55 protein-coding genes, 1 tRNA gene and 1 riboswitch (1 of these 57 only partly in view) are annotated in these 47,702 nt (G+C 71.2%); of the genes, 28 read left to right on the forward strand and 28 right to left on the reverse strand.

The features are described 5' to 3' along the window. From AC1DX8_RS16645 to AC1DX8_RS16665, 5 genes are all read right to left on the reverse strand, one after another. Nucleotides 1-179 carry the start of a VOC family protein gene (locus AC1DX8_RS16645; RefSeq protein ID WP_477631056.1) on the reverse strand. The gene continues 193 nt to the left of window position 1, outside the view, so the window shows 179 of its 372 coding nt (coding positions 1-179); its start codon is at nt 177-179; its stop codon lies beyond the left edge, outside the window. Then, nucleotides 179-634, reverse strand: coding sequence for a GNAT family N-acetyltransferase (locus tag AC1DX8_RS16650; protein ID WP_477631057.1), 456 nt, complete (start codon nt 632-634; stop codon nt 179-181). The genes AC1DX8_RS16645 and AC1DX8_RS16650 overlap by 1 nt, the downstream gene beginning before the upstream one ends. Before the next feature lie 149 nt (nt 635-783). Next, the gene (locus tag AC1DX8_RS16655) at nt 784-1,074 is read right to left on the reverse strand and encodes a DUF3263 domain-containing protein (RefSeq protein ID WP_477631058.1); all 291 of its coding nucleotides are present in this window, start codon (nt 1,072-1,074) and stop codon (nt 784-786) included. Nucleotides 1,075-1,269: 195 nt separating this feature from the next. Next, complete coding sequence (locus AC1DX8_RS16660; RefSeq protein ID WP_477631059.1) at nt 1,270-2,640, reverse strand: pyridoxal phosphate-dependent decarboxylase family protein; 1,371 nt, start codon at nt 2,638-2,640, stop codon at nt 1,270-1,272. A 39-nt stretch (nt 2,641-2,679) separates the two neighbouring features. Continuing rightward, complete coding sequence (locus tag AC1DX8_RS16665) at nt 2,680-3,336, reverse strand: HAD family hydrolase (RefSeq protein ID WP_477631060.1); 657 nt, start codon at nt 3,334-3,336, stop codon at nt 2,680-2,682. A gap of 192 nt (nt 3,337-3,528) precedes the next feature. Here AC1DX8_RS16665 and AC1DX8_RS16670 point away from each other — a divergent pair, with 192 nt between their 5' ends. Genes AC1DX8_RS16670 through AC1DX8_RS16680 form a run of 3 tightly spaced genes read left to right on the forward strand, consistent with a single transcriptional unit; the run spans nt 3,529 to nt 6,326 of the window. Then, nucleotides 3,529-3,798 carry a DUF4242 domain-containing protein gene (locus AC1DX8_RS16670; protein ID WP_477631061.1) on the forward strand — a complete coding sequence of 90 codons (270 nt, stop codon included), beginning with the start codon at nt 3,529-3,531 and terminating at the stop codon, nt 3,796-3,798. Continuing rightward, complete coding sequence (locus tag AC1DX8_RS16675; RefSeq protein ID WP_477631062.1) at nt 3,795-4,442, forward strand: peroxiredoxin-like family protein; 648 nt, start codon at nt 3,795-3,797, stop codon at nt 4,440-4,442. The genes AC1DX8_RS16670 and AC1DX8_RS16675 overlap by 4 nt, the downstream gene beginning before the upstream one ends. 51 nt (nt 4,443-4,493) lie before the next feature. Further along, entirely contained in the window at nt 4,494-6,326 is a 1,833-nt protein-coding gene (locus tag AC1DX8_RS16680; protein ID WP_477631063.1) for an AfsR/SARP family transcriptional regulator, read from the forward strand. A 302-nt stretch (nt 6,327-6,628) separates the two neighbouring features. Here AC1DX8_RS16680 and AC1DX8_RS16685 read toward each other — a convergent pair whose 3' ends face one another. From AC1DX8_RS16685 to AC1DX8_RS16695, 3 genes are read right to left on the reverse strand one after another with little or no spacing between them, the layout of a single operon-like run. Further along, on the reverse strand, nt 6,629-7,042 hold the full coding sequence (locus AC1DX8_RS16685) for an arsenate reductase ArsC (RefSeq protein WP_477631064.1): 414 nt from the start codon (nt 7,040-7,042) through the stop codon (nt 6,629-6,631). Further along, nucleotides 7,039-8,145, reverse strand: a complete 1,107-nt coding sequence (arsB, locus tag AC1DX8_RS16690) for an ACR3 family arsenite efflux transporter (RefSeq protein WP_477631065.1) — start codon at nt 8,143-8,145, stop codon at nt 7,039-7,041. Before arsB ends, AC1DX8_RS16685 begins: the two co-directional genes overlap by 4 nt. Continuing rightward, nucleotides 8,142-8,675, reverse strand: coding sequence for an ArsI/CadI family heavy metal resistance metalloenzyme (locus AC1DX8_RS16695; protein ID WP_477631066.1), 534 nt, complete (start codon nt 8,673-8,675; stop codon nt 8,142-8,144). The genes arsB and AC1DX8_RS16695 overlap by 4 nt, the downstream gene beginning before the upstream one ends. Before the next feature lie 138 nt (nt 8,676-8,813). On the opposite strand from AC1DX8_RS16695, the gene AC1DX8_RS16700 reads away from it, so the two are divergent. From AC1DX8_RS16700 to AC1DX8_RS16725, 6 genes are all read left to right on the forward strand, one after another. Continuing rightward, a complete protein-coding gene (locus tag AC1DX8_RS16700) occupies nt 8,814-9,179 on the forward strand; it encodes an ArsR/SmtB family transcription factor (RefSeq protein ID WP_477631067.1) in 366 nt (121 codons plus the stop codon). A gap of 86 nt (nt 9,180-9,265) precedes the next feature. Then, nucleotides 9,266-9,943 carry a uracil-DNA glycosylase gene (locus AC1DX8_RS16705; RefSeq protein WP_477631068.1) on the forward strand — a complete coding sequence of 226 codons (678 nt, stop codon included), beginning with the start codon at nt 9,266-9,268 and terminating at the stop codon, nt 9,941-9,943. Then, nucleotides 9,940-10,818: an SGNH/GDSL hydrolase family protein gene (locus tag AC1DX8_RS16710; RefSeq protein ID WP_477631069.1), complete on the forward strand. Its 879-nt coding sequence runs from the start codon at nt 9,940-9,942 to the stop codon at nt 10,816-10,818. Before AC1DX8_RS16705 ends, AC1DX8_RS16710 begins: the two co-directional genes overlap by 4 nt. 46 nt (nt 10,819-10,864) lie before the next feature. Next, a complete protein-coding gene (locus AC1DX8_RS16715; protein WP_477631070.1) occupies nt 10,865-12,058 on the forward strand; it encodes an acyl-CoA dehydrogenase family protein in 1,194 nt (397 codons plus the stop codon). Nucleotides 12,059-12,064: 6 nt separating this feature from the next. Next, entirely contained in the window at nt 12,065-12,829 is a 765-nt protein-coding gene (locus tag AC1DX8_RS16720) for a 3-hydroxyacyl-CoA dehydrogenase (protein WP_477631071.1), read from the forward strand. 132 nt (nt 12,830-12,961) lie between these two features. Next, complete coding sequence (locus AC1DX8_RS16725) at nt 12,962-14,353, forward strand: vanadium-dependent haloperoxidase (RefSeq protein ID WP_477631072.1); 1,392 nt, start codon at nt 12,962-12,964, stop codon at nt 14,351-14,353. Nucleotides 14,354-14,362: 9 nt separating this feature from the next. On the opposite strand, the gene AC1DX8_RS16730 is transcribed toward AC1DX8_RS16725, so the two are convergent. Beyond that, nucleotides 14,363-14,875, reverse strand: a complete 513-nt coding sequence (locus AC1DX8_RS16730) for an N-acetyltransferase family protein (protein WP_477631073.1) — start codon at nt 14,873-14,875, stop codon at nt 14,363-14,365. A gap of 194 nt (nt 14,876-15,069) precedes the next feature. After that, nucleotides 15,070-16,401, reverse strand: coding sequence for a 4-aminobutyrate--2-oxoglutarate transaminase (gene gabT / locus AC1DX8_RS16735; RefSeq protein ID WP_477631074.1), 1,332 nt, complete (start codon nt 16,399-16,401; stop codon nt 15,070-15,072). Nucleotides 16,402-16,640: 239 nt separating this feature from the next. Between gabT and ligD the strand changes: the two genes are divergently transcribed. From ligD to AC1DX8_RS16765, 6 genes are all read left to right on the forward strand, one after another. Further along, complete coding sequence (ligD, locus tag AC1DX8_RS16740; protein WP_477631075.1) at nt 16,641-17,612, forward strand: non-homologous end-joining DNA ligase; 972 nt, start codon at nt 16,641-16,643, stop codon at nt 17,610-17,612. 127 nt (nt 17,613-17,739) lie between these two features. After that, nucleotides 17,740-18,144, forward strand: a complete 405-nt coding sequence (locus tag AC1DX8_RS16745) for a TOBE domain-containing protein (protein ID WP_477631076.1) — start codon at nt 17,740-17,742, stop codon at nt 18,142-18,144. Next, nucleotides 18,141-18,965 carry a molybdate ABC transporter substrate-binding protein gene (modA, locus tag AC1DX8_RS16750; protein WP_477631077.1) on the forward strand — a complete coding sequence of 275 codons (825 nt, stop codon included), beginning with the start codon at nt 18,141-18,143 and terminating at the stop codon, nt 18,963-18,965. The genes AC1DX8_RS16745 and modA overlap by 4 nt, the downstream gene beginning before the upstream one ends. Nucleotides 18,966-18,975: 10 nt before the next feature. After that, nucleotides 18,976-19,785 (forward strand): ABC transporter permease, encoded by an 810-nt coding sequence (locus AC1DX8_RS16755; RefSeq protein WP_477631078.1) that lies wholly within the window; start codon nt 18,976-18,978, stop codon nt 19,783-19,785. A gap of 64 nt (nt 19,786-19,849) precedes the next feature. Continuing rightward, nucleotides 19,850-20,902, forward strand: coding sequence for a sulfate/molybdate ABC transporter ATP-binding protein (locus AC1DX8_RS16760; RefSeq protein ID WP_477631079.1), 1,053 nt, complete (start codon nt 19,850-19,852; stop codon nt 20,900-20,902). A 92-nt stretch (nt 20,903-20,994) separates the two neighbouring features. Further along, nucleotides 20,995-21,597: a DUF2238 domain-containing protein gene (locus AC1DX8_RS16765; protein ID WP_477631080.1), complete on the forward strand. Its 603-nt coding sequence runs from the start codon at nt 20,995-20,997 to the stop codon at nt 21,595-21,597. On the opposite strand, the gene AC1DX8_RS16770 is transcribed toward AC1DX8_RS16765, so the two are convergent. From AC1DX8_RS16770 to AC1DX8_RS16790, 5 genes are all read right to left on the reverse strand, one after another. After that, a complete protein-coding gene (locus AC1DX8_RS16770) occupies nt 21,594-22,016 on the reverse strand; it encodes a VOC family protein (RefSeq protein ID WP_477631081.1) in 423 nt (140 codons plus the stop codon). The genes AC1DX8_RS16765 and AC1DX8_RS16770 overlap by 4 nt on opposite strands. Nucleotides 22,017-22,110: 94 nt before the next feature. Continuing rightward, nucleotides 22,111-22,344, reverse strand: a complete 234-nt coding sequence (locus AC1DX8_RS16775; RefSeq protein ID WP_477631082.1) for a hypothetical protein — start codon at nt 22,342-22,344, stop codon at nt 22,111-22,113. 94 nt (nt 22,345-22,438) lie between these two features. Beyond that, nucleotides 22,439-23,272, reverse strand: a complete 834-nt coding sequence (locus AC1DX8_RS16780) for a hypothetical protein (RefSeq protein ID WP_477631083.1) — start codon at nt 23,270-23,272, stop codon at nt 22,439-22,441. 2 nt (nt 23,273-23,274) lie between these two features. After that, complete coding sequence (locus AC1DX8_RS16785) at nt 23,275-24,504, reverse strand: NRAMP family divalent metal transporter (RefSeq protein ID WP_477631084.1); 1,230 nt, start codon at nt 24,502-24,504, stop codon at nt 23,275-23,277. Then, nucleotides 24,501-24,905, reverse strand: coding sequence for a hypothetical protein (locus tag AC1DX8_RS16790; protein ID WP_477631085.1), 405 nt, complete (start codon nt 24,903-24,905; stop codon nt 24,501-24,503). Before AC1DX8_RS16790 ends, AC1DX8_RS16785 begins: the two co-directional genes overlap by 4 nt. A gap of 329 nt (nt 24,906-25,234) precedes the next feature. Here AC1DX8_RS16790 and AC1DX8_RS16795 point away from each other — a divergent pair, with 329 nt between their 5' ends. After that, a complete protein-coding gene (locus AC1DX8_RS16795; protein WP_477631086.1) occupies nt 25,235-25,843 on the forward strand; it encodes a PAS and ANTAR domain-containing protein in 609 nt (202 codons plus the stop codon). A gap of 294 nt (nt 25,844-26,137) precedes the next feature. Here the strand turns inward: AC1DX8_RS16795 and AC1DX8_RS16800 are convergent, their stop codons facing one another. Beyond that, complete coding sequence (locus AC1DX8_RS16800) at nt 26,138-26,407, reverse strand: DUF7218 family protein (protein ID WP_477631087.1); 270 nt, start codon at nt 26,405-26,407, stop codon at nt 26,138-26,140. Nucleotides 26,408-26,589: 182 nt separating this feature from the next. Here AC1DX8_RS16800 and AC1DX8_RS16805 point away from each other — a divergent pair, with 182 nt between their 5' ends. Further along, complete coding sequence (locus tag AC1DX8_RS16805; RefSeq protein WP_477631088.1) at nt 26,590-27,291, forward strand: HAD family hydrolase; 702 nt, start codon at nt 26,590-26,592, stop codon at nt 27,289-27,291. A gap of 115 nt (nt 27,292-27,406) precedes the next feature. On the opposite strand, the gene AC1DX8_RS16810 is transcribed toward AC1DX8_RS16805, so the two are convergent. Beyond that, nucleotides 27,407-28,192, reverse strand: coding sequence for a sigma-70 family RNA polymerase sigma factor (locus AC1DX8_RS16810; RefSeq protein WP_477631089.1), 786 nt, complete (start codon nt 28,190-28,192; stop codon nt 27,407-27,409). A 277-nt stretch (nt 28,193-28,469) separates the two neighbouring features. Here AC1DX8_RS16810 and AC1DX8_RS16815 point away from each other — a divergent pair, with 277 nt between their 5' ends. Continuing rightward, nucleotides 28,470-28,964: a DUF6328 family protein gene (locus AC1DX8_RS16815; protein ID WP_477631090.1), complete on the forward strand. Its 495-nt coding sequence runs from the start codon at nt 28,470-28,472 to the stop codon at nt 28,962-28,964. Nucleotides 28,965-29,036: 72 nt separating this feature from the next. Here AC1DX8_RS16815 and AC1DX8_RS16820 read toward each other — a convergent pair whose 3' ends face one another. From AC1DX8_RS16820 to AC1DX8_RS16830, 3 genes are all read right to left on the reverse strand, one after another. After that, nucleotides 29,037-29,225, reverse strand: coding sequence for a hypothetical protein (locus AC1DX8_RS16820; protein WP_477631091.1), 189 nt, complete (start codon nt 29,223-29,225; stop codon nt 29,037-29,039). Nucleotides 29,226-29,308: 83 nt separating this feature from the next. Next, nucleotides 29,309-30,427: a glycosyltransferase family 4 protein gene (locus AC1DX8_RS16825; protein WP_477631092.1), complete on the reverse strand. Its 1,119-nt coding sequence runs from the start codon at nt 30,425-30,427 to the stop codon at nt 29,309-29,311. Then, nucleotides 30,424-31,503 (reverse strand): lysylphosphatidylglycerol synthase transmembrane domain-containing protein, encoded by a 1,080-nt coding sequence (locus AC1DX8_RS16830; protein WP_477631093.1) that lies wholly within the window; start codon nt 31,501-31,503, stop codon nt 30,424-30,426. Before AC1DX8_RS16830 ends, AC1DX8_RS16825 begins: the two co-directional genes overlap by 4 nt. Nucleotides 31,504-31,671: 168 nt before the next feature. Between AC1DX8_RS16830 and AC1DX8_RS16835 the strand changes: the two genes are divergently transcribed. After that, on the forward strand, nt 31,672-32,442 hold the full coding sequence (locus AC1DX8_RS16835) for a phosphatase PAP2 family protein (protein ID WP_477631094.1): 771 nt from the start codon (nt 31,672-31,674) through the stop codon (nt 32,440-32,442). Nucleotides 32,443-32,444: 2 nt separating this feature from the next. Next, nucleotides 32,445-33,137 (forward strand): response regulator transcription factor, encoded by a 693-nt coding sequence (locus AC1DX8_RS16840; RefSeq protein WP_477631095.1) that lies wholly within the window; start codon nt 32,445-32,447, stop codon nt 33,135-33,137. A 6-nt stretch (nt 33,138-33,143) separates the two neighbouring features. Here the strand turns inward: AC1DX8_RS16840 and AC1DX8_RS16845 are convergent, their stop codons facing one another. Next, entirely contained in the window at nt 33,144-34,478 is a 1,335-nt protein-coding gene (locus AC1DX8_RS16845; protein ID WP_477631096.1) for a sensor histidine kinase, read from the reverse strand. Nucleotides 34,479-34,710: 232 nt separating this feature from the next. On the opposite strand from AC1DX8_RS16845, the gene AC1DX8_RS16850 reads away from it, so the two are divergent. Continuing rightward, on the forward strand, nt 34,711-35,319 hold the full coding sequence (locus AC1DX8_RS16850) for a hypothetical protein (protein ID WP_477631097.1): 609 nt from the start codon (nt 34,711-34,713) through the stop codon (nt 35,317-35,319). 281 nt (nt 35,320-35,600) lie between these two features. Here AC1DX8_RS16850 and AC1DX8_RS16855 read toward each other — a convergent pair whose 3' ends face one another. After that, nucleotides 35,601-36,023 carry a hypothetical protein gene (locus AC1DX8_RS16855; protein ID WP_477631098.1) on the reverse strand — a complete coding sequence of 141 codons (423 nt, stop codon included), beginning with the start codon at nt 36,021-36,023 and terminating at the stop codon, nt 35,601-35,603. A 168-nt stretch (nt 36,024-36,191) separates the two neighbouring features. Here AC1DX8_RS16855 and AC1DX8_RS16860 point away from each other — a divergent pair, with 168 nt between their 5' ends. After that, the gene (locus AC1DX8_RS16860; protein WP_477631099.1) at nt 36,192-36,398 is read left to right on the forward strand and encodes a hypothetical protein; all 207 of its coding nucleotides are present in this window, start codon (nt 36,192-36,194) and stop codon (nt 36,396-36,398) included. A gap of 192 nt (nt 36,399-36,590) precedes the next feature. Here AC1DX8_RS16860 and AC1DX8_RS16865 read toward each other — a convergent pair whose 3' ends face one another. Beyond that, nucleotides 36,591-36,884: an STAS domain-containing protein gene (locus AC1DX8_RS16865; RefSeq protein ID WP_477631100.1), complete on the reverse strand. Its 294-nt coding sequence runs from the start codon at nt 36,882-36,884 to the stop codon at nt 36,591-36,593. Nucleotides 36,885-37,204: 320 nt separating this feature from the next. On the opposite strand from AC1DX8_RS16865, the gene AC1DX8_RS16870 reads away from it, so the two are divergent. From AC1DX8_RS16870 to AC1DX8_RS16885, 4 genes are all read left to right on the forward strand, one after another. Next, nucleotides 37,205-37,939, forward strand: coding sequence for a GAF and ANTAR domain-containing protein (locus AC1DX8_RS16870; protein WP_477631101.1), 735 nt, complete (start codon nt 37,205-37,207; stop codon nt 37,937-37,939). Between the two features lie 49 nt (nt 37,940-37,988). Continuing rightward, nucleotides 37,989-38,729: a GAF domain-containing protein gene (locus AC1DX8_RS16875; RefSeq protein WP_477631102.1), complete on the forward strand. Its 741-nt coding sequence runs from the start codon at nt 37,989-37,991 to the stop codon at nt 38,727-38,729. Nucleotides 38,730-38,979: 250 nt separating this feature from the next. Beyond that, nucleotides 38,980-39,252, forward strand: a complete 273-nt coding sequence (locus tag AC1DX8_RS16880; RefSeq protein ID WP_477631103.1) for a hypothetical protein — start codon at nt 38,980-38,982, stop codon at nt 39,250-39,252. Nucleotides 39,253-39,444: 192 nt separating this feature from the next. Beyond that, nucleotides 39,445-39,882 (forward strand): SRPBCC family protein, encoded by a 438-nt coding sequence (locus tag AC1DX8_RS16885; protein ID WP_477631104.1) that lies wholly within the window; start codon nt 39,445-39,447, stop codon nt 39,880-39,882. Between the two features lie 34 nt (nt 39,883-39,916). Here AC1DX8_RS16885 and AC1DX8_RS16890 read toward each other — a convergent pair. The 5 genes from AC1DX8_RS16890 to AC1DX8_RS16910 all read right to left on the reverse strand — a co-directional run bounded on the left by AC1DX8_RS16890 (nt 39,917) and on the right by AC1DX8_RS16910 (nt 45,019). Beyond that, nucleotides 39,917-39,989 (reverse strand) — tRNA-Thr (locus tag AC1DX8_RS16890). Between the two features lie 239 nt (nt 39,990-40,228). After that, nucleotides 40,229-40,885 carry a transglycosylase family protein gene (locus AC1DX8_RS16895; protein ID WP_477631105.1) on the reverse strand — a complete coding sequence of 219 codons (657 nt, stop codon included), beginning with the start codon at nt 40,883-40,885 and terminating at the stop codon, nt 40,229-40,231. Nucleotides 40,886-40,963: 78 nt separating this feature from the next. Beyond that, nucleotides 40,964-41,117, reverse strand: a riboswitch (cyclic di-AMP (ydaO/yuaA leader). 236 nt (nt 41,118-41,353) lie between these two features. Next, entirely contained in the window at nt 41,354-42,793 is a 1,440-nt protein-coding gene (locus AC1DX8_RS16900) for a threonine/serine exporter family protein (RefSeq protein ID WP_477631106.1), read from the reverse strand. Nucleotides 42,794-42,843: 50 nt separating this feature from the next. Next, a complete protein-coding gene (locus AC1DX8_RS16905; RefSeq protein WP_477631107.1) occupies nt 42,844-44,550 on the reverse strand; it encodes a serine/threonine-protein kinase in 1,707 nt (568 codons plus the stop codon). A gap of 40 nt (nt 44,551-44,590) precedes the next feature. Further along, the gene (locus tag AC1DX8_RS16910; protein ID WP_477631108.1) at nt 44,591-45,019 is read right to left on the reverse strand and encodes a CBS domain-containing protein; all 429 of its coding nucleotides are present in this window, start codon (nt 45,017-45,019) and stop codon (nt 44,591-44,593) included. Between the two features lie 192 nt (nt 45,020-45,211). Between AC1DX8_RS16910 and AC1DX8_RS16915 the strand changes: the two genes are divergently transcribed. Then, nucleotides 45,212-46,768, forward strand: coding sequence for an alpha,alpha-trehalose-phosphate synthase (UDP-forming) (locus AC1DX8_RS16915; protein ID WP_477631109.1), 1,557 nt, complete (start codon nt 45,212-45,214; stop codon nt 46,766-46,768). Then, nucleotides 46,768-47,565 carry a trehalose-phosphatase gene (gene otsB, locus AC1DX8_RS16920; RefSeq protein ID WP_477631110.1) on the forward strand — a complete coding sequence of 266 codons (798 nt, stop codon included), beginning with the start codon at nt 46,768-46,770 and terminating at the stop codon, nt 47,563-47,565. Before AC1DX8_RS16915 ends, otsB begins: the two co-directional genes overlap by 1 nt. Nucleotides 47,566-47,702 lie beyond the last annotated feature (137 nt).

Raw genomic sequence — 47,702 nt, forward strand, 5'->3', positions numbered from 1 at the left:
GTGTCGCCGAGGTTCAGCGAGAGGTTCGGCCCGACACCGTCACGCGGGCTCAGGATCACCCAGTCGGGCTCGGGTTCGTAGCGTGGTTGGTAGTCGAGGGCGGCGGCCCAGAAGGCCATCGCGCGGGGGATGTCGCGGACGTTGACGACGATCGACCCGATCCTGAACGCAGCTCCCATCACAGCTCCATCCGGTAGGCGCGGGCGTCGGCGACGAACCCCACGCGTTCGACCATGGCTGTGGTGTGGACGCCCACGGCCATCGTGACCGCGCGCAGCCCCGAGTCGCGAGCCCACTCCACGGCAGCGTTGAGCAGCACCTCCCCGGCGCCGATGCCGCGGTGCTCGGGACGGACGAAGAAGGTGTCGACGACCAGCTCGGCCCCTGCACCGGGGGTGCGCCCCGGCCAGGGCAGCGGCTCGACCACCAGTCCCTGGAGGTAACCGGCGTGGTCGTCACCCGCCTCGGCGATCCAGACCGGGCGGATCTTCTGGGTGGCCGACCACGCGCGGGCGAACCGGTCGAGGAAGCCGACCTCGGCCTGACCACCCCGATGGCGGGCGCACTGCAGCGTCAGGGCCGCCACGACGAGCGCGTCATCGGGCCCAGCCAACCGGGTTCGGACGTCACCCACGCCTGAAGTCAACCACGCGGGAGGGGGCCGGGACACCGGTTCACCGCGGCCTGCCACCACGGCGGACGGCTGGGGCGATGGGCGCGGCCAGACGCAACAACGCCCGTACAGTCACTTCTGCACGGGCGTTGGTGAACTGGGGGGCTCGGTCAGAGCTGGATGCCCAACCGGCGGGCGCTGCGGGCGCGCTGGCGCGAGGCGCGCAGCCGGCGCAGCCGCTTGATGAGCATCGGGTCGGCCTCGAGGGCGGCCGGCGAGTCGATCAGGGCGTTGAGCACCTGGTAGTAGCGGGTGGCACTCATGTCGAACAGCTCGCGGATCGCCTGCTCCTTGGCACCGGCGTACTTCCACCACTGCCGTTCGAAGGCGATGATCTCGCGGTCGCGGTCACTCAGCTCGGCAGTGACGCTGACCTGACCCTGCTCGTGTGCGGCGTTCAACTCTCGACCATTCCTTGGATGAGATACAGGCTTGCCTGGTGTGCAGACGTGACGAAGGACGTGGTGTCCGTGCGTGCAAGGGCAACTATACGGAGCGAATCACACGCTTGTCATTCCACTCGCCAAGACCGGGACCACCGGTCTGGACCGGTGTGGCCACACCCGTCCCACTCGTCCCATCAGCGTCGTGGCGCCTCAGGCCATGGTGTCGAGGATGGCCGTGATGTCGTCCTCCGAGGTCCTCGGGTTGACGATCGCGAAGCGGGTCAGCGTCTCGCCCAGGTGCGACGTGGGCACCACGAAGGCGAACTGGTCGGCGAGCAACCGGTCTGACCACTCCTGGTAGTCCGCGGCCGTCCAGCCCAGCCGGCGGAAGACCACCACCGACAGGTCGGGCTCCCGCGCCACCTCGAGGTAGTCGCGGCGGGCGATCTCCGCGGCGGCGAACCGGGTGACCTCCAAGGTCCGCTCGATCGCGTCGCGGTAGGCGTCCGTGCCGTGGGTGGCGAGCGAGAACCAGAACGGCAGGCCACGCGCCCGGCGGGTCAACCCCACCGAGTAGTCGGTGGGGTTCCAGTCGGGCTTGTCGGTGAGCACGTCGAGGTAGGACGCGTGCTGGGTGTGGGCCGCCCGGGCCATCGCCGGCTCCCGGTAGATCAGCGCACAGCAGTCGAACGGCGCGAACAGCCACTTGTGCGGGTCGACGATGAACGAGTCGCAGTGCTCGATCCCCGCGTACAGCTGGCGCACCGAGGGGGCGGCAAGTCCGGCACCGCCGTAGGCGCCGTCGACGTGGAACCAGATTCCGAGCTCGCGACACACCTCGGCCACCGAGGCGAGGTCGTCGACGATCCCGAAGTTGGTGGTGCCACTGGTCGCGACGACGGCGAAGAACGTCTCGGGGCCGTTCGCGAGCAGGACCTCCCGCAGCGCCGACCCCGTGAGCCGGCCGCGGTCGTCCACCTCGACGCCGACCAGCTCGGCATCCATCACGTCGCAGGCCGACTGGATCGACGAGTGCGCACCATGCGTCGCCGCCACGCGCCAGGGCCGGGCGCCCGCACCGGTGCGGCCGGCGTGGGCCGCCTTCATGCGCGCCGTGTGGCGGGCGGCGACGAGGGCCGAGAGGTTGCCGATGGTGCCGCCGGGCACGAAGACGCCGCCGGCCTCAGGCGGCAGCCCGACCAGGTCGGCGATCCAGCGCAGGGCCTGGTTCTCGGCATACACCGCTCCGGCACCCTCGAGCCACGAGCCGCCGTAGATCGACGACGCCCCGACCACGAGGTCGAACATCGCCGCGGCCTCGGTGGGGGCGCACGGGATGAAGGACAGGTAGCGCGGGTGGTCGATGGAGATGCAGGCGGGCGCCAGGTCCTCCTCGAAGAGCTTGAGGGCCGCCAGGCCGCCGATGCCGTCGTGGGTGATCGTCTGGCCGGCCTTGGCGTCGAGCTCGGCGAGGGTCAGGGGGCCGTCGAGCGGGACCGGGTCGAGCTTCAGGCGGTCGGCGGAGTAGGCGAGGATCGCGTCGCCGAGGGCCTCGAGGTGTTGGTCGCTGTAGCCGTGCACGCGGCGAGTCTATGGCGCCGCGTGGGGGTGGGCGCAGGGTCAGGCAGGGGTGCCCGCAAAGAGGGCCGACCTCAGGGCGCGGGCGTCCGCGACGAGGGCGTCCGGGCGGGTGGCGGCCAGCGCGGGCTCGAGACCAGCCCCCCACGTGACGGCGATGGCGCCCATCCCCGCGGCCCGGGCGGCCTCGACGTCGACCGTCGCGTCGCCGACGTAGACGCAGTCGCGGGGCGCGGCGCCGAGCTGCGCCGCGGCATACAGCAGGGGTGCGGGGTGGGGCTTGTGGAGGGTGGTCTCCTCCTGGCCGGCCAGCACGTCGATGCGGTCCTCCAGCCCGACGGCGCGCAACCCGAGGCGCACGGTGTCGCCCTTCTTGCTCGACACGACGCCGGTGCGGGCGCCCGCGGCGTGCAGGTCGTCGAGCAGCTCCGGGACGCCGTCCACGGTGCGGATGAGCTCGTCGTGGTTGGCGAGGTTCCAGGTGCGGTAGACGTCGGTCAGCTCGGCGCCACGCCCCGGGTAGCGCTCCTCGAGGACCGGCTGGAGCGGGCGGCCGATCCACGAGCGCACCTCGTGGTCCGGGGCCACCTCGCCCAGCACCGACCCGAGCGCGTGGTGGTACGACGCGACGATGAGGGGAATGGTGTCGGCGAGGGTGCCGTCGAAGTCGAAGAGGACGACTGGCCAGCGCGGGGTCACGGGATCGAGGCTACGACCTTCGGCGCGGCCGGACCCACCCGGTGGCGGTTCCACAGCACCTCGTCGTGACAACCGCGCCGGGGTCCTCCGCGCGGTCGCAGGCTCCGTCAAACGTGCCGTCACACGCCCACCCGGTCTGCTTCACCACGCAGGCACGGCGATCGGCGTCGAGCCCCACTGGAAGGAACGAGAATGGCTCTGTTCATGGACGTGCACAACGTCGAGGGAGGCCTCGCCGCGGCAGACGTGGCGGGCGCCCACCAAGCGGACCTGGCGACGCAGGCGGCACACGGCGTCAACTACCTGCGTTACTGGGTGGACGAGTCGGCCGGGAAGATCTTCTGTCTCGTCGACGCCCCTGACGCCGAGACGGCCAACACGGTGCACCGTGAGGCCCACGGGCTGGTGGCGGACGAGATCTACCCCGTCCTCGAAGGCTCTGCTCCTAGGCGGGGTGGGTGACCGGGGTGGAGTCCTCGACCGCGGAGTCGGCATGGCTGGACCGGTGGTCGGCAGGCCCGACCGACACCGGCCTGACCCTCATCCGTGACGGCGCCCGTGCGCCGGACCTGGAGCTGGCGGACCACACGGGGCGGGTCCGGAGGCTCTCGGAGTTCTGGACCGGTGCGCCTGCCCTGCTGATGTTCTGGCGGCACTTCGGCTGTGGCTGTGGCAGGGCGCGCGCAGCGCGGCTCGTGGCCGAGTGGTCGGACTACCGGAGTGCGGGGCTCAGCCCGGTCATCATCGGCTTGGGCGACCCGGACCGCGCTGCCGGCTACCGGGTCGCCCACGACCTGCCGGCCCCGATCCTCTGCGACCCCGACGCCACGGCCTACCGAGCCTTCGGGATCGGGCACTGGTCCGTCGAACGGGTCCTCTACGACGCACCGGTGGGTTTCCTGGCCCACCCGCGCGAGCTGGGCCGCAGGTTCCAGGAGGACCGTCGACGCCTTGGCAGCACCCCCGTGGACGACCCGTGGCGCGGCGTGGCGGAGTTCGTCGTGACGCCGTCCGGGCGGGTGCAGCTGGCGTACGGTTACCAGTACTGCGAGGACTTTCCCGACCCTCGGGTGATCACCACTGCGGCCAGGCTCGGCTGGGAGTGACGGGATCGTGTCGAGGCGGATGTCGTTGGTGCGACAGGGATCGGAGGTCACGTGAGCCTGTCGGTACAGCTCCTCGGTCGACCACGGATCGTCCAGACGTCCGGCGCGACGTACCAGTTCCGCAGCCGCAAGAGCTGGGCGGTCCTGGCCTATCTGGTCCTGGCCGAGCGCCCGCCGAGCCGCGCCCAGCTGGCCCGGCTCCTCTTCAGCGAGGCCGAGGACCCGCAGCGTGCCCTGCGCTGGACCCTGTCGGAGATCCGGCGAGGCCTGGGGGTCCACGCGTCCATCGAGGACGACCCCGTCCAGCTGCGCCTTCCCCGCGATGCCGTCGTCGACGTCGAGGTCGTGACCCGAGGCGCGTCGAGCGACGCGATCGGGCTGCCCGGACTGGGGCTCGAGCTCCTCGAGGGGCGGGCAGTCCGCAGCAGCGCGGCATACGAGATCTGGATGCTCGCCCAGCAACGCCACCTGGCCGCGGCTTCCGAGGCGATCCTGCACGAAGCGGCCGTCCGGTCACTGGCCCGCGGCGCGTGGCAGGAGGCAATCGGCTACGCCACTCGCGTGGCCGCCATGAGCCCGCTCGACGAGAACCACCAAGCCCTGCTGATCCGCCTCTATCGCCTGTCCGGCGACGACGAGGCCGCCGAACGCCAGTTCGCGGCCTGCGTCGCCCTGTTCGACAGCGAACTGGGGACCGCGCCCGGAGGCGCCGTGCAGGCCGCCTTCCGAACCACTCGGCCGGACCCCCTCACGCACGCCGACGACGCCACCATCGAGGCGATCATCGAGGCCGGTGCGGCGGCCATGGGTGCCGGCGCCCTCGAGGCCGGCGTGCGGTCGCTCCAGACCGCCACCAGGCTCGCCGACGGAGCGCGCAAGACCCGGCTCCGCGTGCGGTCGCGGCTCATCCTGGCCGAGGCCCTCGTGCACGCCCTGGGGGGACTCGACGAGGAGGGGTTGGCCAGCCTGTACGAAGCGGACGAGATCGCCACGGCGCACCAGCTCACCGATGCGGTCGCCGCCGCCCGCGCGGAGCTGGGCTACATCGACTTCCTCCGGGCGAGGTACGACCGGGCGGAGCTCTGGCTGACCGATGCGCTGCGGCTCGCCGACGGCTCGGCCGCCGTCCTGGCCAAGGCCACCACCTACCTCGGCTCGGTGGAGAGCGACCGCGGCAACTACGTCGAGGCCACGCACTTGCTCGGGCAGGCGGTCAGCCACGCCCGGACGGCTGGGGACGCGCGCCGCGAGGCATTCGCCGAGTCAATGCTCGGTCGCGTCAGCCTGATCCGTGGCGACCTGGCCACTGCGAACGAGCACCTCGCGGCGGCGACCACCCTGGCCGAGCGTGACCACTGGCTCGCCTTCCTGCCCTGGCCCCAGTCGTTGCAGGGTGAGGCCGCGATGTCCGCCGGTGAGGTCGGGACGGCTGCCGAGGTGTTCGACCAGGCGTTCGCCCGTGCCTGTCAGCTGGGCGATCCCTGCTGGGAGGGGATGGCGGTGAGGGGGCTGGCCCTCGTGGCCGAGTCAGACGGTGGGGTCGCCCGCAGCGTCGACCTCCTGGAGGAGGCGCGGTCGCGGGCCGGCCGTCTCGCGGACCCCTATGTGTGGCTGGACGGACACATCCTCGACGCCCAGTGCGACCTCGGTCGACGGCACGACCACCCCGAGACTGCTCGGTGGGTCGAGGAGCTGCGCCACCTGGCCTCACGAACAGGTATGCGCGAGCTCGTCGTGCGCTCCCTCGTCCATGGTGCCGCGCTCGGCCAGGCGGGTGACGCCGAGGCCGCGATCCTGTTGGCCCGGCACATCGACAACCCGGAGCTTGCCCGGCTCCTTGCCACCGAGCCATCGCTCGCCGCCTCCGCGGCAGGCGCGGGCTGACTCCGCGCCCACCTCTCACGCAGTCGTGCACTCGGTGCGGGTCGACCGTGCGTCCCGGAGTCTCTCCACCCATCGAGGGAGGCTGATCCGACGGCGTCGGCGTCCACCGGCAACGGCCTGCGCCACGGCGGAGCGGTGCGCGGCGTGGCGACTCAGCTCTGCGCTGGTGGGGTTCGAGTCCCACCAGCTGTCGGTGGAGGTGTGCATCCGGTGCTCCTTCGTCTCCTGCCCGCCTCGATCGGCGGACGTGTCATCGAAGGACACCCCGGCACCGTGTGAGCCGGTGTTTGACGGACCGGGGGTCAGGCCTGCGGTGCCACGCCCAGGTCGCGCAGGAGCGTCTCGACCCTGGAGCGGATCTCGTCCCGGATCGGGCGCACCGCCTCGATGCCCTGGCCGGCCGGGTCGTCGAGCACCCAGTCCTCGTAGCGCTTGCCGGGGAAGTAGGGACAGGTGTCGCCGCACCCCATCGTGACGACCACGTCGGACTGCTCGACCGCTTCGACGGTGAGCACCTTCGGGGTCTCGGCGGCGATGTCGATGCCCTCCTCGGCCATCGCGGCGATGGCTGCCGGGTTGACCTCGTCGGCCGGCTGGCTCCCGGCGGACCGCACCTCCACGGCGCCTCCGCCGAGGTGGGCGAGGTATGCCGCGGCCATCTGCGAGCGCCCGGCGTTGTGGACACAGACGAACAGGACGGAGGGCTTGTCACTCATGCGTCTTCGCTTTCAGGAGTGGGGAAGTGGGAACGCAGCGCGAGGCTGACGTAGACCAGTGCGACCAGGACCGGGACCTCGATCAGCGGGCCTACGACCCCGGCCAGGGCCTGCCCGGAGGTGGCACCGAAGGTGGCGATGGCGACCGCGATGGCCAGCTCGAAGTTGTTGCCGGCCGCCGTGAAGGCGAGGGTCGTGGTGCGCGCGTAGGACATCCGGAGGACCCGTCCGAGGACGAAGCCGGCTCCCCACATCACCGCGAAGTAGGCGAGCAGGGGGAGGGCGATCCGGGCCACGTCGAGGGGTCGGCTCGTGATCTGCCTCCCCTGCAGCGCGAACAGGATGACGATGGTGAAGAGCAGCCCGTACAGCGCCCAGGGGCCGACTCGTGGCAGGAAGCGCTGCTCGTACCAGTCCCGCCCACGCCGGGACTCACCGACGCGTCGCGACAGGTACCCGAGCAGCAGGGGCACGCCGAGGAACACCACGACCGAGGTGGCGATCTGCCACGGCGAGACGTCCAGCCCGGTCTGCTGGAGTCCGAGCCACCCGGGCAGCACGGACAGGTAGAACCAGCCGAGGCCGGCGAACGCGACGACCTGGAAGGCCGAGTTGAGCGCGACGAGCACGGCGGCCGCCTCGCGGTCACCACAAGCCAGGTCGTTCCAGATGATCACCATCGCGATGCAGCGGGCCAGCCCCACGATGATCAGGCCGGTCCGGTACGCCGGGAGGTCGGGCAGCAGGAGCCAGGCCAGGGTGAACATCAGGGCCGGTCCGACCAGCCAGTTGAGGACCAGGCTCGAGACGAGCATCCGCCGGTCGCCGGTCACCGTGTCGAGGCGGTCGTAGCGGACCTTGGCCAGCACGGGGTACATCATCACGAGCAGGCCGAGGGCGATCGGCAGCGAGACCCCGTCGACCTCGACGGAGGAGAGCACCCCGCCGAGTCCGGGCACGAGCCGGCCGAGCAGCAGGCCGGCCACCATGGCGAGACCGATCCAGGCCGGGAGGAACCGGTCGAGGGTCGACAGCTTCGCGACGACGTGCGGCGGCGCCGTGGACGCGGTCGTGGACGGGGTGGGGTGGGTGGGGAGCGTCACGCGCAGCAGGGTTCCTGCTGGGCGGGCCCGGCTGCGTGCGCGTCGGCGCGATCGGCCGACGACGCGCGGACGGAGGGGGTCGTGCAGCAGCCGCCGTCGTTCGTCGCCACGAGGGGCAGGCTCGCCGTGGCCGGGCGGCCGTCGGCGGGGTCGTCGTCCTTGACGGTGTAGACCTCCCACGGGGCCCCGGCGGGGTCGTGCACCCAGACCTTGTCCTGCAGGGCGTAGCAGCAGGTCGTGTCCCGCTCGTCGAAGGCGGCCAGCCCGGCCTCGCGGAGCCGAGCGGCTCCGGCCTCCACGTCGGCGGTGCTGTCGACCTCGATGCCGAGGTGGTTGAGCGCCTGGGCCGTGCCCTCGCCCCGCTGGTCGGCCGGGACCTCGATGAGCACGAGCTTCAGCGGCGGCTCCGCGATGGCGAAGTTGGCGTAGCCCGGCCGGCGCTTGTGCGGTGCGGTGCCGAACAGGGTCGAGTAGAACTCGACCGAGCGCTCGAGGTCGGCGACGTTGAGTGCGAGCTGGACACGCGACATGGTGCTCTCCCTGGGTTACTCGGACCTTTTCGCGTCGAAGCGTGCATCGACTATGGTCTATGCAGGAAGTGAACTGGCTGTATCGATGTTTGTCAATATCGAGACTGCTCTCTGCCCCTGCGCATCCCGGGAGGACCCGTGCCCCAGCTGATCGCCACCCTCCGCGACACCCCCGCGGACGCGACCGCCGGCGACGCCTGCTGCGGCACGCTGACCACCGACGAGGCGATGGGTCGCGAGCAGGCCGAGGCCACCGCCCAGCTGCTCAAGGCGGTCGCCGACCCGGTGCGGCTCCAGCTGTTGTCACTGATCCGGTCGTCGAAGGACCACGAGGCCTGCGTCTGCGACCTCACGCCGGCCGTCGGTCTCAGCCAGCCCACCGTGAGCCACCACCTCAAGGTGCTGACCGAGGCAGGCCTCGTGACCCGCGAGCGCCGGGGCACCTGGGCGTGGTTCCGGCTGGTGCCGGGGCGGCTCGACGACCTCGCCGCCATCTTCCGCTGAGGATCCGGCCCTCGGTGCTGCGCGCTCAGCTCACCAGCACCGGGGTCAACTGAGCCTGTGCCGCCGACCGGGGCTAGTTTCTGGGTATGCCGCCCGCTGCCCTGACCGAGCTGGTCCACCCGTCGTGGGCGGCCGCCCTCGAGCCGGTGGCCGGGACCGTCGCATCGCTCGGCGAGTTCCTGCGGGCAGAGGTCGCCTCGGGGCGCGGCTACCTGCCCGCGGGCAAGCACGTCCTCCGGGCGTTCGAGCGGCCCCTCGACGACGTGCGCGTGCTCATCGTCGGCCAGGACCCCTACCCCACCCCTGGCCACGCGGTGGGGCTGTCCTTCTCGGTGGCGCCTGACGTGCGCCCGGTTCCCCGCTCGCTCGTCAACATCTACACCGAGCTGGAGAGCGACCTCGGGCTCCCCCGGCCGTCCTCCGGCGACCTGTCGCCGTGGGCCGACCAAGGAGTGCTCCTGCTCAACCGCGTCCTCACGGTCACCCCCGGCAAACCCGCGAGCCATCGGGGCAAGGGCTGGGAGTCGGTGACCGCAGCCGCCATCGTCGCCCTGGTCGAGCGGGGTGGACCGCTGGTCGCCATCCTGTGGGGCCGGGACGCGCGGAACCTCGTGCCGCACCTGCCCGGCATACCGGCCATCGAGAGCGCACACCCCTCGCCCCTCTCGGCGCACTCGGGCTTCTTCGGGAGCAAGCCGTTCAGCCGCGCCAACGAACTCCTCGCCCAGCAGGGCGCCGCACCGATCGACTGGAGCCTGCCGTGACCGACACCCCCAGCGCCGACACCCCCGGCACCGACCGCCCTGACCCGGTGCCCGCGGACGACAACCAGACCCACCTCCCCGAGCGGGGCAAGGTGTGGCACCGGTACGTCGCCATCGGCGACTCCTTCACCGAGGGCATGTCGGACGCCGACCCCGCGCGTGAGAACGCGTACGTCGGGTGGGCCGACCGACTTGCCCAGCACCTGGCCGCGATCGCGCACCGGGACGGAGGCGACTTCGCGTACGCCAACCTCGCGGTCCGTGGACGGCTGCTCGCCGACGTGATCGGTCCGCAGCTCGACGCAGCCATCGCGCTCGGCCCCGACCTCGTCTCCATGGTGGGCGGGGGCAACGACATCCTGCGCCCCAAGGCCGACCTCGACGCCATCGCCAACCGTCTCGAGGCGGCGGTCGTGCGGCTGCGCGAGTCCGGTGCCGACGTGCTGCTCGCGACCCCGACCGACCCGGTCGGCGCGCCGCTGCTCAAGCACCTTCGGGGTCGGCACGCCATCCACTCCGCGAACATCTTCAGCATCGCCCAGCAGCACGGCGCCTACGTCATCAACCAGTGGGGCATGAAGGCGCTGCAGGACTTCCGGCTGTGGGCCGACGACCGGATCCACATGACCACCGAGGGCCACCGACGCGTCGCGCTCAACGCGCTCTCGGCGCTCGGGCACGACACCGACAGAGCGGACTGGTCCACCCCGCTGCCGCCGCAGCCCCCGCAGGCCCGCCGGGAGTCGGCGGCAGCGAACGCCGAGTGGGCCAGGACCCACCTCGCGCCATGGGTCCAGCGTCGCCTCAAGGGCGAGTCCTCCGGCGACACCGTCGTGGCGAAGCGCCCCCAGCTCACCCCGGTCGACCCCGCCTGACCTGCGGGATTCAGGTACTAGGACGTCCTACTACTACCATCAGGCCATGCCTGCGACCCGTCTGATGCCCACCGAGGAGGGCCAGGACCTCATCGACCTCACGCGCGAGATCTGCCTCAAGGAGCTGCTCCCACAGGTCTCCGAGGCCGAGCGCCGCGCGGCCACCACGCCTGAGCTCCCGCGAGACGCCTTCCGCGTGCTGGGTCGGGCTGGCCTCCTGTCGCTGCCCTACCCCGAGGAGTTCGGTGGTGGCGGGCAGCCGTACGAGGTCTACCTGCAGGTCGTCGAGGAGATCGCCTCGGCCTGGATGTCGGTCGCAGTCGGCGTGTCTGTCCACTCCCTCACCTGCTACCCCGTCGCGGAGTTCGGCAGCCGCGCCCAGCAGGAGGCCCTGCTCCCCGCGATGCTGTCGGGTGAGCAGCTCGGCGCCTACTGCCTGTCCGAGCGCGGCTCGGGCTCCGACGTGGCGTCGATGAGCGCCCGGGCCACTGCCGACGACGAAGCAGACCCCACGACATACACCCTCAAGGGCACCAAGGCCTGGATCAGCCACGCGGGCCACGCCGACTTCTACACGAGCTTCGTGCGCACGTCCGACGACGGCGGCCGCGGACTGTCCTGCATCGTGGTGCCCGGAGACGCGGAGGGCCTCGCGTTCGGCGCGCCCGAGAAGAAGATGGGGCTGCACTGCGACACCGTGAGCGAGGTGCACTTCGAGGGGGTGCAGGTCTCCGCAGACCGGCTCGTCGGCAAGCCCGGCCAGGGCATGGCGATCGCCCTCTCGGCCCTGGACTCCGGGCGGCTCGGAATCGCTGCAGCCGCAACGGGTCTCGCGCAGGCCGCCCTTGACCACGCGGTGGCCTACGCCAAGGAACGCCAGCAGTTCGGACGCCCGATCGGTGACAACCAGGGGCTCGCGTTCCTGCTCGCCGACATGGAGGCGGCCGTCACCAGTGCTCGCGCGTCCTACCTGCATGCAGCGCGGCTGCACGACGCCGGTCGCCCGTTCACCAAGGAGGCCGCGGTCGCCAAGCTGGTCTGCACCGACAACGCCATGCGCGTCACGACCGACGCGGTGCAGGTGCTCGGCGGCGCCGGCTACACGCAGGACTTCCCCCTCGAGCGCTTCATGCGCGAGGCGAAGGTGACCCAGATCTTCGAGGGCACCAACCAGATCCAGCGGCTCGTCATCAGCCGCCAGCTCCTGAAGAACTCGACGAGCTCGTCCAAGAGAGGCTGAAAACCCTTGCAGATCAACGAATCCACCGTCGCCCTCGTCACCGGCGGGGCGAGCGGTCTCGGCGGCGCCACGGTCCGCCGCCTGCACGCCGACGGAGCGGCCGTGGTGATCCTCGACCTCCCCTCCTCCCCCGGTGCGGCCTTGGCGGCCGAGCTCGGCGAGCGCGCGCGGTTCGTCGCGACCGACGTGCGCGACGAGGCCCAGGTGCAGGCCGCGATCGACGTGGCCCGCGAGCTCGGCACGCTCCGGATCGTGGTCAACTGCGCCGGGGTGGGCACCCCCGGCCGGGTGGTCGGCAAGCGCGGCCCCCTCCCCCTCGAGGACTTCACCAACGTCGTCACGATCAACCTGATCGGCACCTTCAACGTCCTGCGTCTCGCCGCTGCCGCGATGCTCGAGAACGAGCCCGTCGACGGCGACCGTGGCGTGGTGGTCATGACCGCGTCCATCGCCGCCTACGACGGCCAGATCGGACAGGCCGCGTATGCCGCGAGCAAGGGTGGCGTCGTCGGCCTCACCCTCAGCGCGGCTCGCGATCTGGCGGACAAGGGAATTCGTGTCATGACGATCGCGCCGGGGACGTTCGAGACGCCGATGTTGAGTGGCCTGCCCGGAGACGTGAAGGCGGTCCTGGAGGCGCAGGTGCCCCACCCGTCGAGGCTCGGCAGGCCCGACGAGTACGCCAACCTCGTGCGCCACATCGTCGACAACGCGATGCTCAACGGCGAGGTCATCCGGCTCGACGGCGCCCTGCGGATGCCCCCTCGCTGACCGGGCGGTCGGCTACGCAGTTCGACCGATCCCGCCGGACCCGGTCGGTGGCACCATGATGAGTTGGGCCTGACTAGGAGGCGTCGGGTGTCCCGCTCATGCTTCCGTGGGCCCCCGTCGAAGGGACCAGCCATGAGAGCACGCTCTCGGGCCGGAGCAGGGACGGTCCAGCACGCAGCAACTCCACACCACTCACGAGCGCGCACGTGGCGCCGCGGGGCAGGGTTCACCCTGACCACGGCCCTCGGCGTCGCCCTCACCGCCACCGCGGGCACCCCAGCCACCGCGCACCCGGCTCCGCACGCGCCGGCCAGCGCCACGGTGCTGCTGGAGTGGAACCTCCGGGCCCAGGCCATCACCACGAGCCTGCGGCCCACGGCCCACGGCCAGGCCCGCGGCACGGCCATGGTGGCTGGCGCCGTGTACGACGCGGTCAACGCCATCGACCGCGGACACCAGCCCTACCTGCTCGACCTCGACGAATTGGGGATCGGCGCAGGAGCCTCCACCGACGCAGCGGTCGCCACCGCAGCCCACCACGTGCTCGTGGCCCTGGCCCCGGCACAGCAGGCGACGCTCGACGGCGCCCTCTCGGCCACCCTCGCAGCCGTCCCGGACGGCGCAGCAGAGGACGAAGGAGTCAGGGCGGGTGAAGCGGCGGCCACGGCGATGCTCGCCTCCCGCGTGGGAGACGGCTTCATGGCGCCGTTCACCTTCAACCTCGGCACCGGCGCTGGCGACTGGCGGCCGTTCCCCGCCGGCGCCCTCGACCCAGACGCCTGGGTGGGCAACCTGCGGCCGTTCCTCATCAGCAGCCCGGGCCAGTTCAGGTCCGCCGGCCCGAACGCGTTGACCAGTCGCAAGTACACGAAGGACTTCACCGAGGTCAAGGAGCTGGGCTCGCTCACGAGCACCAGCCGGACCCCCGCCCAGACGAAGACCGCGATCTTCTGGCAGACGGCGCCCGCACCGTTGTGGCACGGGATGGCCCGCGACCTCATCACGCGACATGACCTCGGCGCCGCGGACGCCGCACGGTTGCTGGCGAGCATGAGCCTCGCCGGTGCCGACGGTGCCATCTCCTGCTGGAACGACAAGTACTACTGGCAGTTCTGGCGCCCGGTCGCCGCCATCCGTGAGGCCGACACCGACGGCAACCCGGAAACCGTCGCCGACCCGACCTGGCTCCCGCTCTTCGACCCGTCGACCGCGACGACACCTCCCCTGTCGAACCCGCCGTTCCCCGACCACCCCTCGGGCCACGGGTGCGTCACCGGTGCCACCCTCGCCGCCGTGGACTCGTTCTTCGGCACGGACAAGGTGACGATCCACCTGACCTCCGGCCGCTACCCGGGCGAGGTGCGCACCTTCTCCCGGCTGTCGACGGCCATGGACGAGGTCATCGACGCGCGGGTCTGGGGTGGCATCCACTTCCGCACCGCGGACGTCGTGGGCGCCCAGATCGGCGCGAAGGTGGGGCGCTACGCGGACAAGCACTACTTCCAGCCGGTCCACGGGGACTGACTGCGCGGGTCAGTCGCGCTCGTACTCCAGCAGCACGGGGTGCGGCACGAACGGCTCCGGCTTCTCCCGGCCCGTCGGGCGCCACCCCAGGCGCTCGTAGAACCTCCTCGCCCGGTGGTTCTCCCGGAGGCACCAGAGCTGGCGGCTGGGGACGACGTCCATCAGCATCGCGGCCAGGCCCGACCCCCAGTGGTCGGGCCTGACTGCGAGGTGCAGCAGCGTGGTCCCGTCGAACGCGGCGAAGGCCGTCAACCCGTCGCCGTCCTCCGCGACCAGGGTGGTGACGGCGGGGTCGACGAGGACGTCGCGCCACCGGTCGAGCACGACCTGGTCCGGGTACGGGTGCACCTCGGGCGGGAAGACATGAGCGAGCGCGAGGAGGTTGGYCGCCTTCTCGAGGTCCCTCAGCGCCACCGCGTCTGGCCCCGACGCACGCCTGAACCTGCCCGCCATGCTGCCCTCCGGCATACCCTCGACCTGGAGGCGGCCGACCTCTTGCGCGAGGTGGCGAGGATGGGCCACGATCAGCGAACCTCCTTCGGGAGGCCAGTCTCCCTCGGGAGACACGAGACCCGGCCAACTCATACTTGGCCGGGTCTCACCTTTTGTAACAGGGGAACCAGACCCGGCCGGTGACCGACACGCAACGTCCACGTAAACACTCCCAGGCAGGGGCGCGCCAAGCGTCGCGCCCGAGTCCCAGTCGAGAGTGGTGGTCAGACCGACTCGGCGAACGCTTCCTCGAGGATGTCGAGACCCTCGGAGAGCAGGTCGTCGCCCGCGGACAGCGGCGGGAGGAACCTGAAGACGTTGCCGAACGTGCCGCAGGTCAGGGTGACCAGACCCCGCGCGTGGCAGGCCTTGTTGATGCGGCCGGTGAGGTCGGCGTCGGGGGTCTTGCGCTCGAGGTCGCTGACCAGCTCGACCGCCAGCATCGCCCCGCGGCCACGGATGTCACCGACCACGCCGTACTTGTCGGCCAGCGCCTCCAGACGCGGGCGGAACAGCGCCTCGACGGCACGCGCCCGCCCAGCGAGGTCGTCGGCCTTCATCGTCTCGATGGCCGCGAGCGCACTGGCGCACGCGACGGGGTTGCCACCGTAGGTGCCACCGAGGCCACCGACGTGGATCGCGTCCATGACGTCGGCACGACCGGTGAGGGCCGCCAACGGCATGCCACCCGCGATGCCCTTGGCGGTGGTGATGAGGTCGGGGACGACGTCCTCGTGCTCCGACGCGAACCAGTCGCCGGTGCGGCAGAAGCCGGTCTGCACCTCGTCGGCGATGAACAGGATCCCCTGCTCGGTGCACCAGTCGGAGACCTTCTTCATGAATCCCGGTGCGGGCACGATGAACCCGCCCTCGCCCTGGATCGGCTCGAGGATGACGGCCGCGGTGTTGTCCTCGCCGACCTGGGCGTGGACGAGGTCGACGAACTCGGCGAACGCCTCGTCGGCACAGGCCTCCGGGCCGGTCGGCCAGCGGTAGGGGTAGGCCATCGGCACGCGGTAGATCTCGCTCGCGAACGGCCCGAAGCGGTGCTTGTAGGGCATGTTCTTCGCGGTCAGGCCCATCGTCAGGTTGGTGCGACCGTGGTACGCGTGGTCGAACGCGACGACGGCCTGCCGCCCGGTGACGTGGCGGGCCACCTTGACGGCGTTCTCAACGGCCTCGGAGCCGGAGTTGAAGAGGGCCGAACGCTTCTCGTGCGTGCCGGGAGTGACCTCGGCCAGCACCTCGGCCACCTCGAGGTACTCCTCGTAGGGCGTCACCATGAAGCAGGTGTGCGTGAAGTCGTTGATCTGCGCGGTCACGGCGTCGATGACCCGCTGGTTGCCGTTGCCCACGGTCGTCACGGCGATGCCAGAGCCGAAGTCGATGAGCTGGTTGCCGTCGACGTCGCGCAGGATGCCGCCGGCGGCCTGCTCGATGTAGACGGGGAGACCGGTGCCCACGCCGGCCGACACCGCGGCCAGCTTGCGCTGCTGGAGGGCCTGGCTCTTGGGGCCGGGGATGCTGGTGGCGAGGACGCGCTTCTGTTCGAGCATGCGCCGAGCATACGACCGCCCCGCCCCACCCTCATCGGGTCTACGGAGAAGCCTCGGCTTCGCCCCGGAACCGATTCCGGGTGAACCCGACCTTTGTCCCTACACCCGATAAAGGTGAGGTATGCCGCGTGCGTGGCGGCACGGGCGTCGACGACGAGGCCGCTGCGACGCGACGAAGGAGCGGCGCAGGGAGGAGACGCCCGTTAGCGGCACCGCATACCCACCCGTAGCGTGGGGGGATGGCACCCAAGGCGAAGTCACCCGCGGTCGAGGTGGAGGTCGGGGAGCGCGAGGTGCGCATCTCCAATCCCGACCGCGTCTACTTCCCCGCCCGCGGCGAGACCAAGCTCGACCTCGTCCACTACTACCTGTCGGTGGGCGACGGGATCGTCAACTCACTGCGCGAGCGGCCGTGCATGCTGCACCGGTTCCCCGAGGGCGTCGCCGGCGAGAAGGTGCACCAGAAGCGGGTCCCCCACGGGGCCCCGCCGTGGCTCGAGACGGTGCGCGTGACCTTCCCGCGCTGGAACCGCACGGCCGACGAGCTGTGTGTGACCGAGCTCGCCCAGGTCATCTGGGCGGTGCAGATGTCGACCGTCGAGTTCCACCCGTGGAACAGCCGCCGGGCCGACGTCGAGAAGCCCGACGAGTGGCGGATCGACCTCGACCCGGGGCCCGACTGCCCGTGGGACCGGGTGCAGCGCGTGGCCCACGTCGCCCACGAGGTGCTCGACGAGCTGGGCGCGGTGGGCTGGCCCAAGACCAGCGGGGGGTCGGGGATGCACATCTACGTGCGGATCAAGCCGGAGTGGGGCTTCAAGGACGTGCGTCGGGCTGCGCTGGCCTTTGCCCGCGAGGTCGAGCGCCGCGCCCCCGACGACGTCACCACGACCTGGTGGCGCAAGGACCGCGACCCCGCAGACCTCTTCGTCGACTACAACCAGAACGCCCGGGACCACACGATCGCTGCGGCCTACTCGGTGCGTGGCAACCCGATCGGCACCGTGTCGGCGCCGATCCGGTGGGACGAGGTGGACAGCGTCGTCCCCGACGACTTCACCATCGCGACGATGCCGGCGCGCTACGCCGAGCTCGGCGACCTGCACGCAGGGATCGACGACGCCGTGTTCGAGATCGACCAGCTGGTCGAGTGGGCCGACCGCGACGAGCGTGAGGGCGCCGACGAGCCGCCGGAACCCGAGCCGGACTGAGCCCGAGCCGGACTGAGCCCTAGCCGACAGCACCGGCCGACAGCACCGGCCGACAGCACCGGCGTCGCCCTCGTCAGCGGATGCAAGGGCCGTGCGTCGCCGCAGGTGCGGAGGTATGGTCGTGTTCATGCCGCTGATGAGGATCAAGGACGCCGCGTCGTTCCTGGGCGTGAGCGACGACACCGTGCGCCGTTGGGTCGACAGCGGCGCCCTGCAGGCCGAAGCCGACGAGGCCGGACGCATGGTCGTCGACGGCTACCAGGTGGCTCTCCTCGCCCGCGACCAGGCGCACGCGGTCGCCGACCCGAGCGGCGTCGGGCGGTCAGCCCGGAACCGGTTCGTCGGCCTCGTCACCGACATCAAGCGCGACACCGTCATGGCCCAGGTGGAGATGCAGTGCGGCCCGTTCCGGGTCGTGTCGCTGATGAGCTCTGAGGCGGTGGACGACCTCCGGCTCGAGCTCGGGTCGGTGGCCATCGCCGTGGTGAAGTCCACCACCGTCATCGTCGAGACTCCCGAAGGAGCGTCATGACCTCGTTCCGCCGCGCCCTGCCCGCCCTGGCCCTGGCCGGGCTCCTCCTGACCACCGCTGCCTGCGGGGCGGGATCCTCGACGGACGACGGGTCGCCGAAGGGGAGCGGCTCGTCGTCGACCTCGTCCGGCTCCAGCGACGACCTCACCGGCACCGTGACGGTCTTCGCGGCAGCCTCGCTGAAGAAGACGTTCACCGAGATCGGCGCGGAGTTCGAGAAGGCCCACCCAGGCGTGCAGGTCACCTTCAACTTCGCCGGCTCGTCCGACCTGGTCGCCCAGCTCCAGCAGGGGGCGCCCGCCGACGTCTTCGCCTCGGCCGACACCACGAACATGGACAAGGCCACCGGCGACTCGCTCACGGCGGACGCCCCGGTGGACTTCGCCTCGAACACCCTCGAGATCGCGGTGCCACCCGGCAACCCGGCCGGGGTCGCCAGCCTGGCCGATCTGGCCAAGCCGGGCGTGAAGGTGGTGCTGTGCGCCCCTGCCGTCCCGTGCGGGTCGGCCGCGGCCAAGGTCGAGGCCGCCGCCAAGCTCGACCTCAAGCCGGTCAGTGAGGAGCAGTCCGTCACCGACGTCCTGGGCAAGGTCACGACCAAGGAGGCGGACGCCGGCCTCGTCTACGTCACCGACATCAAGGGCGCGGGCGACAAGGTCGAGGGGATCGAGTTCGCCGAGTCCTCCTCGGCCGTCAACACCTACCCGATCGCGACCCTCAAGAGCAGCAGGAACGCGGCCGCCGCCAAGGCCTTCGTCGAGGCCGTCACCGGCGACCTCGGCCAGGGGATCCTCGCGGCCGCCGGGTTCGCCAAGCCGTAGCGTGCCTCTCGTGCCCCAGGTCCCTCCCCACCACCGAGGCCGACCGCGGCTGGGACTGCCCGCCTGGGTGTTCGTCCCCGCCGCAGTGGGCGCGGTCTTCGTCGTCCTCCCGCTGGTGGCCATGCTCACCCGGGTCGAGTGGGGCAGCTTCGGCACGCTCATCACGTCCGAGTCCTCCCGGGCGGCGCTGGCCCTGAGCCTGCGGACCTCCCTGGTGAGCACCCTCCTGTGCATCCTCCTCGGTGTGCCCATGGCGCTCGTCCTTGCGCGCACCGAGTTCTGGGGCCAGTCGATCGCCCGATCGCTCGTGCTGCTTCCCCTCGTCCTGCCACCCGTGGTCGGTGGTATCGCCCTGCTCTACACCTTCGGCCGACGAGGTCTGCTGGGTCACTCCATGGAGGTCCTGGGCCTGCAGATCGCCTTCTCCACCACTGCCGTCGTGATGGCCCAGACGTTCGTGGCACTGCCGTTCCTCGTGGTCAGCCTCGAGGGTGCCCTGCGCACCGGGGGCGAGCGGTTCGAGGAGGTGGCAGCCACCCTCGGCGCGCGTCCGACGACGGTGTTCCTGCGGGTCACCCTGCCGCTGGTGCTGCCCGGCCTCGCCTCCGGGGCGGTGCTGGCCTTCGCGCGCGCCCTCGGCGAGTTCGGCGCGACCATCACCTTCGCCGGCAGCCTGCAGGGCGTGACCCGCACGCTTCCCCTGGAGATCTACCTCCAGCGCGAGACCGACCCGCAGGCCGCCGTGGCGCTGTCGCTGGTGCTGGTCGTCGTCGCGACGGTCGTCATCGCCCTCACCCGGCGGTCGAGGGCCGCACTGTGACATGGACAGCACCCCGACATGGACAGCACCGTGACAAGGACAGCACCGTGACAAGGACAGCACCGTGAGGCTCGACGCCCGCGTGGGCTTCCCTGACCGAGGGGTCGACCTGACCCTCGCGGTGGCGGCCGGGCGCACCCTCGCGCTGCTCGGCCCCAACGGCGCCGGCAAGTCGACCGCGCTCGCCTCGATCGCCGGGCTGCTGCGCCCCGCCTCGGGACGCATCACCCTCGACGACCGGATCCTTTACTCCCGCAACGACGACGGCGACGTCACCTGGGTGCCGCCCCATGCCCGCGGCGTGGCCCTCCTGGCGCAGGAGGCCCGTCTCTTCCCGCACCTGTCAGTGCTCGACAACGTGGCCTTCGGCCCCCGCAGCAGCGGTATGCCGCGCGGCCGGGCTCGCGACGTGGCGCGCGAGTGGCTGGCCCGGGTTGATGCCGAGGCGTTCGCGGACCGGCGACCCGCCGCGCTCTCCGGCGGCCAGGCCCAGCGCGTGGCGATCGCCCGCGCCCTCGCCACCGAACCCCACCTGCTGTTGCTGGACGAGCCCCTCTCGGCCCTCGACGTCGACTCCGCGCCGGCCCTCCGTCAGCTGTTGCGCCGCGTGCTCGAGGGGCGGACCACGGTCGTCGTCACCCACGACATCCTCGACGCCGTGCTGCTCGCCGACGACGTCGCCGTGATCGAGGAGGGCACCGTCGTCGAGCAGGGCCCCACCACACGGGTGCTGACCCGACCCACCAGCCGGTTCGCCGCACGCATCGCCGGCCTCAACCTGGTGCGCGGAACCGCCCACGGCACGGCGGTCTCCACCCCGGAGGGTCTCCGGGTCGAAGGCCTGTCCGAGGACGTGTTGGCCGACGGCTCGGCAGCCGTCGCAGTCTTCAGCCCGAACGCCGTCGGCGTCTACCGCACGGCACCCGAGGGCAGCCCGCGCAACGTCGTGCACGCGACGGTGACCGACCTGGAACCGCACGGCCACCAGGTGCGGGTGCACACGGCATACCTCTCCGCGGACATCACCCCGGCGGCACTCGCCGAGCTCGCGCTCGCTCCCGGCTCGGAGGTCGTGCTGACGGTCAAGGCGAGCGAGGTGGCCGTCTACGCCGCGTGACCGGGTGCGCTGGGTGCCGGCCGGAGGCGGCGGCGTGGCTGGTCGCAGGAATCCGTCCCCCGTCAGTGGGCCGCGTCCGGGATGATCACCCCATGACCCACGACGCGAGACGACTGCCCGGGTGGTGGGCGCCGGACGCCGTCCTGGCGCTGACCGTCGTGCAACTGGGACTCGGGACGTTCGCGAGCGGGCTGCAGCAGTTCGAGGGCAAGGCCTTCGGTGCCCGACTGGTCGCCTACCCCGTGATGATGCTCGTGGTGCCGGTCGCGTGGTGGCTGGCCCACCGCGGAAAGGACGTCGTGGTCCCGTGGGGGGCCTTCGCGCTCGTGATGGCGCCGTTCCTGATCGACGTCACGGGAAACACCCTCGACCTCTACGACTCAGTGACGTGGTGGGACGACGCCAACCACTTCGTCAACTGGGTGCTGCTGTGCGGTGGCCTGGGTCTGCTGCTCCTGCAAGGAATCCGGGCACCGTGGTCACGAGTGCTGCTCGTGACAGGGCTCGGCGCGGTGCTCGCCATCGGGTGGGAGCTGGGCGAGTGGTACACCTTCATCCGCCATGGCACCGAGCTGGACACGGCATACCAGGACACCCTCGGCGACGAGGCGCTCGGCACTCTCGGCGCCCTGGTCGCCGGATTGGTCCTGCGCCGCGCACGGCATCCCGAGGGAGCCCGTCAGTCGGCCTCCTAGGAGGCCGCACCAGCTGCGACTGCTGCCTCGCGGGCCGCCAGTCCGGCTGCGTAGTCGGGCAGCTCCTGCAGCGCGAAGTGGTTGCCGTCCGGGTCCTCGAAGTGGGTGAACCGACCCCAGGGGAGGTCCTCGACGTCCGTCACCTCGACCCCGCGACCCTTGAGCTCGGCGTGGGCTGCGTCGGCGTCCGCCACCACGAGCTGGAGGTACTGCTGCATGCCCTCGCCCAGCATCTGCATGCCCTTGACGAAGCAGAACGAGCAGGCCGAGCCCGGCGGCGTGATCTGCACGAAGCGCAGACCGGCCTCCTCCACCACCTGGTCCTGGTCAGCGGGCCACCCGACGACGTCCTCGTAGAAGGCCTTGGTGCGGTCGATGTCGGTGACGGAGATGGGGATGAGCTCGATCTTGTAGTCCATGGCTGGTCCTCTCGTCGCGACCTCCCCTTCGGAGGTCCTGGCACCAGCCTAGGAAGCATTCCGGCCAGTTCCTGACCGCATCGAGAACGGGTGATCAGCTGGGCTGACGACCTTCGGGACACCGGCGGTGCAGCTCCTCGATGATCTCCTGCTCGCGCGCCAGGGCGGCTACCCGCTCGCGCCCCCTTGCGCTGGGCACCCGCGTCGCATCCTCCAGGGCGGCGAGCTCGGTGAGCAGCTCGCGCACCGACGGAAAGGTGGACTCCGCGATCGCCGTCACGTCCAGTGGGGCCTCAGCAGGCCCGACGGGCTTCATCAACTCGGTCATGAGCGGCCTCCGGGGGCGTCGTCAAGGGATGCCCCGACTGCTTGAAGCCTTGCGATCATGATCCGAAATGTCGGGTTCTGTCAAGGATTGCGCCCTAGAGCGCATGCGGGTGCACATGCTCCGCGTGGGAGGCGACCCGCAGCGTGCCGGCCTCGACGTCCACGTCGAGGACGTCCTCGATGGGGGCGACTCGGTGACCGCGCTGCCACCGCCTGACCGCTGCGCCCACCACCAGCGGCCCCTGCCTGGCATCGGCGTCGTAGCCGAGCTCCGACCCCGACTGGTGGTGCCCGTACTCGACGTGGGTGACCTGCAGGTGCTCCCGCGCCCGACCGGCGGGAGGCTCGACGCAGAGGAGCTCGTGGACCACCCCGAGCTCCGACCCGTCGTGGGCGAAGACGTGCGCGCCGATCACGTCTGCCGTCGAGCAGGTGCGCACCGCGCGACCCGAGACCGCCGTCGTGCGCCGGGGCGCCTTCACGCCCTGGGCCTCGGCGGGCCTGCCCTCGTCCCGCTCGTCGCCGCCACCTTTCGCGCCCGGGATCCGCGAGACGACGAACTCGCGCAGCCACCACTCGAGCCCGAACGCCGCGGTCAGCGACTTCGCGGCGCTCCGGCTCACGGTGATGGCCGACCCGATGTCGCGCACGTCGCGGATGGCCACCCGCGCGGGCTGGGCGTCGGGGGTGGTCTGGAGTCGTCGCCAGATCGCGATGGTCCACCTCCCGAGCCTGCCCGGAAGCCTCCGTCCCAGGGCGGCGGGACCGACCAGCAGGGCGGTCACGAACCACCCGTCGTGGGAGACGACCAGCTCGAGGTCGTCGACGTTGCCGAGGAGCTCGTCGTCAGGACCGACGATCTGGTGGTCGAGGATGCGGAGCACCACCCTGTGTCGGACGGCGCCAGGGTTCTCGCTGCTCCGGGTCATCGTCACTGGCCTGCCTTCGTGACGACCATGAGCGGGATCGCGGCGGCAGCCGCCACCACCACGAGGCACAGGTAGACGCTGCCCAACGCGTTGGCGACCTTCCCGTTGACGTGCTTGCCCATGTACGTGCGGTCGTTGGCCACCACCAGGATCGGGAAGTAGGTCAGGGGGAGCGCGATGGCGCTGAAGACGACCGAGTACTCGGTCAGCATGATCGGGTCGATCGTCGTCAGCAGGACACCCACGGCCACGATCGAGGAGAGGAGCAGCACCGTGTGGAACCGCGCAGCCCGCAACGGTTCGACGTACTTCCCCCACTGCCAGCCGAAGTACTGTGCGACGCTGTAGCCGACCGAGAGGCCCGTCTCACAGGCCGCTCCGAACGTTGCCGCGAAGAAGCCGAGGAGCACCAGCGCGAGCCCCACCTTGCCCAGGGCGATGGTGACCGGCAACGCGATCTGCCCCAGGGATCCGACCTGGATCGCCGCGGGCTGGAAGACCACGGTCGCCGTCGCCGCGATGGCCAGGGAGAGCAGGCCTCCGAGGGGGAAGCCGATGAACACGTTGGCCCGCATCGTGCCGAGATCCCTGGCGGTCCAGTTCTCCTCCACCCCGCCGGAGGAGAAGAAGAAGACCTCGTAGGGCGTCATGGCGGCCCCGAAGAGCCCGATGGCGTAGTAGACGTAGGTCCAGTGACTCTCGTCGTGCGGCACGAGCGGCTGGGAGGCCTGCCGCCACAGCGCCTCCCAGTCCGGACCCAGCTTCCACAACGCCACCGCGAAGACGATGAGCGAGAGACCTGCGAGGCCGAAGGCGTTCTCCAGCAAGGAGAACTTCACCCGCCAGAGGACCAGCCACACCGCCGCACCCACGACCGGGATCCACAGGTAAGGGTTCACGCTCGTCGCCAGCTGGAGGGCCAGGGCGACGCCGCCGATCTCGGCGATGAAGGTGAGGAGCGTGACGGCCATGGAAGCCACGAGGTTGGCCAGGCCCATCCGCGGACCGAGCCGCTCGCGGACGAGGTCGAACGTCGCCCGGCCGGACACGGCCGCGACCCGTCCGCTCATCTCGGCGAAGACGCAGATCCCGACGATCCCAACGACGACCACCCAGGCGAGCGACATACCGAACCGGGAACCGACGAGGCCGTTGGTCACCAGGTCGCCGATGTCCACGAAACCACCGATGGCCGTGAGGATCCCGAGGGCGACGGCGAAGAGCTTCTTCACCCGAGACCGTCCTTCGCGTGCTCCATGCGGTCCGCAAGCTCGGTGAGCTCCGTTGCGCTGGAACGCATCTGGACCGCGTCGTTGCGCCGTACCGAGATCCGGGCGGACGCGAAGGCATCGGCGGTGTCACCCAGCATCGCCATGACGTCGCTGCGCAGGTGGTCCTCCCTGCTGCCCGGTGGGTCGACGTTGCCGAAGCTGTCCTCGATGGGACCGATCGCCGACTCGCTCTCGGTGACGACCGTGTCCGCATAGGCGTTCGTCACCTTCCCGTCGAGGCGCGACCGCAGCACCAGCGCGCCGGTCCGCGCCTCGCTGACCGCCGACCCCAGAGCCGCCTTGGCATTGGCCCGGAAGGCGCCGGCATCGGGAGCCGGGACCACACATCCCGACAGCGCCACCAGAAGCGCCGCAGACAGGCCCGCAGCGCCTGTGCGACGCCCCGGCCGGCGAGCGGCCTTCACCCCTGCCGCCGCAGGAGGACGAAGGCCAAGGCGCCCAGCATGCAGGCATACATCAACCAACCCCCGCCAAGGGCGAATCCATCGGTCACGGCGTGCTCGTACCCGTTCCCGACACCACCAAACGTCGCCGACCGTGCCCCTCTGCCAGGCACGTCGCGCCGTGTTGCACGATGCTGGCCCCCGAGTCCTATGATGACGCCGGGTTAAGCAGCAGCCCTTTCGTTTCACTTCCGCTTTGTGAGCGGACACCTGTCACGGAGGACCCCATGTCGGCTCTTGAATCGAGCCCCACCACCGACGGCTGCACCGAGGACCACGTCACCGATGCTGCTGCGCAGCCGCCCCGAGCGACCGCGCTCGGACGCTTCCGCTACGACACCCTCACCGACACCTGGTGGTGGTCCGCGGAGATGTTCGACATCCACGGACTCTCCGCCGGTGAGGCACCACTGACCACTGACCGGATCCTGTCCTACAAGCACCCGGACGACCAGGCCGAGACGGCGGCAACGATGCGTCAGACGCTCGAGTCGGGCCAGCCGTTCACCCAGCCGCACCGGATCGTCACCGCCGACTGCGCGGTGCGGCACGTCATCTCGGTGGGAGAGGGCATCGTGCTCGACGGACGAGTCGTCGCCGTCCACGGCTTCATGGTGGACGTCACGGACTCCCTGGAACGCCAGGTGCACACCGACGCGTGGGAGGAAGCCTCCCGGGTGATCGAGCAACGCGCGGTGATCGAGCGGGCCAAGGGCGCGTTGATGGTGCGCTATGGCCTGGACGCAGACGCCGCCTTCGAGCTGCTCCGGAGCTGGTCGAGCACCCGCAACGAAAAGCTCAGGGACGTTGCGCGGCACGTCGTCGAGAGCCTCTGAGCGAGTCACCTCGCCAGCGCCGCGCGCCTCGGGAGCGGCGCCCGGGCTCAGTCCGGGGGTTCTTGCTTCCGTGGCGCGGAACCGTTGGTGGGAGCCGCCTCCGGATCGGTCCCGGATGGCTCGGACGGGATCGGCTCGAGCTCCGGGGGCGCTTCGTACCCGGGCGGCGGAGGCGGGTCCGGCGTGACGGGCGGGAACATCGTGCCATCGGGGCGAAGGTGCGACACATAGCTGTTCATCGTGGTTGCCTCAGTGTTCTCAGTACTCGCCGTGCTGTCGGTGTGACTGGCGCTCTCAGTGATCCCGAAGGGCCGTGATCAGCTGGCTCTTCGACATCGAGGAGCGTCCCTCGATCCCGATCTGCCGGGCGCGCTTCAGGAGGTCCTGCTTCGTCCAGTCCTCGTAGTCGCCGCTGCGACCGCCCTTGGCGGCCACAGCGCGCCGCGACGTGTTCGAGGCGGCGTTCGAGATGCGGGCCGCCTTCTCCTTGCTCGCGCCGTCGTCGCGCAGCGCCTCGTACATCTCGGGGTCCTTCACCGACGGGCCGGGCTTGCGTGCAGGCATGGTGACCTCCTGTGCACTCGCTGGGACGCGGAATGCCGGCGACGCGAGCGAGCGGGCGCGTCACCGCCCGGGTCCTACCCGGCGCCACGAGCTGCAAACCTGCAGGTTTGGGCGGGCGGGATCGCGGGCACCATGCAGGAGCAGGAACAACCGCCCGGAGGTTCGTGGGCGCAGGAGGAACCATGTCCGACAGTCTCACGAGGGCGAGCGGGATCGTCTTCGACCTCGACGGCACCCTGGTCGACTCGACCTACGTGCACACCCTCTGCTGGTGGGAGGCCCTCCAGCAGTTCGGTCACTCCCGTCCCATGGCGGCCGTGCACCACACGGTCGGGATGGGCGCCGACCACTTGCTGCACCACCTGCTCGGCGAGGGACGGGACCGCAGCCAGGACTCGGACATCACCTCGGCCCACGACATCCTCTTCGGCACCTGGCACGAGCGACTCCACCCCCTACCGGCGGCGCGGGCGCTGCTGAACTGGTGCCGTGACGCCGGGTTGACCGTGGGCCTCGCCTCGTCGGGCGGGGAGCGGGACCTCTGGGCGATGATGGAGGTCCTCGACCACCCCGACTTCGACGTGATCGTCACCGGAGACGACGTCGACAGCACCAAGCCGGCGCCAGACGTCCTCGCCGCAGCCCTCGACCGCGCCGGGCTCGACGCCGAGGACGTGGTGGTGGTGGGCGACTCGGTGTGGGACATGGAGGCCGCCACCAGGATCGGGTCGGTGGCGATCGGGGTCGCCACCGGTGGGACCAGCGCACCCGAACTGGAGGCCGCCGGCGCGGAGCTCACGTTCCAGGACCTCGCAGCCCTCCTCGACGCCCTGCAGGACGCCAAGCCGGAGCCTGTCTCCGGGACGTGGGGCGCGAGGCCCTGAACCTGCCCGCGCGGCGGACCCGTTCAGGTCACCTGCAGGAGCGCCTGGTCGACGAGGGCCTCAGGTCCGTTCTCCCACAGGAGCGGACGTGGCCCAGCTTCACGATCGGTCGCCGTCACGATCGGTCGCCTTCGGCCTCCGGCGCCAAGGAGTCACGCAGACGCTGGAGGATCGAGGCCAGGAGCCGTGACACCTGCATCTGGCTGACCCCCAGCACCTCCCCGATCTCGGACTGGGTCTTCTCCTCGACGAACCGCAGACGAACGATCAACAGGTCGCGTTCGCCCAGTCCCACCAACGCAGTGCGGAGCGCCTCACGCGCCACGACGACGTCGTCGAACCAGCGGTCGTCCCCAGCCAGACCCGGTCCCTCGACCAGGTCGAGCGGCATGGCGTGGTAGGCCATCGAGGACGAGTGCACCTCGCGCACCTGGTCGACGGTGAGCTGGAGCCCTTCGGCCAGCTCGGAGTCGGTGGGTTCGCGCTGGAGCACCTGGCGCAGCCGCTCCCGCTCGCCAGCCACCTCGGCCCGCAGCTCCTGGAGGCGTCGCGGGGGACGGACCAGCCAGCCTTGGTCGCGGAAGTGCCGCTTGATCTCACCCGAGATCGTCGGGACCGCGTATGCCGCGAAGCTGCTGCCGAGACCGCAGCGGTACCCCTTCGCCGCCTTCACCAAGGCCATCCGGCCCACCTGTACGAGGTCGTCACGCTCCATGCCTCGGCCGTGGTAGCGCCGTGCCACGCCGTCGACGAGGTCGAGCGTGAGGACGACTGCCTCACGCCGCAGCTCGCCGCGACGCCATCGGTCGTGACAGGACTCGACCTCGGCGAGCAACTGCTCCGCCCTGGCGTGGTCCGGGGTGTCCGGGCCCGCGTGGTCGTGCTCAGCGGGAGGGAGCATGGTCGGAAGGTGGGTGGTCGGAAGCGGTGTCGCGAGTGCCATGGGCATCCCCTCGAGTGATGGGACACGGCACCGCTTTTGGACCGATGTGTCTGCCCTCACACAACCACCACGCCCGGCCGAGCGCAAGGGCAGGCGGTCTCCCGGTGGTCCCAGCACTCATGACCGAGCGGCGAGTTGCCTTACGACGAAAGGGATTTGCGACGGAAGGGATCAGGATGCGGCCGACAGAGGATGGAGTCTGGTTGCAGGCGCGAATCAGGGGTAGATCTGTGCCATGAACAGTGACAGCGAGGCCACCAGCGCCCACGACGGTCGCGACGAGACTCCTCTGGAGCGCCTCGACCGCAACTGGGACGAGCTGCTGCAGGAGCTGCGCGTGGTGCAGACCGGCGTCCAGATCCTGGCCGGGTTCCTGCTCACCCTTCCCTTCCAGCAGCGGTTCACCCAGATCGAGCACCTCGACCGGGTGGTCTTCCTGGTCGCGTTCGCCCTCGCGGTGGTCGCCACGGCCTTCCTGGTCGCCCCCGTCAGCGCCCATCGCCTGCTGTTCCGGAAGGGCGAGAAAGCAGCTCTGGTCACCCTGGCCAACCACTGTGCCCGCGTCGGGCTGGTCGCACTGGCCCTCGCGGTGTCAGCCGTCGCCTTCGTCATCTTCGACGTGGTGACGGACACCGGGCGGGCCCTGGCTGCGGCCGCGGCCGCCCTCGTGCTCTTCGCCGTCAACTGGCTGGTGCTTCCGCTGGGCATGCTGCGGCGCGACAAGGGCTGACCCGCAGAGGGTGGTGCACCTCCTGCGGGTCAGCCCTGGCTGTGGAATCGGTCCGGCCGGGCCAGCCGAACGTCAGTCGTCGCTGTCGGCCTTCTCGGGCACCCCACCGCTGGCCGGGTCGTCCACTGCTCCGCCCGTCCCGTCCTCGGTGTGCGAGCCGGGACCGCCGTCCTGCTGTTCCTCGTCCTGGCCGATGGCGGGGGCTCCGGTGTCCTGCATCGACGTGTTCGCATCCTCGGTGGGCGTCGCGTGCTCCGTCATGGTCTGGCTCCTCGCTCGATCGCGGCTGTGACGATGCGCTCGTACCCCGTCCTGGCCGGGCCAAACGGCTTGGCCGTTCTCATTCAGACAGCTGACTCGGGACGCAGGTCCTGGAGCCGCGCCTGAGGACTGGTCTGCGTCGGCCGGTGGACGAGCTCGCCGGCCTGTTCGTACGCGTACGCGTTGCGCCACAGGACGTCCGACCAGTCGAACCGCGGTGGGTGACTCGCGTTGTGGGCCTTTAGGTCGGCGAGCAGACGTGGCTCCGTGCAGAGTCGCAGGAGCGCCCCGGCCAGCTCCTCGTCCGTCCTGGCCACGAGGCCCTCCCGCTCGTGGTTCACGAAGTCGCTCACCCCCGTGCCGGAACGGGTGACGACGGCCAGGCCCGCCGCCCGGGCTTCCAGCGCCGCGATACCGAACGACTCGAGGGTGGCGGGCGCGAGGAAGACGTCGGCCGTCCTGTACAGCGCCTTGATCTCGGCGTGGTCCATCGCCCCGGGCACCGACACCCAGCTGTCGAGGCCGTGGCGCGACACCGCACGCAGGACTGCGGGGCGCTGCGGTCCGTCGCCCACGAGGACCGCGCGGACCGGTACGTCGGCAGGCAGGTCCTGCCGCACGCGACGCAGGACCTCGACCATGGCCAGGGGTCGCTTGCGTCGCGCCATCCGCATGACCGAGACCATCGTGACCGGGCCACTGTCTGCGACGCTCACGGATGGAGCCCACGCCCCCACATCCACGGCGTTCGGAAGCACGACGACACTGCGTCCGGGCAGGGCTCGTCGCACGGGTCCGGCCGCCGCCTCGCTCACGGCTGCCCACTGGATGGGCGCGGTCAACCAGCTCCGAACCCCCGCGACGGCTCGCACCAGCGGCCACCCGCTGCCCCACATGGAATGGACCGCGGCGACGGCCGGGACGCCCAGTGCCGCGGCCGTCTCTGCGGTGCGCAGCGCCAGCGGCGAATAGGCGGACACGTGGACATGCACCACGTCGGCACGGCGCACCAGGTCGGCCATGCGGTCCGGGTCCCGGATCACGGCGACCGGAGCCGGGCCGCTGGAGGCGGGGCCCGGGGTGCGGGTGAGGACCGTGACGTCGTGGCCGGCGGCAGCCTGGCGAGCGGCGAGGTCGCGCACCATGACTTCGATGCCCCCGACCGTCGGACCGTACGTGTCGGTGGCGTGCAGGATCCTCATGCGGCCTGCCGCACAGCGCGGGCACGGGCGACGACCCAGCCGCCGAGCCACAGTCCGCCGACGGGGATCTCGAGCAGGAAGGTGAAGGCGCGGAAGAGCAGGATCCCCGCAGCGGCCATGAGGGGGTCGACTCCCAGTGCCACCAGCACACCTGCCGACCCGGCCTCGGCCAGTCCGGCACCGCCCGGCGTGATCACGGCCAGGGTGAGGAGTCTCTCGACCGCGAACGCCGCGACCACCACGCTGAGGGACGGGGTGGCGCCCACCACGCGCAGGCAGGCCCACAACAGCACGCCCTGCAGCGCCAGGTAGGCGATCGTCCCCCCCGTCAGCTGTGGCCAGGTCCGGGCGATCACCGCCCTCACCCGCGCGCGGGTGTCCAGCAGGGCCGGCTCGAAGCCTTCCAGCCGTGGGGCGACGCGGCGCGGCGCGAGTCCCCGCAGGAGGAGCGTGCAGGCGTGGGCGACGACTACAGCGAACCGGTCGCTGCGCAGCACGAGGACGATGGTCGTCAGGAGCACCCCGAGGACCACGCACGTGGTCAGCGCGGTCGCTCGCAGGGTGGAGCTGGTCAGGTCCCGGCTCCCGAGGACGGTCACGAGCGCCACGATGGGAAGCGCCAGCTTGCCCATGACATCCCAGATGTTCGTGACGACGGTGAAGGCCGCGAAGGCGGACGGACGGAACCGCCAGGCCTTCACCATCATCAGGTTGGCCGCGACACCGAAGGCGCCTCCCATCGGGGCGACATTCGAGACAGCGCTCCCGGTCAGGTTCAGCGTCAGGGCGCGGCGCCGGCTCAGCCCCGGGAGCGCACCAGTGAGGACGAACGAGTAGGCCAGGAGGCCCGCCGCCCACACCGCGGTCAACATCCCCAGCTCCCACCACCGCACGCCGATGAGGACTGAGGCGATGCCGGACCACGCCGCGCCGGTGACGCGGGGAAACACCCACACGAGGGCAGCCACCGCAAGCGCCACGGCGCCGGCCACCCGCAGGAACGCGACCCTGCCGGGGGCCTTCCCGGGATGCCCAGCGAACGACGCACGAGGAGGTGCGTGGACTGGCATGGTCATGACCTGCTCCTGGTTGGCGGCGCCGACGGGGCTGGGCCAACCATCACGTCTTGCGCCTGAAGGTTTCCTGAGCGACCACCGTTGGCCACTCCTCAGGCCCCCCGACTCTCAGGAAGGCTTCAGTCCAGATACCCGACAGTAGACGAAACACACTGCTGGAGGACCTCTTTGTCTCAGTCGACGGCGCCCGTCGCACCGCCCCGAACCACCGCCCGCACGCTCGGCCGGCTGCGCGGCATACCCGGCCTCGCGGCAGCGCCCGTCGTGGCCGCCTGCGTCGCGCTGACCGCGGTGCTCGCGGACGGCGCCGGGGAGCACGGCGACCTCGCCGTCCACGACCCCGCCGTCACCGACTGGCTGGTCCGGTCCCGTACGCCCCTGCTCAGCGGCGCGGCGCAGGTCGTCACCACCGTCGGCAGCGAGCCCTCCATCGGCATCCTGACCTTCCTCGTCGTGGCCTGGTTGGTCATCACGAAGCGCGCCTGGGCCACCGCCGTCCTGTTCGCGGGGAGCATGGGTGTCGCCGCCGTCCTCACCGTCGGCCTCAAGCACCTCGTCGGGCGACACCGGCCACCGGCCCCGGACGTCCTGGGGCCGCTCGACAGCGGCTTCGCCTTTCCGTCCGGCCACACGCTCTTCTCCACCGTGTTCTTCGGACTCGTCGCGGGCCTGCTCCTCGCCCGGACGCGAGGCCGCGCGGCACGGGTCCTCGTCGTCCTGGGCTGGGTGGTCGCGAGCGCAGCCGTGGGCGCCAGCCGCCTCTACCTCGGTTACCACTGGCTCACCGACGTCGTGGCCTCCTGGACGGTGGCCGTCGCGGTGCTCGCTGCCGCCGCGGCTGCGTGGGCGGTCCTCCGGCACCACCCGATTCCCCTCCCCTCGAGCCTTCGCCGGTACGAGCGACTGGACGTCCACCCGGTAGGCGGGGCAGGGTCCTAGTCATGCGGGTGCTGCTGGTGGAGGACGAGAAGGCTCTTGCGGAGACGATCCGGCGCGGCCTGACGAACGAGGGCTTCGTGGTGGATGTGGCCCATGACGGCGTCACCGGTCAGTGGCTCGCGACCGAGAACCCCTACGACGTCATCGTGCTCGACATCATGCTGCCGGGTCGCAACGGGTATGACGTGCTGCGCAACATCCGCGGACTCGAGATCTGGGCGCCCACGTTGATGCTCACCGCCAAGGACGGCGAGTACGACCAGACCGACGCCTTCGAGCTCGGCGCCGACGACTACCTCACCAAGCCGTTCAGCTTCATCGTGCTCGTCGCACGGCTCAGGGCCCTGGTACGCCGCGGGGCCCCGGTCCGACCGGTCAGCCTCACCGTGGGCGGCCTGGAGCTGGACCCCAACAAACGCGTCGTCACTCGCAACGGTCACCGGATCTCGTTGACTGCCAAGGAGTTTGCCGTGCTCCAGTTCATGATGCGACACCCGGAGGTCGTGTTGTCCAAGGCCGAGATCCTCGACAACGTGTGGGACGCGAACTTCGACGGCAGCGACAACATCGTGGAGGTCTACGTCGGCTACCTGCGCCGCAAGGTCGATGCAGCGTTCGGCGTCACCTCGTTGGAGACCGTCCGAGGCATGGGCTACCGCCTGATGCCCGTGTCCGGTGGCACCCCGCAGGGCTGACGCCGTCTAGGTCTGCGCGTTCCCGTCCGCCGGAAGGCGGATCTCGAAGCGACAGTTGCCCGCGGGCGTCTGGGTAGCGATCGCCGTGCCGCCGTGTGCCACGGCCACGGTCCGCACGATCGCCAGACCCAGGCCACTGCCGCCGGTGTCACGGTGGCGGGACTCCTGCAGGCGTGCGAACCGTTCGAAGACCGTCTCCCGCTCGGCCTCGGGGATCGGGGGCCCGTCGTTGTCGACGCGGACCACCACCGTGTCGCCCTCCGTGCAGACCTGGAGGACCACTGCGCCGGTCGTGTGGCGGACGGCGTTGTCCACCACGTTGCGCACCATCTGCTCGAGGCGCACGGCATCGCCCTTCACCCGGGCCGCGCTGATGTCGGCCTCGACCTCGGCCCCGGTGGCGCGGACCCGCCGGGCCTCGCCGTCCACGATGTCGTCGAGGTCGACGTCGTCGCTGGCGAGGGGTGCACCGTCGTCAGCCTTCGCCAGCGTCAGGAGGTCGTCCACGAGGCCCTGCATGCGCAGGGCCTCGCCGTGGATGAGGGCGTCACGGGCGTCGTGGGGTCCCTCGGGTCCCTGGCCCGCCTTGGAGACCTCGACCGCCGCGCGGATGGTGGCCACCGGGCTCCGCAGCTCGTGCGACGCGTCGGACACGAAGCGCCTCGTGGCGGCGTCCGCTCGTTCCAGCCGACCGAGCATGTCGTTCATGGTCTGGGCCAGGCGCGCGATCTCGTCGCCGGTGGGCGGGACGTCGATCGTGCCGCGTCCGCGGACCTGGCTGATCTGCGAGACCTGCGTGCGGATGCGCTCGACGGGTGCCAGCGCCTGCTGCAGGACCCGGCGGACGAGGAACAGGAGCAGCACCAGCAGGGCAGCCGATCCGACCGCCAGCAGCACCGTCGCCGTCTGGACGGTGTCGGTCTCGATGCTGAGGGGCGACCCCACCACGACGACGTACGCCTCCCCCGTCGGGTCGGTGACCCCTTGGGCGACGATCGCGTAGGGCTCACCCACCTCACCGGGGATGGTCGCGACCTGGGCGACACCGATCTCCCCCGGGCCCGGCCGCAAGCTCGTCACCGGACGCTGTCCGAGCCGTCGTTCCGACGACGTCACGACTCGACCGCTGCTCTCGAGCACCTGGATCACGGACCCCTGAGCAGGCACCTCGCTCAGTGCCTCCGCGGCGGCGACCTGACCGCTGGACACCAGCTCTGCCACCTGCGTGGCCTTCCCGCGTGCGGCGTCCTGCGAGGCGCTGTAGAGGATGCGGTCGAGGGCGACCGCGAAGGCGGCGATGCCGATCACGATCATCACCGTGACCAGGACACCCGAGGTCACCAGCACACGCCTCTGCAGCGACCACGAGTACCAACGCTTCATCGACCTCGCCCGCTCCTCACCAGTGACGCCGAGCAGGCTAGCAACGCCTCGCCTGAACCGGACCTGAGTGCTGGCCGACTTGCCCGCCACACCCCAGCAGCGCCATAGGTTCCTGACAGCCCCCGCTCCCAGAGTCGGTACATCGCCCGGCACCCGTCGGGCTCACCGACAGCAGAGGACCACACCCGTCATGATCAAGACCAAAATCATCACCGCTGCGTCCGGCCTCGTCGCCGCGACCGGCATCGTCATCGGCGCCGCAGCGTTCTCCGGCGCGTCGACCCCGGCAGCCAGCACGACGGCATACTCCGTCGCCGGTGGCGAGTCGGCGGCTGGCGCGAAAAGCTCGAACGACACCCCGGTCACCGGCACGGCCCTGTCGACGGTGACCGCGGCCGTCAAGGCCAAGGACTCCGCCGTCACCGTCACCTCGGTCCGCATGGACCCCGACGGCTCGTATGACGTGTTCGGCACCAAGGCCGGCGCCCCCGTGATGCTCGAGGTCAGCAAGGACCTCAAGACCACCACGACCCGCACCGGTGGCCCCGGCGGCGGGCACCAGGGCGGCGGTGGCGGCGGCTCCAACGACACCCCGGTCACCGGCACGGCCCTGTCGACGGTGACCGCGGCCGTCAAGGCCAAGGACTCCGCCGTCACCGTCACCTCGGTCCGCATGGACCCCGACGGCTCGTATGACGTGTTCGGCACCAAGGCCGGCGCCCCCGTCATGCTCGAGGTCAGCAAGGACCTCAAGACCATCACGACCCGCACCGGTGGCCCGGGCGGTCCGCGCGGCTGAACCGTCCGTCATCGGAGAGGGCCCCCGACACTTCGGGGGCCCTCTCGCGTCGGGGGCCCACTCGTGTCGGGGCCCTCTCGCGTCGGGGCCCACTCGTGGCGGGGACCCCTCAGGACAGCCGGACTTCGTTCAGGATCCGTTCAGGCCCGCCCGCCGACACTGGTTCAGCGGCCTGACCTCGGCGGATGGCCCTTCCCCTGGAGTACCGCCGAGTCAGCCCGTCAGCCCAGCCCGGTCCGCCGGCTCCCCCCCGTCCGGCGACCGGGCTGGGCGCCATCCGACTAGGGCTGGACCGCTCGCTCCCAGTAGCGCAGGGCGGCGCACCGTCGGACGAACTTGGTCGCCCCGGACCTGGTCACCTTGATGCAGCCGTCGTCGAGGAGCGAGGCCACCCCGGCCCCCTCGAGCAGCGGTGTCGATGCGGTGTTGTAGCCGATGAACTTGTGGTGGGCAAAGGCATCGGAGACGAAGTCCTTCGCTGTGCTGCGGGCTGCCAGCGCCGCAACCCCCTTCGCCCCGGGCAGCAGCATGACCGCGTCGTAGAGCACCGACGGACCGCCGTCGACCATCTGGTCGGCTGCAAGCACCGAGCCGTCGCTCAGGGTGACCCCACCCACGACGGGTGCGATCGTCTCCAGCACCGCACCCGCGTCGGTGACAGCAGCCCTGACCGCCTCGAGCACGGCCGCGTCCGTGCCGGACACTGYTGTTCGGGTATGCCGTGCCCAGCGCGGTCCGCTTCAAACCTCACCGGCCGCACGGCCGGGCGGTGCGCCTGCGGGTTTGGGCGGACCGGCACGGGGTAGGTCGAGCGCATGGCACGGGGTAGGTCGTGCGCATACTGGACGCACGACGCGGTGGAGGAGGTCGGCATGACGAACCACGAGTGCCCACGCTGTGGGTCCCCCAAGGCGACGAGCGTGATGCTGCCGCCCGCCAAGGGCTCCCACGAAGCGCGACCCCATCTCGCGTTCCGCTGCATGGCGTGCGACACGCAGTGGGCGGACGAGGAGCAGTGGGCGCGCATCCGCGCCGAAGCAGGCGCCGAGGAGTCAGCGGGACCGGACTCCGACGGCTGACCCGTCCACCTTCCGCTGGACGTCGGGCGGGCGTACTGTGGTGCTGCTGCCCCAGACCACGGTCGCGAACCGGTGAACCGTCTGGGGCTTCCGCATTCCAGAGCGCGGGTTCGGCGATCGCGGGCAGGTCATGCGCGCCCCTCCCTTCCAGTCCCCCAAGGTCGAGGGGCGCGCTTTCCGGCCGGGCGGGGGTCAGGCGTGGCGGGCCAGGGTCTCTGCGGGGTCGAGGAGGTCGAACACCCGACTGACCATCCCGTGGCCGCCCACCAGCACCATCTGCGTCTGCGGGGCGTTGCAGTTGGCCTCGATCACCTCCGTGGCGCAGAGCGAGTCGCAGAACGCCAGCCCCGCGATGTCGACGACCACGACAGCCCGGTCGGTCGACACCGCACGGGCCAGCTCCTTCGCGAGCTCGGCCCGGCTCGTCAGGTCGGCCTCGCCCGCCAGCTCGACGACCCACAGGCTTCCCTCGTCGCGATGGGTCACGGTGAAGGTCGGCCGTTCCCGGAACGCTGCGAGCGCGGTTGGCCGGGGCGGTTCCGCCGACGCGTCGGCCGGCCGCCCGGACCGCTCGTCGCGCGGGGGCTCTGGTGGTCGCGGGACCAACCGCAGGTGGGACCCGCCTTGGGAGGACTGGCTGTACATCGAGGACTCCACCGATAGAAACACGCCACCGGGGACCGGGGTAGCCTCGACCACCCACGCTACGCCTCCGCAGGGCCGAACGACAGCGTCCGCACGGGTCTAGTGTGGGCTCGTGACACACCTGAGGCGGGCGCTCCCGGGCGTACGCCGGAGTCGCTGAGATGCAGGACGCCGATGCCCGCCGCAGCGACGCGAACCAGCTGATCGACGACGAGCCCCACCCTTCCCCGCGCACCCGAGGTCCCTTCGGGCGGATGGAGCGGCTCTGCACGGCCCTGACGCGGCACCTCCCCGCCCAGGGGGTCGGGGTCAGCCTGCTGACCGATGACACGTACCGGGGTGGGACCGTTGCTGCCTCGGATCTGGTGAGCCGCAGGCTGGACGAGCTGCAGTTCACCCTGGGCGAGGGCCCGTGCATCGACGCCTACGCATCGCGCCGCCCGGTCCTCGAGCCGGACCTGGTCGGTCACGGGAGCAGCCGATGGCCCGGGTATGCCGCCGCGGCGCAGAGTGAGGGGGTGAAGGCGGTGTTCGCCTTCCCGCTCCAGATCGGCCGCGCCCGAGCCGGCGCACTCGACATCTACCGGGACCAGCCCGGGGCGCTCACCCAGGGCGCCCTCTCCCAGGCGCTCACCTTCGCGGACCTCGCCATGGGCCTGTTGCTCGAGACCCAGACGGCGACGGAGCCGGGACGCACCGCCCACCTGGACGACGCGCTCGCCTACCGCCTGGAGGTCTACCAGGCCCAGGGCATGGTCATGGTCGACCTCGGGGTCAGCCTCGACGAGGCCATGGCCCGGCTCCGGGCCCACGCGTACGCCCACGACCGGAGCCTCACCGATGTCGCTCGCGACATCGTGCAAGGTAACCTGAGGTTGAGCCAGGACAAGCCGTGAACCCGGTGGGACTGATCGGCGAGAGCCGCAAGGGAAGGACTGGCCAGGCATGATCTCCACCGACCGGTTGGCCGAGATCTTTGTCGACGCCGCCGACACGCTAGTCGACGACTTCGACGTCATCGAGTTCCTCGAGACGCTCACCAACCACACCGCCCAGGTCAGCAGTGCTGCCTTCGCCGGGTTGTTGCTGGTCAACCCGCAGGGGCAGCTCCACTACGTCGCCTCCTCGGCTGAGTCGGTCAAGCTCCTCGAGCTCTTCCAGCTGCAGTACCGCGAGGGACCTTGTCTCGACTGCTTCAACAGCGGCGAGTCCGTGGTGAACGCCGACCTGGCGGCAGCCGACGAGCGCTGGCCGATCTTCGCCCCCCGTGCCGTCGCGGCCGGGTTCCGTTCGGTCCACGCGTTCCCGCTGCGCCACCAGCGCAAGGTGATCGGCGCGATGAACCTCTTCAGCACCGACACGGGTGCACTCGAGCCGCGCGACGTGCGGATCGTCCAGTCGCTCGCCGACATCGCGACGATCGCCCTCCTGCAGGAACGCACCATCCGCAGCRGTGAGGTCCTCACCGAGCAGCTCCAGCGCGCCCTGAACAGCCGGGTCATGATCGAACAGGCCAAGGGCGCCCTGGCCCGGATCCACAGCATCGACGTCAACCTCGCGTTCGAGCTGATGAGGCGCTACGCCCGTGCCAACCACCACCGGTTGGTCGACGTGGCCCAAGCCGTGCTCACCGACCCCGATCGCCACCCTGACCTCACCCGCAGACCGGCGGGCCCTCGGGCCTAACGGGCAAGCTCCTCGGCGCAGCCCTCGTCTGCCCGCCGAGCTCGACGAGACGGCGGGCGACCGGGCCGGGTGGTTGGGGTCGGTCACCCGCCGTCCGTGAGCGACCGGGCATCGCGCGCTCCCCGGTCACCAGTCCTGACGCCGCGGGCGGGGGTTCATGACGTGCACCGGCACGGGGGGCTCGAACAGTGCGACGCAGGGGCTGGGGAGCACCGGTGCGCGGGTGTCGACCGTGGGGCACAATGAGCCCGTGGCCAAGCGCATCCTCCGGTTCCGGAGCCGGGACGGCCACCAGCTCACCGTCACCGACGACGAGGGACAGCGGCACCGCGCCAAGCTCACCAAGGTGGAGGATCACGTCTCCGTGCGCGAGGACGGCTCGTTCACCTTCGGGTTCTGCAAGAGCTGCAACTGGGTGGGCCCCGCCCGCCGAGCCCGCGGAAAGGCCCGGCGCGATGCCGAGGCGCACCTTCCCGAGTGCACGGGAAGCGGCAAGGTGAGGATCGGCGTCACCAAGGAGTAGGGCCCGCCGGCCTCGACCTCCACCCGCGCCGGGCTCGGCAGCCGGACTGGGCGATGACCGAGCCGAGTAGCCCCGCGGTCCCACCTTGGGCGTGGGGCTTCCGTGGCGCATGATGGGCACGGCAGCCGCCCGCCCGGACGTGCTGTCAGCGCCACCGATCTCCCCCTGCCCGCCGACGGATGAGGACCTCGCATGTCCAGCACACAGTTCACCGTCCACACGAGCCTGTCGCCGAGCGAGGTGCTGGCCGTCATCACGGACTTCGGCCCCGACCGGGCGCGCTGGTGGCCGAACGTGGATGACGCCCACTTCACGGTCCACGACCAGGGCCCCGACTGGGCCGAGGTGACCGAGGGCACCAGCATGGGCTGGGAACGGGAGCGCTACTCCTGGGACGCCACCGCCGGCACCGTCACCATCGACACCCTCGAGTCGAACCTCTGGGGACCGGGGAGCGGCTGGCACTACGAGCTCCTCCCCGCGGCCGACGGCACCGACTTGCGGGTGACGCTCAACCGGAAGCCGAACTCCGTCAGGGGCCGGCTCGTCGCCGCCTTGATACCGCTGGTGGGAGCGCGCACCCTGGGGAAGCAGTTCGAGTCGGTGCTCCGCAGGGCCGAGAACCGCTGAGTCGGCAGCGCGACCCGAAAATCTCCAGCACCAGAGCCGACGAGGGGACTTGAACCCCTAACCCCTTGTTTACAAGACAAGTGCGCTGCCAATTGCGCCACGCCGGCCTGTCCGCTCCAGCCGCAACCGCAGCAGACGGCGACGATCGTACCGGCGCGGCGCCGGCCACCCGGAATCCCGGCGCGCACACGGCATACCCACCTCTCCCACTTGTTGCCACTGATGCGTCACCAGGGCCAGCAAACCGGCCTCCCGTGACCCACAGGTGGCAACAAGTGCCGCGCCCGACGTGCAACAGCGGCCCGGCACCCTCAGGTGTCGGGCCGCTGTCTGTGCGGAGAGTGGGTCAGTGGGCGTTCAGGTAGCTCTGCAGCGCGCGCACGGTGGCGCGATCGAGGTGGTGGGCACCGTTCGTGCGGGCACCGATCGCGGTCTGCAGGGCGCGGATCGTCTTGGGGCCGATGACACCGTCGGGGGCCGAGCCGACCTTGCGCTGCAGTGCCTTGACGTCGGCGCGCGACAGGCTGCCGTCGACCGAGCCGCCGACCCAGCGCTCGAGCGCGGCGTTGGTCTTGGGGCCGCGGATCCCGTCGACCACGAGTCGACCGGAGTGGGACGCGGACGTGGCGGGAGCCTTGCGGGTGGTCGACCGCGACGCCGTCGTTGCCGTGGACCCGGCGTCCACCGCACCCCCGTTGGCGCGGGTGAGGCCGGCGCGCGCGCCGCAGGTCGGCCACGCGCCGGGACCCTGCGCGGAGAGCACCTTCTGGGCGATGGTGATCTGCTGGGCCTTGGTGGCGCGGTTGGCGGTAGGGGCGTAGCGCTCGCCACCGAAGGCGTCCCACGTGCGGTCGGAGAACTGCAGTCCGCCGTAGTAACCGTTGCCCGTGTTGATCGCCCAGTTGCCACCGCTCTCGCAGGCGGCGACGCGGTCCCACACCGTGGAGGCCTGGGCGCTCGTGGCGGTGGCGAGGCCGCCGGCGACGGTGGCGACACCTGCCACCGCAACTCCGGTCACACGACGCCGAACGGGGTTGACCTTCCGGGCGGAGTGCCTGGGGGCGTAGAACATTGCGGGGTTTCCTCTCCTGACCGGCGCCTGCGAGGTGAGCTGTCGGGTTCGGGCTGTCAGGTGCCCGGCCGGCGTGAGCCGGCTTCACCCCAAGGCCACCGTGGTGGCCGCGTTGGGTCCCCCGTCCTCGTCGTGCCCGGAGATCTTCCGGTGAAACCCCCACCTGACGAGGCTCGGCGCGGTGGGCGTGCATGGCTGTCTGGGTATGCCGTGTGCAGTTGTCTCCGCGCGTTCGCGCAGGTAAGACACGGTAAGGGGCCTTCGTCAGGGCGACAACCGGTTGGCGATTATTCGTCACATTTGGTGCATGCGAGGACCCCCGGACAGGTGCCGCCCAGGGTGCCCAACCCGCAACCTGGGCGCCCTTCAGGGTGCTCAGGTTGCGGAGAGGCGGGCCGGTCAGCGCCGCCGGGCGCGACGCTTCTGCACCATGCGGTGGTCGAACGGTGCCGCCACGAACTCCCCCAGCACGCTGCCCGCCGCGATCGCGAGCAGCACCGCCATCGCCCCCAGCAGCGTCGTCAGCCCACCCTGGAGCGACAGGGTGCCGGAGTTGGCCGACGCACCGTTGACCATCTCGTAGAGCCCACGGAAGATCGCCAGGCCGGGCAGCAGGCCGTAGGACGCCGGGACGACCAGCACCATCGCGGGCGCGCCCAGACGCAGGGCCACCAGGCGCCCCGCGCAGCCCAACACGACCGCGGCCAGTCCGGCCGCCGACAGCTGGCCCAGCTCGTCGATGCGGGCCACGGCCAGCGAGACGGCCACGCCCACGGCGCACAACACCCCGCACGGCAGCACCAGCATGCGGCGGCTGCGCAGCGAGACCGCGCCCGACAGCCCGACCACGAACGCCCCGACCACGGCCAGCAGGACCGGGGCGTTGAGCGCCTGCGTCGACACGATGGACGGCGAGGCCAGCCGGAGGTCGAAGGCGCTGGTGAGCGCGAGGGTGAGCTGCAGCCCGGTCGCCACCCCGAGGATGATCCCGGCGGTGGTGAGGAAGACCGCGAACATCCGGCCGGCGCCGGTGACCGAGTAGCCGGAGATCGCGTCCTCGAACGCCGAGGCCACCGTGCGCCCCGGCAGGAGGACGGTGATCCCGCCGGCGACGATGAAGGCGAACTCCGACGACGAGACCGGCAACCACCCGGCCGCGCCGAGGCTGAACGCGCCCCAGGCGATCACCGTCGCCAGGAAGCCGCCCATCGCGCACTGGTAGAAGTCGGGCAGGCCGCCCTTGCCGAGGGCCCGCGCGGCATACCCGACCAGCAGGGCCGAGAGACCCGCGACGAGCGCCGCGACCAGACCGGCACCGAGCATCACCGCGATGGCGGCAGCCAGCAGCCCGAGGGCCCCCCGCACCGTCCACTTCGGCCAGAACCGTGGCGCCCGCCGGATCTCCCGCAGCTGAGCGGCGGCGGCCTCGCGGTCGTAGGACCCGGCGACGAGGTTCTCGACGAACTCGTGGACCGCGGTGAGCCGGGCGAAGTCGCGGGTCGACGACCGCACCACGCGCAACATCGTGATCGGCGCCCCCGACGCGGTCGTGCACTGGATCAGCAGCGACTGCAAGGTGATGTCGACCTCGAGGTTGTCGAGACCTGCCGCGGCGGCGACGGCCACCACCGACGACTCGACCTGGGGCGCTCCGGCCCCACAGCGCAGCATGAGCTCCCCGACCCGCAGCGCGAGGTCGAGCGAGGCCCGCGCCTCACGCTCCTCCGCGGCCGCCTGGCGCACCCTGGGGTTGCGGTAGGGCGTGTGCCGCAGGGACTCGACCATGGGCAGCGTCTCGGTGAGCTCCTCGCCGCGCCAGATCCGGCTCTGCCGCAACACCGGCCGACGCTTGACGGGGCGCGAGGCCGGCCTGTCCGTCGGGCCGTCGGTCATCCGGTCAGGCCCACGCCCGGCAGCGACGTGGAGGGCGCTTGGGTGGGCCACCAGTGCGGCACCCCGGCGTTCTGGAAGCAGACCGCGACGGCCACGACCGCCACGACGAGGGCGATGCCCACGAGCACCCGGGTGCCCTGCGGACCGGGGCTGACGCCCCTCACGATGCTGCGAGTGCCGCGGCGCAGGCCCGAACCACCGGGCCCCCACCACGCCATCAACGCGGCCACCGCTGCGCCGACGGCCAGGGGACCGGAGGAGTTCGGGGCGGGCTGGCCGCCGTAGACGGCCACCGTGCCCAGGGCGGCACTGAAGACGGCGCAGACGCCCACGAGCAGGGGCAGGATCGCGCTCACCACCGTGGCGAGCGCGCCCACGACGAGGTGCCAAGGGCTGGCGACGACAGCCAGGGGGACATCAGAACGTCGCGGGCCGCGGGTGTGGCGGCGCAGCACGAGGGAGGTCACCGACCGGTCGGCGGTGCGGGCGGCCCACGACCACAGCACCGCGAACGCCAGGGCGACCACCGGGAAGCCGGCCGCGCCGGCCACGACCGCCGCGAGCAGGGCGAAGAGGGTGCCCGTGCGGGCGGGTCGGCCGATCCGCGGGTCGGGCTGGCCGGCCTCGGCCTCCCAGGCCGCCTGCCACTCCGACACCTCGCCGTCCGGCTCGTCCCACGGGACGAGCTCGCCGTCCGGTTCGCCGGACCAGGCCGGCTCGCGCGCCCAGGCCTGGTCGATCGGCGGCTGCTCGACCTGACGGGCAACGGGGGCGGGTGCGACCGCGGGCCGGTCCCAGCGAGCGGTCGGCCGGTGCTCCAAGGCCCGGGTATGCCGCGAGGGCGTCGCCAGCGCCTCGGTCACGGGCTTCCCCGTGGCATAGCGCTCCAGCGCGTCGACGACCTCGTCCGCGTCGGGGCGCTCGCGCGGCACCGGCGACAGCGCGGCATACAGCAGCGGTGCCAGCCGCGGGTCGACCCCGGTGAGGTCGGCCTCGCCCCGGCTGACCCGCGACAGCACGACGTCCATCGGGCCGCGGCCGAAGGGCGGGGCACCGCTCGCGGCGTAGGCGAGCGTCGCCGCCCACCCCCACCAGTCGGTCGCCTCGGTGACGGGGGCCCCCTCGACCACCTCGGGCGAGAGGTAGCCCGGCGTGCCCATCACGAGGCCGGTCATGGTGATCCGCACGTCGTCGGCCACGTGCGCGATGCCGAAGTCGATGAGCACGGGGTCACCGTCGAGGAGCAGCACGTTGCCCGGTTTGAGGTCGCGGTGGATGACGTCGGCCTCGTGGATGGCGTCGAGCGCCTCGGCCAGCCCTCGGCCGAGCCGCAACAGCTCCTGGCCCCGGATCGGGCCGGACTCCTTGACCACGTCGTCGAGAGCGGGACCGGGGACGTAGCGGGTCACGAGGTAGGGGCGCTCGCCGTCGAGGTCGGCGTCGATGACGGCGGCCACACGGTCGTCGCGGATGCGGCTGAGGACCTGCACCTCGCGAGCCAGCCGGGTGCGGGCGTCACGGTCGTGCGCGACGTGGGGACGCAGCAGCTTGAGGGCCACGGCCCGACCACTGGGGTCGAGGGCGAGGTGGACGACGCCCATGCCGCCCTCCCCGAGCTGCTGGATCAGCCGGTACGGCCCGATCCGGGCGCCCTCGGGCGCGACGGGTGCACCGTCGCTGCCCTCGATCGCCTCCGTGGTCACCCCCCTACGGTAAGCGAGCAGCCCGGGGAAACGGGTGAGGCTACTGCTGGATGTACCCAACGAGTTGGTCTCGCTCGGACTGCAGCTCGTCGATCCGGTGCTTGACGATGTCGCCGATGCTGACGATCGCGTGCAGCTTGCCGTCGACCACCACGGGCACGTGCCGGATGCGCATCTCGGTCATCGTGCGGGCCAGCTCCTCGATGGGGACGTCGAGGCCAGACGTCTTCACGTCGGCCGTCATGATCGAGCTCACCGGGGCCAGCAGCACCGCGGCCCCGTCCTTCTGGAGGTGGCGCACGACGTCTCGTTCGCTGACGATCCCGGTCATGCCCTCACCGTCATCACTCACCACGAGGGCACCGATGCGGTGTTCTGCGAGGAGGTCGAGCAGCCGTTCCACGGTCTCATCGGAGCGGATGGTGACCACGTTGCCACCCTTGCGTCGCACGACATCCGAGATCCTCATGGTCAGACGGTAGACCGCTGGGAGGGCCACCGCTAGGGGAACCCGACCCAGGCCGCCGCCCCCTTCCCGCAACCTGGGCGCCCCCTGGGGTGCTCAGGTTGCAGGAGTGGCGGGGTGAGGGTGCGGGTATGCCGTGGGGTGGGCCGCCGACATAGGGTTGCCTTCGCAACGAAACCGTGGAGTTGATTTCCTGTGCCTCGCAGCCAGAAGCAGTTCGACCTCGTCATCGCCGCCAACCGACTGCCCGTCGACCGGGTGGTCGGCCCCGACGGGGAGGAGTCCTGGCGGACCAGCCCGGGGGGCCTGGTGACGGCCATGGAGTCGGTCATGCGCGGCCGCGAGGGCGCCTGGGTCGGGTGGGCCGGAGAGGCGGGGGACGCCCCCGCACCGTTCGTCGAGGACGACATGTACCTGCGCCCGGTGCCCCTGTCGGAGGACGAGGTCGCGCACTACTACGAGGGCTTCAGCAACGACACGCTGTGGCCGATCTACCACGACGTCATCGTCCCGGCGACGTTCCACCGGTTCTGGTTCACGGCCTACGAGGTGGTCAACCGCCGGTTCGCCGAGGCCGTCTGCGAGGTCGCCGCCGAGGGCGCCACCGTGTGGGTCCACGACTACCAGCTCCAGCTCGTGCCCGCGATGGTGCGCGAGCTGCGTCCGGACGTGCGAATCGGCTGGTTCGACCACATCCCCTTCCCGCCCGTGGAGCTGTTCGCCCAGCTGCCGTGGCGGCGGGCCGTGCTCGAGGGCCTGCTCGGCGCCGACTACCTCGGCTTCCAGCGGGTGGCCGACGCCCAGAACTTCGTGCGCGCGTGCCGCCAGCTGCTGGGCCTGCCGACCAAGGGCGACACCGTGTCGGTCTCCCGCGCCGAGGACAGTCGGCGGGTGCGGGCCAGTGCGGTGCCGATCTCGATCGACTACGCCGGTCTCGAGGCGGTGGCCAAGCAGCCCGAGACGATGCGGCGCGCCCAGGAGATCCGGGAGTCGCTCGGCAACCCGCGCACCCTCCTGCTGGGCGTCGACCGCCTCGACTACACGAAGGGGATCGGCCACCGCATCAAGGCCTACGGCGAGCTGCTCGCCGAGGGCAAGGTCTCCCCGCCCAACGAGGTGTTCGTCCAGGTGGCCACCCCGAGCCGGGAGCGGGTCGCCGCCTACCGAGAGCTGCGGCAGGAGATCGAGGGCGAGGTGGGTCGGCTCAACGGCGAGCACAGCCGGATCGGCTCGCCGGCGGTGCAGTACCTGCACCACAGCTACCCGCGGCAGGAGATGGCCGCGCTCTTCCTCGCTGCCGACGTCGTGCTGGTGACGCCGCTGCGCGACGGCATGAACCTCGTGGCCAAGGAGTACGTGACCTGCCGTCACGACGAGGGCGGGGCGCTGGTGCTCTCGGAGTTCACCGGCGCGTTCCACGAGCTGCACCAGGCCTTCGTCTGCAACCCCCACGACATCGAGGGCCTGAAGCAGACGATCATGCGCGCGATCGAGACCCCCGAGAAGGAGAAGCGGCGCCTCATGCGGGCCATGCGCCGTCGCGTGGCCGACCACGACGTCCAGCGCTGGGCCTCGCGGTTCCTCGAGGCCCTGGAGGTCGCCCCCGAGCGGCCGCAGCGCTCGACGCGCGAGCAGAAGGCCGATGACGACCAGGCCCGGGCCGACAGCAAGGCGCGTGAGCTCCACCACGCAGCGGCCGCCCAGGCGGCTCGGCCCGCCAAGGCGAGCCGGCCGAGCAGGGCGACCTCCTGATGGGGGTGCCGTCCGAGCGGTTGCTGACGCCTGACCTGGTTGCGGCCATCGAGCGGCTGGTGGCCACGCCGCGGGTCCTGGTGGCCTCCGACTTCGACGGCGTGCTAGCGCCGCTCGTCCTCGACCCCTCCGAGTCGCGGGCCCTGCCCGGCACCATCGAGGCGCTCGAAGGACTCGCGGCCCTCCCCGACACGCACGCCGCGGTCGTCTCCGGTCGCGACCTCGACACACTCACCTCGCTGACCGGCCTCGCCGACAGCGCGGTCACCCGGATCGGCACCCACGGCGCTGAGACCAGCCGGGCCACCGCGACCGACCTCACGGCCGAGCAGCAGGAGACCCTGGCGCGGGTGACCCGCGAGCTCGAGGAGGTCTCCGAGGGACGGCCGGCGGGCGCCTACCTCGAGACGAAGCCGAGCGCCGTCGTCGTGCACACCCGTCGCATGACCGACCGGGCCGCCGCCGACGCGGTGGAGGCGGCCGCGCTGGAGGTGACCACGCGACATACCGGACTGCACGTGTTGCACGGCAAGAACGTCGTGGAGGTGGGCGTGGTGCGCGCCGACAAGGGCACCGCCCTCGTGGCACTGCGCGACGAGGTCGGCGCCCAGGCGGTCGCCTACTTCGGCGACGACGTGACCGACGAGGACGCGTTCCGCGCGCTCGGCCCGGATGACCTGACCGTGAAGGTCGGTGAGGGCGAGACGGCCGCGCGGTTCCGGGTCGGGACGCCCGAGGACGCCGCCGCCGCGCTGGTCCGCCTGCTCCGCGCCCGCTCGTCCCACCTCTCCCGGTAGCAAGCTTTGCTAGCAAAGGTTGCTCGTTGAGGGACAGGTTGCAACCTGTCCACGAACCAGTTTCCTTTGCTAGCTGTACTGACCTGACAGGTTGGTCAAGCGGGTGATGGGTGGCTTGTTCTCGCAGGCGGTGTGGG

This window comes from Pedococcus sp. P2_A3, from assembly GCF_056405035.1.

Coding starts and splice junctions, on each gene's coding strand:
- AC1DX8_RS16800 (WP_477631087.1), bottom strand. CDS start 26,407: ATGCCTGCACGCAAGCCCGGCCCGTCGGTGAAGGACCCCGAGATGTAC.
- AC1DX8_RS16765 (WP_477631080.1), top strand. CDS start 20,995: ATGACCCACGACGCGAGACGACTGCCCGGGTGGTGGGCGCCGGACGCC.
- AC1DX8_RS16795 (WP_477631086.1), top strand. CDS start 25,235: ATGTCGGCTCTTGAATCGAGCCCCACCACCGACGGCTGCACCGAGGAC.
- AC1DX8_RS16780 (WP_477631083.1), bottom strand. CDS start 23,272: ATGACCCGGAGCAGCGAGAACCCTGGCGCCGTCCGACACAGGGTGGTG.
- AC1DX8_RS16825 (WP_477631092.1), bottom strand. CDS start 30,427: ATGAGGATCCTGCACGCCACCGACACGTACGGTCCGACGGTCGGGGGC.
- AC1DX8_RS16715 (WP_477631070.1), top strand. CDS start 10,865: ATGCCTGCGACCCGTCTGATGCCCACCGAGGAGGGCCAGGACCTCATC.
- gabT (WP_477631074.1), bottom strand. CDS start 16,401: ATGCTCGAACAGAAGCGCGTCCTCGCCACCAGCATCCCCGGCCCCAAG.
- AC1DX8_RS16810 (WP_477631089.1), bottom strand. CDS start 28,192: ATGCTCCCTCCCGCTGAGCACGACCACGCGGGCCCGGACACCCCGGAC.
- AC1DX8_RS16850 (WP_477631097.1), top strand. CDS start 34,711: ATGATCAAGACCAAAATCATCACCGCTGCGTCCGGCCTCGTCGCCGCG.
- AC1DX8_RS16775 (WP_477631082.1), bottom strand. CDS start 22,344: ATGACCGAGTTGATGAAGCCCGTCGGGCCTGCTGAGGCCCCACTGGAC.
- AC1DX8_RS16870 (WP_477631101.1), top strand. CDS start 37,205: ATGCAGGACGCCGATGCCCGCCGCAGCGACGCGAACCAGCTGATCGAC.
- AC1DX8_RS16770 (WP_477631081.1), bottom strand. CDS start 22,016: ATGGACTACAAGATCGAGCTCATCCCCATCTCCGTCACCGACATCGAC.
- AC1DX8_RS16840 (WP_477631095.1), top strand. CDS start 32,445: ATGCGGGTGCTGCTGGTGGAGGACGAGAAGGCTCTTGCGGAGACGATC.
- AC1DX8_RS16830 (WP_477631093.1), bottom strand. CDS start 31,503: ATGACCATGCCAGTCCACGCACCTCCTCGTGCGTCGTTCGCTGGGCAT.
- AC1DX8_RS16705 (WP_477631068.1), top strand. CDS start 9,266: ATGCCGCCCGCTGCCCTGACCGAGCTGGTCCACCCGTCGTGGGCGGCC.
- otsB (WP_477631110.1), top strand. CDS start 46,768: ATGGGGGTGCCGTCCGAGCGGTTGCTGACGCCTGACCTGGTTGCGGCC.
- AC1DX8_RS16820 (WP_477631091.1), bottom strand. CDS start 29,225: ATGACGGAGCACGCGACGCCCACCGAGGATGCGAACACGTCGATGCAG.
- AC1DX8_RS16725 (WP_477631072.1), top strand. CDS start 12,962: ATGAGAGCACGCTCTCGGGCCGGAGCAGGGACGGTCCAGCACGCAGCA.
- AC1DX8_RS16910 (WP_477631108.1), bottom strand. CDS start 45,019: ATGAGGATCTCGGATGTCGTGCGACGCAAGGGTGGCAACGTGGTCACC.
- AC1DX8_RS16685 (WP_477631064.1), bottom strand. CDS start 7,042: ATGAGTGACAAGCCCTCCGTCCTGTTCGTCTGTGTCCACAACGCCGGG.
- AC1DX8_RS16885 (WP_477631104.1), top strand. CDS start 39,445: ATGTCCAGCACACAGTTCACCGTCCACACGAGCCTGTCGCCGAGCGAG.
- AC1DX8_RS16860 (WP_477631099.1), top strand. CDS start 36,192: ATGACGAACCACGAGTGCCCACGCTGTGGGTCCCCCAAGGCGACGAGC.
- AC1DX8_RS16805 (WP_477631088.1), top strand. CDS start 26,590: ATGTCCGACAGTCTCACGAGGGCGAGCGGGATCGTCTTCGACCTCGAC.
- modA (WP_477631077.1), top strand. CDS start 18,141: ATGACCTCGTTCCGCCGCGCCCTGCCCGCCCTGGCCCTGGCCGGGCTC.
- AC1DX8_RS16695 (WP_477631066.1), bottom strand. CDS start 8,675: ATGTCGCGTGTCCAGCTCGCACTCAACGTCGCCGACCTCGAGCGCTCG.
- AC1DX8_RS16670 (WP_477631061.1), top strand. CDS start 3,529: ATGGCTCTGTTCATGGACGTGCACAACGTCGAGGGAGGCCTCGCCGCG.
- ligD (WP_477631075.1), top strand. CDS start 16,641: ATGGCACCCAAGGCGAAGTCACCCGCGGTCGAGGTGGAGGTCGGGGAG.
- AC1DX8_RS16745 (WP_477631076.1), top strand. CDS start 17,740: ATGCCGCTGATGAGGATCAAGGACGCCGCGTCGTTCCTGGGCGTGAGC.
- AC1DX8_RS16815 (WP_477631090.1), top strand. CDS start 28,470: ATGAACAGTGACAGCGAGGCCACCAGCGCCCACGACGGTCGCGACGAG.